The organism is Halomonas cupida, assembly GCF_900142755.1.
Classification (GTDB): domain Bacteria; phylum Pseudomonadota; class Gammaproteobacteria; order Pseudomonadales; family Halomonadaceae; genus Halomonas; species Halomonas cupida.
The window spans coordinates 124,358-170,582 of record NZ_FRCA01000011.1; the positions used below are offsets into that span (position 1 = coordinate 124,358).

45 protein-coding genes and 1 pseudogene (1 of these 46 only partly in view) are annotated in these 46,225 nt (G+C 60.0%); 24 read left to right on the forward strand and 22 right to left on the reverse strand.

Translation table 11 applies throughout. From position 1 onward, the window contains the following. Positions 1–297 carry the end of a uracil-xanthine permease family protein gene (locus BUE38_RS18245; RefSeq protein WP_073436668.1) on the forward strand. It extends 1,101 nt beyond the left edge of the window, so 297 of the gene's 1,398 nt are visible here — the last part of the coding sequence; its start codon lies beyond the left edge, outside the window; it ends in the stop codon at positions 295–297. Between the two features lie 15 nt (positions 298–312). Here the strand turns inward: BUE38_RS18245 and BUE38_RS18250 are convergent, their stop codons facing one another. Beyond that, complete coding sequence (locus tag BUE38_RS18250; protein ID WP_073436669.1) at positions 313–2,262, reverse strand: ABC-F family ATP-binding cassette domain-containing protein; 1,950 nt, start codon at positions 2,260–2,262, stop codon at positions 313–315. An 80-nt stretch (positions 2,263–2,342) separates the two neighbouring features. On the opposite strand from BUE38_RS18250, the gene BUE38_RS18255 reads away from it, so the two are divergent. The 6 genes from BUE38_RS18255 (at position 2,343) to BUE38_RS18280 (ending at position 7,936) form a co-directional block, all read left to right on the forward strand. After that, positions 2,343–2,858: a TIGR02444 family protein gene (locus BUE38_RS18255; protein WP_073436670.1), complete on the forward strand. Its 516-nt coding sequence runs from the start codon at positions 2,343–2,345 to the stop codon at positions 2,856–2,858. 164 nt (positions 2,859–3,022) lie between these two features. Then, positions 3,023–4,045, forward strand: coding sequence for a TRAP transporter substrate-binding protein (locus BUE38_RS18260; protein WP_073436671.1), 1,023 nt, complete (start codon positions 3,023–3,025; stop codon positions 4,043–4,045). Positions 4,046–4,305: 260 nt separating this feature from the next. After that, on the forward strand, positions 4,306–4,884 hold the full coding sequence (locus BUE38_RS18265; RefSeq protein WP_073436672.1) for a TRAP transporter small permease: 579 nt from the start codon (positions 4,306–4,308) through the stop codon (positions 4,882–4,884). A 31-nt stretch (positions 4,885–4,915) separates the two neighbouring features. Beyond that, positions 4,916–6,199 carry a TRAP transporter large permease gene (locus BUE38_RS18270; protein ID WP_073436673.1) on the forward strand — a complete coding sequence of 428 codons (1,284 nt, stop codon included), beginning with the start codon at positions 4,916–4,918 and terminating at the stop codon, positions 6,197–6,199. A 31-nt stretch (positions 6,200–6,230) separates the two neighbouring features. Then, positions 6,231–6,674 (forward strand): universal stress protein, encoded by a 444-nt coding sequence (locus BUE38_RS18275; RefSeq protein WP_073436674.1) that lies wholly within the window; start codon positions 6,231–6,233, stop codon positions 6,672–6,674. A gap of 440 nt (positions 6,675–7,114) precedes the next feature. Further along, positions 7,115–7,936, forward strand: coding sequence for a BamJ family beta-barrel-assembly machinery protein (locus tag BUE38_RS18280; protein WP_073436675.1), 822 nt, complete (start codon positions 7,115–7,117; stop codon positions 7,934–7,936). A gap of 119 nt (positions 7,937–8,055) precedes the next feature. Here BUE38_RS18280 and BUE38_RS18285 read toward each other — a convergent pair whose 3' ends face one another. Together BUE38_RS18285 and BUE38_RS18290 are read right to left on the reverse strand one after the other, a co-directional pair. Continuing rightward, positions 8,056–8,646 carry an SCO family protein gene (locus BUE38_RS18285; protein ID WP_073436676.1) on the reverse strand — a complete coding sequence of 197 codons (591 nt, stop codon included), beginning with the start codon at positions 8,644–8,646 and terminating at the stop codon, positions 8,056–8,058. Next, positions 8,643–9,161, reverse strand: a complete 519-nt coding sequence (locus BUE38_RS18290) for a hypothetical protein (RefSeq protein ID WP_073436677.1) — start codon at positions 9,159–9,161, stop codon at positions 8,643–8,645. The genes BUE38_RS18285 and BUE38_RS18290 overlap by 4 nt, the downstream gene beginning before the upstream one ends. A gap of 167 nt (positions 9,162–9,328) precedes the next feature. Here BUE38_RS18290 and BUE38_RS18295 point away from each other — a divergent pair, with 167 nt between their 5' ends. After that, a complete protein-coding gene (locus BUE38_RS18295) occupies positions 9,329–10,243 on the forward strand; it encodes an AEC family transporter (RefSeq protein WP_073436721.1) in 915 nt (304 codons plus the stop codon). Positions 10,244–10,918: 675 nt separating this feature from the next. On the opposite strand, the gene BUE38_RS18305 is transcribed toward BUE38_RS18295, so the two are convergent. The 3 genes from BUE38_RS18305 to BUE38_RS18315 form a co-directional block, all read right to left on the reverse strand. Further along, positions 10,919–11,671, reverse strand: a complete 753-nt coding sequence (locus BUE38_RS18305; RefSeq protein WP_073436679.1) for an SDR family NAD(P)-dependent oxidoreductase — start codon at positions 11,669–11,671, stop codon at positions 10,919–10,921. A gap of 111 nt (positions 11,672–11,782) precedes the next feature. Beyond that, positions 11,783–12,691, reverse strand: a complete 909-nt coding sequence (locus BUE38_RS18310) for a LysR family transcriptional regulator (RefSeq protein ID WP_073436680.1) — start codon at positions 12,689–12,691, stop codon at positions 11,783–11,785. A 116-nt stretch (positions 12,692–12,807) separates the two neighbouring features. After that, entirely contained in the window at positions 12,808–13,731 is a 924-nt protein-coding gene (locus BUE38_RS18315) for a LysR family transcriptional regulator (protein ID WP_073436681.1), read from the reverse strand. Positions 13,732–13,870: 139 nt separating this feature from the next. Here BUE38_RS18315 and BUE38_RS18320 point away from each other — a divergent pair. Then, positions 13,871–14,797 (forward strand): annotated as a pseudogene (locus BUE38_RS18320) (DMT family transporter); the annotation flags it as partial. A gap of 52 nt (positions 14,798–14,849) precedes the next feature. Here the strand turns inward: BUE38_RS18320 and trmB are convergent. The 3 genes from trmB to thiS form a co-directional block, all read right to left on the reverse strand. Then, positions 14,850–15,608: a tRNA (guanosine(46)-N7)-methyltransferase TrmB gene (trmB, locus tag BUE38_RS23290; protein WP_073436683.1), complete on the reverse strand. Its 759-nt coding sequence runs from the start codon at positions 15,606–15,608 to the stop codon at positions 14,850–14,852. 265 nt (positions 15,609–15,873) lie between these two features. Next, positions 15,874–16,671, reverse strand: a complete 798-nt coding sequence (locus BUE38_RS18330) for a thiazole synthase (protein WP_073436684.1) — start codon at positions 16,669–16,671, stop codon at positions 15,874–15,876. 93 nt (positions 16,672–16,764) lie between these two features. Continuing rightward, positions 16,765–16,965, reverse strand: coding sequence for a sulfur carrier protein ThiS (thiS, locus tag BUE38_RS18335; protein WP_073436685.1), 201 nt, complete (start codon positions 16,963–16,965; stop codon positions 16,765–16,767). A gap of 167 nt (positions 16,966–17,132) precedes the next feature. Between thiS and BUE38_RS18340 the strand changes: the two genes are divergently transcribed. Then, a complete protein-coding gene (locus BUE38_RS18340; protein ID WP_073436686.1) occupies positions 17,133–17,522 on the forward strand; it encodes a DUF423 domain-containing protein in 390 nt (129 codons plus the stop codon). An 18-nt stretch (positions 17,523–17,540) separates the two neighbouring features. On the opposite strand, the gene BUE38_RS18345 is transcribed toward BUE38_RS18340, so the two are convergent. Together BUE38_RS18345 and BUE38_RS18350 are read right to left on the reverse strand one after the other, a co-directional pair. Continuing rightward, complete coding sequence (locus BUE38_RS18345; protein WP_073436687.1) at positions 17,541–17,954, reverse strand: PaaI family thioesterase; 414 nt, start codon at positions 17,952–17,954, stop codon at positions 17,541–17,543. Positions 17,955–18,183: 229 nt separating this feature from the next. Continuing rightward, positions 18,184–20,373 carry a malate synthase G gene (locus tag BUE38_RS18350; protein WP_073436688.1) on the reverse strand — a complete coding sequence of 730 codons (2,190 nt, stop codon included), beginning with the start codon at positions 20,371–20,373 and terminating at the stop codon, positions 18,184–18,186. A 228-nt stretch (positions 20,374–20,601) separates the two neighbouring features. Here BUE38_RS18350 and BUE38_RS18355 point away from each other — a divergent pair, with 228 nt between their 5' ends. The 7 genes from BUE38_RS18355 (at position 20,602) to BUE38_RS22705 (ending at position 27,255) form a co-directional block, all read left to right on the forward strand. Continuing rightward, positions 20,602–21,615, forward strand: coding sequence for an alpha/beta hydrolase (locus tag BUE38_RS18355; protein ID WP_073436689.1), 1,014 nt, complete (start codon positions 20,602–20,604; stop codon positions 21,613–21,615). Positions 21,616–21,680: 65 nt separating this feature from the next. Next, positions 21,681–22,178: a YajG family lipoprotein gene (locus BUE38_RS18360; RefSeq protein ID WP_234987087.1), complete on the forward strand. Its 498-nt coding sequence runs from the start codon at positions 21,681–21,683 to the stop codon at positions 22,176–22,178. A gap of 362 nt (positions 22,179–22,540) precedes the next feature. Beyond that, positions 22,541–23,200, forward strand: coding sequence for a DUF2291 family protein (locus tag BUE38_RS18365; RefSeq protein ID WP_073436690.1), 660 nt, complete (start codon positions 22,541–22,543; stop codon positions 23,198–23,200). A gap of 76 nt (positions 23,201–23,276) precedes the next feature. Next, a complete protein-coding gene (locus tag BUE38_RS18370; protein WP_073436691.1) occupies positions 23,277–24,818 on the forward strand; it encodes a sugar ABC transporter ATP-binding protein in 1,542 nt (513 codons plus the stop codon). Positions 24,819–24,848: 30 nt separating this feature from the next. Beyond that, positions 24,849–25,994: an ABC transporter permease gene (locus BUE38_RS18375; RefSeq protein ID WP_073436692.1), complete on the forward strand. Its 1,146-nt coding sequence runs from the start codon at positions 24,849–24,851 to the stop codon at positions 25,992–25,994. A gap of 28 nt (positions 25,995–26,022) precedes the next feature. Next, a complete protein-coding gene (locus BUE38_RS18380; protein ID WP_073436693.1) occupies positions 26,023–26,994 on the forward strand; it encodes a D-ribose ABC transporter substrate-binding protein in 972 nt (323 codons plus the stop codon). A gap of 42 nt (positions 26,995–27,036) precedes the next feature. After that, entirely contained in the window at positions 27,037–27,255 is a 219-nt protein-coding gene (locus BUE38_RS22705) for a hypothetical protein (RefSeq protein WP_143166385.1), read from the forward strand. Here BUE38_RS22705 and BUE38_RS18385 read toward each other — a convergent pair. The 7 genes from BUE38_RS18385 to BUE38_RS18415 form a co-directional block, all read right to left on the reverse strand. Further along, a complete protein-coding gene (locus BUE38_RS18385; RefSeq protein ID WP_073436694.1) occupies positions 27,246–28,652 on the reverse strand; it encodes a sugar porter family MFS transporter in 1,407 nt (468 codons plus the stop codon). The two genes, BUE38_RS22705 and BUE38_RS18385, sit on opposite strands and share 10 nt — an antisense overlap. After that, positions 28,649–29,704 carry an ABC transporter ATP-binding protein gene (locus tag BUE38_RS18390; RefSeq protein WP_073436695.1) on the reverse strand — a complete coding sequence of 352 codons (1,056 nt, stop codon included), beginning with the start codon at positions 29,702–29,704 and terminating at the stop codon, positions 28,649–28,651. Before BUE38_RS18390 ends, BUE38_RS18385 begins: the two co-directional genes overlap by 4 nt. Positions 29,705–29,783: 79 nt before the next feature. Beyond that, complete coding sequence (locus BUE38_RS18395; RefSeq protein ID WP_073436696.1) at positions 29,784–31,388, reverse strand: glycoside hydrolase family 43 protein; 1,605 nt, start codon at positions 31,386–31,388, stop codon at positions 29,784–29,786. Positions 31,389–31,400: 12 nt separating this feature from the next. Then, positions 31,401–32,225, reverse strand: a complete 825-nt coding sequence (locus BUE38_RS18400) for a carbohydrate ABC transporter permease (RefSeq protein ID WP_073436697.1) — start codon at positions 32,223–32,225, stop codon at positions 31,401–31,403. Continuing rightward, positions 32,222–33,154, reverse strand: coding sequence for a carbohydrate ABC transporter permease (locus BUE38_RS18405; RefSeq protein WP_073436698.1), 933 nt, complete (start codon positions 33,152–33,154; stop codon positions 32,222–32,224). The genes BUE38_RS18400 and BUE38_RS18405 overlap by 4 nt, the downstream gene beginning before the upstream one ends. A gap of 87 nt (positions 33,155–33,241) precedes the next feature. Next, positions 33,242–34,531, reverse strand: a complete 1,290-nt coding sequence (locus tag BUE38_RS18410; RefSeq protein ID WP_073436699.1) for an ABC transporter substrate-binding protein — start codon at positions 34,529–34,531, stop codon at positions 33,242–33,244. A gap of 58 nt (positions 34,532–34,589) precedes the next feature. Beyond that, complete coding sequence (locus BUE38_RS18415) at positions 34,590–35,378, reverse strand: SDR family NAD(P)-dependent oxidoreductase (RefSeq protein WP_234987088.1); 789 nt, start codon at positions 35,376–35,378, stop codon at positions 34,590–34,592. A 222-nt stretch (positions 35,379–35,600) separates the two neighbouring features. Here BUE38_RS18415 and BUE38_RS18420 point away from each other — a divergent pair, with 222 nt between their 5' ends. After that, entirely contained in the window at positions 35,601–36,803 is a 1,203-nt protein-coding gene (locus tag BUE38_RS18420) for an ROK family protein (protein ID WP_073436701.1), read from the forward strand. A 176-nt stretch (positions 36,804–36,979) separates the two neighbouring features. Further along, positions 36,980–38,152: a winged helix-turn-helix domain-containing protein gene (locus BUE38_RS18425; RefSeq protein WP_073436702.1), complete on the forward strand. Its 1,173-nt coding sequence runs from the start codon at positions 36,980–36,982 to the stop codon at positions 38,150–38,152. Between the two features lie 43 nt (positions 38,153–38,195). On the opposite strand, the gene BUE38_RS22710 is transcribed toward BUE38_RS18425, so the two are convergent. Then, a complete protein-coding gene (locus BUE38_RS22710) occupies positions 38,196–38,483 on the reverse strand; it encodes a hypothetical protein (RefSeq protein WP_143166386.1) in 288 nt (95 codons plus the stop codon). Positions 38,484–38,814: 331 nt separating this feature from the next. Between BUE38_RS22710 and BUE38_RS18430 the strand changes: the two genes are divergently transcribed. After that, positions 38,815–40,152 carry a Na+/H+ antiporter family protein gene (locus tag BUE38_RS18430; protein WP_073436723.1) on the forward strand — a complete coding sequence of 446 codons (1,338 nt, stop codon included), beginning with the start codon at positions 38,815–38,817 and terminating at the stop codon, positions 40,150–40,152. A gap of 145 nt (positions 40,153–40,297) precedes the next feature. On the opposite strand, the gene BUE38_RS18435 is transcribed toward BUE38_RS18430, so the two are convergent. Continuing rightward, positions 40,298–40,684 (reverse strand): GFA family protein, encoded by a 387-nt coding sequence (locus BUE38_RS18435; protein WP_073436703.1) that lies wholly within the window; start codon positions 40,682–40,684, stop codon positions 40,298–40,300. A gap of 137 nt (positions 40,685–40,821) precedes the next feature. Between BUE38_RS18435 and BUE38_RS18440 the strand changes: the two genes are divergently transcribed. After that, positions 40,822–41,811 (forward strand): endonuclease/exonuclease/phosphatase family protein, encoded by a 990-nt coding sequence (locus BUE38_RS18440; protein WP_073436704.1) that lies wholly within the window; start codon positions 40,822–40,824, stop codon positions 41,809–41,811. Between the two features lie 25 nt (positions 41,812–41,836). Here BUE38_RS18440 and BUE38_RS18445 read toward each other — a convergent pair whose 3' ends face one another. Both BUE38_RS18445 and BUE38_RS18450 read right to left on the reverse strand, forming a co-directional pair. Next, the gene (locus BUE38_RS18445) at positions 41,837–43,342 is read right to left on the reverse strand and encodes a YifB family Mg chelatase-like AAA ATPase (RefSeq protein ID WP_073436705.1); all 1,506 of its coding nucleotides are present in this window, start codon (positions 43,340–43,342) and stop codon (positions 41,837–41,839) included. A 121-nt stretch (positions 43,343–43,463) separates the two neighbouring features. Further along, positions 43,464–43,766: an accessory factor UbiK family protein gene (locus BUE38_RS18450; protein WP_073436706.1), complete on the reverse strand. Its 303-nt coding sequence runs from the start codon at positions 43,764–43,766 to the stop codon at positions 43,464–43,466. Positions 43,767–44,086: 320 nt separating this feature from the next. Between BUE38_RS18450 and BUE38_RS18455 the strand changes: the two genes are divergently transcribed. The 3 genes from BUE38_RS18455 to BUE38_RS18465 form a co-directional block, all read left to right on the forward strand. Next, entirely contained in the window at positions 44,087–44,425 is a 339-nt protein-coding gene (locus BUE38_RS18455; RefSeq protein ID WP_073436707.1) for a P-II family nitrogen regulator, read from the forward strand. A gap of 78 nt (positions 44,426–44,503) precedes the next feature. Continuing rightward, entirely contained in the window at positions 44,504–45,754 is a 1,251-nt protein-coding gene (locus BUE38_RS18460; RefSeq protein WP_073436708.1) for an ammonium transporter, read from the forward strand. A 186-nt stretch (positions 45,755–45,940) separates the two neighbouring features. Continuing rightward, the coding region (locus BUE38_RS18465) for a transposase (RefSeq protein WP_073436709.1) at positions 45,941–46,225 on the forward strand (285 nt) is incomplete at its 3' end.

Genomic DNA, 46,225 nt, shown 5'->3' on the forward strand with positions numbered 1-46,225 from the left:
CTGCTGACTCGGGATGAACTATCGGCTCGCAACATGACCATTGCCAGCCTGGCGCTGGCACTGAGTCTCGGCGTTTACGCTGCGCCGGAAGCCATCGAGGTACTACCGCCGATGTTCCAGTTGGCGGTCGGCGGTTCCCCGGTTGTGGTGGCTGCACTCACCTCACTGGTTCTCAACCTGATCCTGCCCAAGCGTAGCCTGGCTGACGAACAGCGCGAGCGTGATCAGATTGCCGAGAACATGGAGCGCAAGAATGCTCAGCGCTCAGCCAAGGCCAGCCCGCGCTCGGCAGGATAACTACCGGCCCGCTGACTACTGGTTCAGCTGTTCCGTCAGCTCCTCCAGCGCTTCCTCCGCCGCCAGCCACTGCTGCTCAAGGTCCGCCAGTTGAGCCCCGAGCTCCGCCTGGCGGGCCAGCACCTCGGACAACTCCGTCTTGCGGGCCGGGTCGGTATACAGTTCGGCATCGGCCAGTTGTTCCTCCAACGCCGCCAACTGCTGCTGCACCTTCTCCATGGCCTGCTCAGCCTTGTCTCTCTCGCGCTTCAGAGGCCGCAGTTTCTCACGCTGCTCGGCAGCGGCACGACGCGAGGCCTTGCGATCCTCTCGAGGCGAGACCACCTCAGCCGACTCCGCCTTCGCCCCCTTCGACTGACGTGCATCACGTCGCTCAGCCTCCAGACGACTTCTGAGCCAGTCGCGATAGTCTTCCAGATCACCATCGAAAGGCTCGACACGATGGTCAGCCACTCGCCAGAACTCATCAACCGTTGCCTTGAGCAGGTGGCGGTCGTGAGACACCACAATGACCGTACCATCGAAGGCGGCCAGAGCTTCGGTCAGTGCCTCGCGCATTTCCAGATCAAGGTGGTTGGTCGGCTCGTCGAGCAACAATAGATTGGGCTTCTGCCACGCTACCAGCGACAACGCCAATCGCGCCTTCTCGCCGCCCGAGAAGCTCTCGACCTGGGCGAAGACATCGTCCCCTGGAAAGCCGAAGCCACCAAGGAAACGGCGTATCTCACTGTCCGCAGCGGTCGGCGAGAGGCGCTGCACATGCTGGAAGGGTGTCGACGACAGGTCGAGACCTTCCAATTGGTGCTGGGCGAAATAGCCAATGGCCAGGTGTTCACCCGCCACTCGCTTGCCGGCCAGCAGCGGCAGATCACCCGTCAGCGACTTGATCAGGGTCGATTTGCCCGCGCCATTGGGGCCCAGCAGACCGATACGCTGGCCAGGCAGAATGGTCAGGCGAACCTGGTCGAGTTGAACCCGCTCGCCCTGCTCGGTGTCGCGGTAGCCGAGTCTGGCCTCATCCATGACCAGCAGAGGATGCGATGTCTTGTCGGCCGCCGGTAGCGTGAAGTGGAACGGGGAGTCGGCATGTGCCTCGGCAATGGAACCCATGCGCTCGAGCATCTTCAGACGGCTCTGGGCCTGACGTGCCTTGGTGGCCTTATAGCGGAAACGCTCAACGAACTTCTCGATTTCCTCGCGCCGAGCCTGCTGCTTCGCGGCTTGAGCCTGCTGCAGGGCCATCTTCTCGGCGCGGGTGCGCTCGAAGGTCGAATAGTTGCCGCGATACAGCACCAGGCGCCTGCGATCGAAGTGCACAATGTGATCGCAGACCGCATCGAGAAAGTCCCGATCATGGGAGATCAACAGCAAGGTACCGGGATAGCGTACCAGCCACTGTTCGAGCCACAGCAGGGCATCAAGGTCGAGGTGGTTGGTCGGCTCATCAAGCAGCAGCACATCCGAGGGCATGAACAGGGTGCGTGCCAGGTTGGCACGCATGCGCCAGCCACCGGAAAACGCCGACAGCGGCTTGTCGAGATCCTGCTGAGTAAAGCCCAGCCCTACCAGCAGTTGAGCGGCGCGCGCCGGGGCGCTGTAGCCATCCAGAGCGTCGATGATACCGTGCAGCTCCGCTTCTCGGTGATGGTCCTGGCTGGCCCGGGCCTCTGTCAGCGCGGCCTCGGTACGACGCAGCTCGCTATCGCCATCGAGAACGTATTCCACGATGGGACGATCCAGCGCATCGACCTCCTGCGCCATATGAGCGATGCGCTGGCCACCGCTCATCTCGATACTGCCCTTGTCGGCACCGATCTCACCGAGGATCAGACCAAACAGGCTGGACTTGCCGGCCCCGTTGGGGCCTACGATACCGGCCTTGTGACCGGCGTGCAGCGTCACATCGGCTTCTTCAAACAGCGGTTCGGCCCCACGTTGCAGGGTCACCTGGCGCAGTGCAATCATCGAGGCTCCATGGTGCTCCGACCTCATCGAGAGGTCGCTGGGCGATCAAAATGTCATTCGTACACTTGAGGTACGCTTCCTTGAGCGCAGATTCTACCGAATTCATCTCGCAACTGCGTCACCGGCTGCAGAATGATCCGCTATGGGAGTTCGCTCTGCAGTTCTATGCGCAACCGGGCATCGAGCAGGCCTGCCTGCAACTCCAGGACAATCATGGCTGGGATGTGTGCGAACTGCTGTGGCGTTGCTGGCTGTATCGCCATGCCATCAGGGCTGGCGACTTCCCGACCGAAGCCAGAGACTGGCAGCGTGAAGTGACCTACCCGCTTCGCTCGCTGCGCCGTCAGTTGAAGGCAGCTGCGCGGGCTTGCGAAGGGGTAGCAAGTGTTCGCTTACGGATCAGCGAGGCCGAGTTGGCGGCCGAGCGTGAGACACTACATATCCTCATGAAAATTAGCCTTGATGGCAACGGACTCGAGCCTCTTTCCCGGCCACTCCCTCGCCTGGAAAAAGTGCTATATACAGAGGGGGAAATTCAGGAAAAATCGCAAGTTGGCACAGTTAGACATATAGAAAGCCAGCTTGACCCTCTGTAAGCGCCGCGCTAGCCTGAATTGCAGCGCATGAGAAGTTCTGCACCCTTTGCTTATGTATATTGGCATCGGCTGGGCATCAATGATCGTGCACGAACAACAACACTGAAATACAAGCAGAATTCTCCTTATTTCTCCAAGACAAGAACTGCAGAGGAACCCCAACAATGAAGGCAACTAAACTGTTGACCACCGCCAGCATTGGCGCCCTTATGCTTGGTATGTCATCTGCCGCTCTGGCCGATACCTGGCGCTATGCTCATGAAGAATACGAGGGCGATGTACAGGACGTCTTTGCCCAGGCATTCAAGCAGTATGTCGAAGACAATTCCGACCACTCCGTCCAGGTGTACCGCTTTGGCGAGCTGGGAGAGTCCGATGACATCATGGAGCAGACACAGAACGGCATCCTCCAGTTCGTCAACCAGTCACCAGGGTTCACCGGCGCCCTGATTCCTTCTGCTCAGATCTTCTTCATTCCCTATCTGCTGCCGACCGACGAAGAAACCGTGCTCGAGTTCTTTGACGAGAGCAAGGCCATCAACGAGATGTTCCCCGAGCTGTATGCCGAGCATGGCCTGACGCTGCTGCAGATGTACCCGGAAGGCGAAATGGTGGTGACCGCCGACGAGCCGGTCACCTCACCGGAGGGCTTCGACAACAAGAAGATCCGCACCATGACCAACCCGCTGCTGGCGGAAACCTATCGCGCCTTTGGCGCCACCCCGACGCCAATGGCCTGGGGCGAGGTTTATGGTGGCCTGCAGACAGGCATCATCGATGGCCAGGAAAACCCGATCTTCTGGATCGAGTCCGGCGGTCTCTACGAAGTCTCTCCCAACCTGATCTTCACTGGTCACGGCTGGTTCACCACCGCCATGATGGCCAATAGCGACTTCTTTGAAGGCCTCTCCGACGAGGACAAGCAGTTGGTGCAGGACGCAACTGACGCAGCCTATGACACCACCATCGAGCATATCCAGGGCCTGTCCGAGGAATCCCTCGCCAAGATCCAGGAAGCCTCCGATGAAGTGACCGTGACTCGTCTGGACGAGGAACAGATCCAGGCCTTCAGGGATCGCGCCCCTCAGGTGGAAGAGAAATTCATCGAGATGACCGGCGAAACCGGCCAGGAACTGCTCGACCAGTTCAAGGCTGACCTGGAAGCCGTACAGTCCAAGGCTGAATAACTCTGCAGAATTGATCGTGAGCTACGCCAGGGGGGCAGCCACGCTGCCCCCCTGTTGCGTCCGGGGAAGGGTTCCCGAGCGCGGTTTTTCAATGATTTCTGATATATAGGGGCGCGGGGCCGCTGACTGTGCCTGAGCGCTGGCTCAAGCGTATATCCAGCGTTGATGCGTAATGACGGAAAGCCGACACCCGAGCGTTACGCTGCAACAAGGGAACACCAGCTCCTCCGGTAACCTGTTCAGTAGACGAGGGCATCACCATGACGGAAGAAGAATCCGAGAAAGATTACCGATCCAGTCTGCCCGGTTTCCTGGGCACCATCGACACCTTCATCAGCCGTATCGAAGCCGTCATCCTGGCGCTCGGTGTGTTGTTGATGGCATTCAACACCATCGCCAACGTCATTGGCCGCTTCATCTTCGGCGAGAGCATCTTCTTTTCCGGTGAAATCAACCGCATCCTGATCATCATGATCACCTTTGCGGGTATCGGCTATGCCGCCAGACACGGTCGTCATATCCGTATGTCGGCCATCTACGATGCGTTACCGGTCGGGGGGCGCAAGGTGCTGATGATATTCATCTCATTGTTCACTTCAGCGGTGATGTTTTTCCTGCTGTATTTCTCTACGGTCTATGTCCTTGATCTTCTTGACAAGGGGCGCGTTCTGCCTGCCCTCGGGTTCCCGATTTTCATCATCTATATCTGGGTACCGATCGGCTTCCTGATCACCGGCATTCAGTACCTGCTGACAGCGATCAAGAACCTCACATCCCATGATGTCTATCTGTCTACTGGTGTAGTGGACGGCTACAAGGACACCGAAACCGAAGTCTGAGTCGTCAACCGGCGCCAGGAGGAATACGCCCATGACAACAATAATGGTCTGCACCATGATCGCCCTGCTGCTGCTGGGCTTTCCCATGATGATCCCGTTGATCTCGGCAGCAGTGATCGGCTTTTTCATGACCTTCGGTGGTCTGGGTAACATGGATACCCTGATCCAGCAGATGATGGCAGGAATTCGCCCCGCCTCGCTGATTGCCGTGCCCATGTTCATACTCGCTGCCGACATCATGACCCGCGGCCAGTCCGCCGAGCGTTTGATCAACATGGTCATGGCCTTCATCGGTCATGTGAAAGGCGGGCTTGCCGTCTCCACCGCTGCGTCCTGCACCCTGTTCGGGGCCGTGTCCGGGTCGACTCAGGCGACGGTGGTGGCGGTTGGCTCACCGCTGCGCCCACGAATGCTCAAGTCCGGTTACTCAGACTCCTTTACCCTGGCCCTGATCATCAACTCCAGTGATATCGCCTTTCTGATCCCGCCCAGCATCGGCATGATCATCTACGGGGTCATCTCGGGAACCTCCATCGGTGAATTGTTCATCGCCGGCATCGGCCCGGGTCTGCTGATCCTGATGATGTTCTCGGTCTATTGCGTGCTCTATGCCGTGATACGCAACGTGCCCACCGAGCCCAAGGCAAGCTGGAGCGAGCGCCTCAGCGCAGTACGCATGGCGCTTTGGCCACTGGGCTTCCCGGTGATCATCGTCGGCGGCATCTACGGCGGCATCTTCAGTCCCACCGAGGCCGCCGCCGCCTGTGTGATGTACGCGATACTGCTTGAGTTCCTGATCTTCCGCTCGCTGAAGATGAACGATATCTATGCCATCGCCAAGTCCACAGGCCTGATCACTGCGGTGGTCTTCATCCTGGTGGCCGTCGGCAACGGCTTTTCGTGGATCATTTCCTTCGCGCAGATTCCTCAGGCCCTGCTCGAAGCTGCTGGCATCAATGATGCCGGCCCGACGGGCGTTCTGATTGCCATCTGTATCGCCTTCTTCGTGGCCTGCATGTTCGTCGATCCGATCGTGGTGATTCTGGTGCTGACACCAATCTTCGCCCCCGCGATCGAGGCCACCGGGCTCGATCCGGTACTGGTCGGCATCCTGATTACCCTGCAGGTCGCCATAGGATCGGCAACGCCACCCTTCGGCTGCGATATCTTTACCGCCATCGCCATCTTCAAGCGCCCCTATCTGGATGTGATCAAGGGCACCCCTCCCTTCGTGTTCCTGCTGATACTGGCAGCGGCACTGCTGATCATGTTCCCGCAGATAGCACTGTTCCTGCGCGACGTCGCCTTCAGGTAAAGATCATGCTGGTCATGGGAGGGCCATCAAGATGTTCAATCGAATACTGGTAGCGGTAGACGGATCAAGAAGCGCTTTGAAGGCGTTGGAAAAGGCGGTAGGACTACACTTTCTGACCGGTGCGGAGATCTATATTCTCTGTGTGTTCAAGCACCACAGTCTGCTCGAGGCTTCGCTGTCCATGGTCAGACCGAAGCAGCTGGATCTACCGGACGATGCGCTCAAGGAGTACGCCTCGGAAATTTCGGTGCACGCCAAGACGGCCGCCATCGAACTGGGCGTTGAGCCGGAAAAGGTACGTGCCTTCGTCAAGGGCGGGCGCCCGTCACGCACCATCGTGCGCTTTGCCCGCAAGCGTGAATGCGACCTGATAGTGATCGGCGCTCAGGGTACCAATGGCGACAGTGGGCTACTGCTGGGCAGCGTCGCTCAGCGCGTTTCCGGTTCCGCGGAATGCCCGACACTAGTTGTCTAGTCTCTGATATTAACCCGGCATGCTTTCATGTTGGGTGAATGGCGGCACAGGGACGTGCCGTCAGGCCGACGCGAGACCGCACCACACCAGCAGATCCTGTGCATCTGCGCCAGTGTGGTGCGGACGACAATCAAATCGATCAGGATGAGCCATTTGATTGCCATGTTAATAGTGGAAGACGGATGTCGGTCGACAGTGCTTGCCAACGAGCACTGTCGAATCATCTCTTGCCTACCGTATTTCTACCTATACGGTTTCCTGCTTGAATATTCCAACTTCCTGTTCTGTGTCATATGCATGGCCAGTGGATGCGGAACCATTCGCGGCCTGATAGAGTCACAGAATGGACACTCATAACCAGGGCTTGTTGACGTTTCCCCGTGCACCGCGATGAAACGTCAACATACCTTGGGGCAACTTCGCCAACGTTAAGGATTTCCATGAAGACACTGCTGACATCCGCTTCCCTGATCGCCCTGCTGGGGGCGGCACCGCTGGCTTTCTCTGCACCGGAAACCGATCAGGCCAAGCTCAGCTACAGCCTCGGTGTCACCTTGGGTCAGAGCATTCAACAGGACGTTGAAGATCTCGACACCGAAGCCTTTACCGACGCCGTGCAGGACGTGTTTGCCGGCGGCGAACTGGACATGACCGACGAGCAGATCGCCGAGGTTCTCACCCAGTTCCAGCAGGAAGCCATGGCCAAGCGCCAGGAAGAAGAGCAGCAACGTATGGAAGAAATGCAGCAGCAGGCTGAGGAAAACAAGACTGCTGGTGACGAGTACCGCGCAGAGAACGCCGAAAAGGATGGTGTGACCACAACCGATTCCGGTCTGCAGTACAAGGAAGTCGAGGAAGGTGACGGCGCGACTCCCGCCGCAGGTGACACGGTTGAGGTCAACTACGAAGGCAAGCTGATCGATGGCACCGTCTTCGACAGCTCCTGGGAGCGTGGCGAGCCGGTCAGCTTCCAGGTGGGTCAGGTGATCGACGGCTGGCAGGAAGCACTCAAGATGATGAACGTCGGCGACACCTGGGAAGTTGTCATTCCGCCGGAGCTGGCTTACGGCACCTATGGTCAAGGCCCGATCGGCCCCAACGAAACACTGGTCTTCAAGGTCGAGCTGCTGGGCGTAACGCCGGCTGAAGAGGCTGCCGCAGCAGAAGGCGAAACTGCCGAGGCCGCCGCTACCGAAAGTGCGGCTGCCAATGACGAAGCAGCAGAAGCCAGCGAAGAAGAAGCGGCTGAAGCCAGCGAATAAGGTTGCCGGCAAGCGACATCGCTGTTGCGGTACTGAATCAATCGCCAGCCCTCTGGGCTGGCGATCTTGTCTGGACAGCAGGTTGGCATCACCGCGCCGGATATTGGCGCACTGAAGGCTCAGCCTCCCAACACCTTTTCCAACGCTGCCTGCAAGGGGCCAGGTGTGGGTGAGTGAAGCACACGCTGCATTACCCGCCCCTCGGCATCGACAAGGTACAACGAGGCACTGTGGTCCATGGTGTAACCCAGCGCCGAATCCTGCGACTCCTGCCGACGCCATTTCACGTTGTAGCGCTTGCCGACGTCCTCCAGCTGCGCCTTGCTGCCGGTAGCGCCAATGAAGTCATCGCCGAAGAAGGCCAGATATTCCTTGAGCCGCTCCACGCTATCACGCTCGGGATCCACCGAGATCAGTACCGGCACCACCCGCTGCCGCTGATCTTCCGGCAATGCCTGGCGCGCCTGACGTATCACCGATAATGCCATCGGGCAGACATCCGGACACCAGGTGAAACCGAAGAACACCACAGCAATCTGATCATCACCGAGGTCGGACAGCGAGAAGGTGCCAGTAGTGGCCGGCAACTCGATAGGGCCACCGACCAGCCCCTCCTCATTGGCAGCCTGCCATGGCTTCCAGCTCAGCAACAGCGCCGTCGCCAGAATGCCGACGACGGCCAACGACATGCCTACCTTGCGTCCTGTCATGGTTCATTCCGCTCCACAGCAACATCAAACCAGCTTCCCATTCGTTCCCGAGGAGTCTCCAGGACAACTCGAACACGCCAATCCATGGTATCTCGGGTACAGATGCTCAGTTGCCCTTCACCAACGAAATGCTGTGCAGACTCGGCTTCGAGGGGGAATCGGTAGGTACCCATATCCATGTCCACTCCTTCAAGGGACACGACCACCCGGTCTGCCTCGATGCCCTCCAGTGTGACCTCGATCGGCAGTATCACCAATGGCTTGATGGGCCCATCGACCGGAATGGCTAGAGTTACGCGGCCAGCGTCACCGATCTCTGTGCTGCAGGGTGCTTCATGCAGATTACAGGTTATAGTGGCAGATGGTGGGTACCAGGTGACGTCATGCTCATCACTGAGCTGGTAGCGCAGCAGATACCACAACGCTACCACCAGAGTGACCAGAGTGACGACAATCAGCAGATGAAGACGAGGCCGACGCGTCGAGCGCGACCAAAAGGGCCGTCGCAATAACATGGCAACAGGCGGCCTCCCAGGCGAATGAGCATAATTCAAGCTTAACAGCTATTACCGCCATGCCCCTGCGTGCGGTTGTCGCAGCCAACACCGCCTTCAACGCTGAATACGCGATTCAAGGAGCCTCCACCACTCGTCGTCAGGCTCTGAACCAACAGGGAGTTACCATGCAGGGAATTGCCGCGGCTCTGGGGCCTTTATTTCTGTTGATTCTGCTCGGTTCAGTGCTGGGCATGAGTCGCATTCCGGGGGGCGATTTCTGGATGCGCATGGAGCGGCTGATCTACTTTCTGCTGTTTCCAGCGATGCTGATCGCTACTCTGGCCCAGTCAAACATGTCTGAGGTACCGGTGGGGCGGGTTGCCATTACCCTGCTTGGCGCCATGTTGATCTTCAGCGCCCTGCTGTGGTGGCTGAAGCCGCGTATCGGGCTGGATGCTGCCGCTTTCACCTCCGTGTTCCAGGGCGCCGTGCGATTCAATACCTATGTTGGCGTGGCCGGTGCTGCTGCTCTGCATGGCAGCCTGGGAGCCACCACCGCAGCCGTTGCTCTGGCACTGATGATTCCCGTGGTCAACGTGCTCTGCGTGCTGACCTTCATCGCTTCCGGCACCCTGGGCCGCTCGGGGCTCTGGCGTTCACTCACGGCGCTGGCCCAGAATCCGCTGATTCTTGCCTGCCTGATCGGCATCGCCCTGAATCTCTCCGGTATCGGACTGCCCGGCTGGAGTGCCGGTACTCTGGAACTTCTCGGCCGCGCCGCCCTACCGCTGGGGTTGGTGGCAGTGGGGGTCGCTCTGCGGCCTCAGGCACTGATGCGCCGCGATCTCGGGCTATGGGTATCGTCTCTGGTCAAGCTGGCCTTGATGCCGGCGCTGGTCCTCGCTCTGGCCTGGTTACTCGGACTGGACCCGGTCAGTCGCGATGTTGCCTTGCTGTTCGCCGCTCTACCCACCGCCACATCGGCCTATATCCTCGCTCGCCAACTGGGCGGCGATGCCGAACTGATGGCCGGCCTGATTACCGCCCAGACCCTGGCCGCCATGGTCACCCTGCCGCTATGGATGCGGTTGGTAGCGTAACAGCAGCGGACGTTGGGCTGCTGGCCGCAAGCAGTCGGGAGCCGACGGAGGGCAAGCTCGCGGCCACATGCCACCAAGCGGGCCACGTCCAATTAAAAAAGTTTCTCGTTTTCATTGACGGAGAGAATGAGAATGATTTATGTTGAGGTCATCGGCGTTGATGAGTCGCCGGTGCCAGATCAGAGGCAATGCCAGTCGCTAATCTGGTTTCTCCTCCTCATTGCTAGTCACGGTCCTTGCGCCGCCTCTGACACCAGAGGCGGCCTTTTTTTGTGCCCTTCGCAGATCAGCATGGAAAGCGCCTATGGAATCGAACCCTGAACAGGGACTTCCCTCTGGAAAGCGATGACGACGCTCATAGATCGCCATCCAATTAAAAAAAGTTCTCGTTATCATTGACAGGGGTAATGAGAACGATTTACAGTCAGCTCATCGACGTTGATGAGGCGTCGGTAGCCGATCAGGGCTCTGCCAGTGCTGATCTGGTTTCTCCTCCTCATTGCTAGTCACGGTCCTTGGACCGCCCCTCTCGGGGCGGTCTTTTCTTTTTTATGGGTATCCGGAATATCTGGTGGACGTCGTGCTGCCCGCGGGTAGAACGAAGCGACTTCATTACACGAAACAGGAGCGCCGCCAGTGTTACTGACGGCGTTTTGCTTGCTTGATAGTAGCGAATTAGACGGAAGTATAGCCGCCATCCGCCATGACGATGGAGCCCGTCATGTAACTTGCCCGATCGCAAGCGGCAAACGCGATCACCTCGGCGATTTCATCGGGCTGGGCGGCTCGCCCGGCCGGTGAACTCGCACCATGCTCGGCCAGGAAGTCACGGCCATTCGGCATAATGTCGTCCAGAATGCCAGTCACGACATCGCCGGGCGCAACCACATTTGCCCGAATACCATGTTCGGCCCCCTCTAGCGCCAGGACACGTGTCAACTGAGCGATGGCGCCCTTGGACGCGGCATAGGCACCAATCGTGGGGAACGCCACGTGACAGGCGTAAGAGCCCACATTCACGATGCTGCCACGCTTGGCGTCGGTCATGACCTTCATCGCCTCACGTGAATGGAGAAAGGTCCCTCTCAAATTGACGTTGAGCACGGAGTCCCAGTCTTCGAGCGTCATCTCCGCCACACGCCTATTGATGATGAGAGCGGCGTTGTTGACCAGGATATCCAGCCTGCCAAAGCGCTCCAGGGCCAGCTTGACCGCACGCGTCGCGGTTTGCTCCTCTGAGAGGTCACCGCATAGCGTCACGATACGTTCAGAATAGCGTTCAAGCTCTCCGACCTCAGCCTTCACGTCTTCGGCCACTACACTGGCGCCGCGATCCGCGAACAGCCTGACCAAGGCACTACCGACACCGCCTGCAGCTCCTGTCACGATCGCTACTCGACCCTCGAATTCACGATTCAAGTCCATCATTTTTCCCTCCAGATAATGGTCATTCGCCGTCGACAACGGCAGAGGGATAATAGGAGCTAGCAAAGACTAAATAATCAGTGCTTACTTTAAAGGTTTGTTTAGTGGGGCTAATTAATATGAGCTGACAGGAATTGCCTGCTTCAGAAAGTCGATGAATGCTCGCATCACGGCCGAATATTGATGCTGCTTGGGAAAGCAGAGATAGAATCCTTCGAAGGGAGCGCTCCAGTCAGCCAGCAGTGGTACTAGTTCGCCACGCTCGACATAGGGCTGGATCTGGTCTTCCGCCCAGAAGGCGATGCCTGCGCCTCTCACAGCAGCTTCCAGGGCAACACTCTGGTCATTAAAAGAGAGTACGCCTTCCAGCGAGACCTTCTGCCACTGACCATCCTTGAAGAACTCCCACTGATAGCTGCCTGGCTGGCCCGGCCACCGCCAGGTGATGCACCGATGTTGCCCAAGGTCGGCAGGGGTTAGCGGATAGCCAAAGCTTTCAAGGTAGGATGGCGAGGCCGCAGCAACCTGCCGAATGCGAGGTCCCAGCGGCAGCCCAATGAAGTCCTGATCGAGCATTTCCCCAAGGCGAATCGAGAAATCGTAGCCTTGTTGAACAACATCCAGGGAGGCGTCATCAAGCGTGACGTCAACACGGATGTCAGGGAAATCCTCGAGGAAGGTAGGCAAGTACGGCTCAAGATAGAGCCGTGATCCGAGTCGCATGGCGTGCACGTGAATTCGCCCATGAGGCCGAGTGGAGAATTGTGCCGTATCGGCCACTGCAGCCGACACCTCATTCAACGCTGGTCGTAAACGAGTGGCCAAGTGCTCCCCGGCTTCTGTCAAATGGACGCGCCGAGTTGTTCGGTACAGCAACTGTACACGCATACGGCTTTCCAGATTCTTCATGCTCTGGCTTAGCGCTGAAGCCGTCACATGCAGAGACTCTGCGGCCCGCACAAAGCTGCCATGCTCAACGATTGCCATGAAGCCCTGCAGCTCTGCGAATTCGGATCCACGCATGACGGTATCTCTCACGACGTTAAATGACAAAAGGCTGTGGTAAGGGGCGCATCAACCATTTTTTCCGGATACTCTTCTTTATCTGTCTATCTACCGACTGGCTCCCACACCAGCGCTTATCTGGGAAAACTGGTGGTGACTCTGCGGGCTTGCCAGGGGCCCACGCCTTCCAGGCGCTGTCGCAACAGTTCTGCCAATGCTTCCACCGCCGGCCAGGACGCCGCGGCAATACGGCGACTGAAGTACAGTCGCGCTTCACTGCCGGCCAGCTCCGGCACACCGTCCTCGCCCGTCAGCATACGCATTGCCGGTGTCAGCCGCTGACGATCAAGAATGCTGATCGCCAGCCCCACCTCGACGGCCTTTTCCACAGCGTGGATGCTGGTGCTGGTGAAAACCGCGCTCCATTCACGCCCCATCGACTCCAGCGCCTCGACCCCCAGAGCACGAAACGGGCAGTTCAGCGGATGCAGCGCCAATGGCAAGGGTGCCGCTGGATCAAGCACAAACTCACGTGACGCAGCCCAGACAGGCGAGGTCTGCCACAAAGGGGTTCCGCCGGTCAGGCGATGAGGACGGTCCAGCGCCACCACCAACGACAGTTCTCCTCGTTCGAGGCGATTGGCCAGTTCGCCGCTGGGAGCGGTGACTGCCTCGAGCAGCACATTCGGGTGAGCGGCAACAAAATCCGGCAAGACCTGTTCGACCAGATGCGGCGCATAGCCCTCTGGCATGCCGAAGCGCACACGGCCACTGAGTCCCTTGCCGGTCAGGCGTGATACCAGACCATCATGCTGACGCAACAGCTCGCGCGCCTCCCCCAGCAACAGCTCACCGGCAGGTGAGGGAGTCACACCACGTGAGCCGCGTACCAGCAGGCGCGAGTCGAGACGCTCCTCGAGCCGCTTGATCTGCATACTCAGGGCACTCACCGTGCGGTGGCGATGCTCTGCCGCCGCCGCAAAGCTACCCAGTTGCGCCACCACCACGAAGCTGCGCAGCGCCTCGAGATCCAGTGCGGCTCCGGTACGATCACTCATGGCGGCTCTTCCCAAAGGTTGTCATTCATCATGACTTCAATTTTATTGAAGCCTACCTGCAGAACGTTGCGATTCTCGAAAGGCTAGCAGTGGTTCAGACTTCAATTCCAGTCACCAGTCACTTGCACCGGAGTCTGATATGTCGCCACTGCCGCGTATTCATCACCCACTGGCGGAAACTCGCCAGCGCCTGATCGCAGGAATCGCTCCCGTGACCATCGCCGCGGGGCTGGTCGTGTGCTGGAGCAGTGGCTTCATCGGCAGTCGCATGACCCTGGATCTGAACACTCCGATGCTCGGCTTCTACAGCTGGCGTTTTGCGCTTGCCGCGTTGATCGCCTGGCTGGCCGTGGCACTGCGCTGGACGCGGCCTGGAGTGAAGCCGAGCTGGGTGCAGGTACGCCACGAGATGACCTGTGGCAGCCTGACCGTAGGGGTGTATCTGTTGGCGATGTTGCTCGCCGTCGCGGAAGGAGTCAGTACCAACGTAGCGGCACTGATCGGAGCGCTGCAGCCGCTGGCAGCGGCCTTGCTGGCCCATCAGGTTCTGCATGAGCGCAGCTGCCGGGCACAGTGGTGGGGGATGCTGCTGGCCACCCTCGGAGCCATGGCCATGATCGTGGGCGACCTGCAGTCCGCCGGCACTGCACGCTGGTGGGCCTATGCACTGCCTCTGGTGGCCGTAGGAGCCGTCTCGGTCGGTAGCATTCTTACCCCACCTGCGGCTGCTGGACACCGGCCGCCCCTGTCACTGGTCACTCGCCTGGCACTGCAGCTGAGTGCGGCAACGCTACTGTTCGGACTGGCGGCCGTGGTATTCGAGCCCGGTCTACCCGCCCCACCACCGATTCGACTCGATAGCGGATTGGCCCTGATCTGGCTGGTGGTGTTGTCCGCCTATGGCGGTTACGGGTTTCTGGTCGCCAGCCTGACCCGCTTGGGAGTCACGCGAACTTCAGCGCTGATCACGCTGACACCCGCCGTCACCCTGGTCATGGGTATGCTGATGTACGCCGATCAACCAGGCCTGTCCGAGCTGGGAGGAATGACGGTATCGCTGGTGGGTGCCCTGTGGGCGCTGTATGCCGGAGTGACGTCTCGACACTCCGGCAATGGCCTCAATCGGCGCGGCGGTAGATCAGGTCCCAGACACCATGACCGAGCGACTCGCCCCGAGCCTCGAACTTGGTCAGCGGGCGAAAGTCCGGGCGTGGGACCCAGGGCGCAGTATCGGCCGCCGCGGTATTGACGTACCCCGGTGCAGCATCCATGACCTCGGCCATCCACTCCGCATAGGCTTCCCAGTCGGTCGCCATGTGCAGAGTGCCGTCTTCCTTGAGGCGAGTACGCACCAACTCGACAAAGGCGGGCTGAACGATACGCCGCTTGTGGTGCTTCTTCTTCGGCCAGGGATCGGGGAAGAACAGCTGCAGCGTGGTCAGGCTGGCAGGCGGCAGGCACTGTTCCAGCACCGCCAGAGCATCCTCACGGTAGACGCGCAGGTTGGTCAGGCCACGCTTGTCAGCCTCATCCAGCAGCTTGCCGACGCCAGGAGCATGCACCTCGATGCCGATGAAGTCGGTATCCGGGTGTGTTTCGGCCTGCTCGATCAGGGACTTGCCCATGCCGAAGCCGATTTCAACGACTCGTGGTGCCGAGCGGCCAAAGAGCACGTCCAGGTCCTGGCGGCCATCGGCCAGACTGAGCCCCAATCGTGGCCAGACCTCCTCGAGGCCACGGGTCTGTGCCAGCGTCATTCGCCCGGCACGCAGCACGTAGCTCTTGATACCGCGCCGGTGAAGAGGCGCGTCGGAGGTTTCCGGACCGGTCGTCCGAGTGTCGTTGGGACGATCGTCCTGATGTTGGGGGTCCGTCATGCGGCAATACTTCTCTCAGTGGGTAAAGCGCCTATTTATTAACATGGCAATCAAATAGCTCATCCTGATCGATTTGATTGTCGTCAGCACCACACTGGCGCAGATACGCGGATCTGCTAGTGTGGTGCGGTCTCGCGTCGGCCTGATGGCCGACGGCGGCAGGTCCCTGTGCCGCGATCCACCCAATGCATAGGCTTGCTGGGTTGATATCTCAGTGACTGAAGCACTGAATGGGGCACGCCTGAACCAACCCTGAACACTACCATCAGGCATTGATGCGTCCGGCGAAGGGCGATGAAGCCTCAGCACGCTCACGGCGCGGCATGCGTCCGGCCAGGAATGCCTGGCGTCCGGCTTCCACCGCATGCTTCATGGCCTGAGCCATCAGCACCGGTTCGCGAGCATGGGCAATGGCCGAGTTCATCAACACACCGTCACAGCCCAGCTCCATGGCGAGCGCCGCCTCGGAGGCCGTGCCGATACCGGCATCGACCAACACCGGCACCTGGGCCTGCTCGATGATCAACCTGACGTTCCAGGGGTTCTGGATACCAAGCCCCGAGCCAATCAGCGAGCCCAGCGGCATCACTGCGCAACAGCCGATGGCTTCCAGCTCTCGCGCCACGATGGGGTCATCACTGGTATAGACCATGACATCGAATCCGTCCGCCACCAGGGTTTCCGCCGCCTTGAGCGTCTCGACCACATTCGGGTAGAGGGTGCTGTCGTCGCCCAGCACCTCGAGCTTGACCAGCTTGTGGCCATCCAGCAGTTCACGCGCCAGGCGGCAGGTACGCACCGCATCCTTCGCGTTGTAGCACCCGGCGGTGTTGGGCAACAGGGTGAAGCGTTCAGGCGAAACCACGTCCAGTAGATTGGGGGCATCGGCATCCTGACCGAGGTTAGTGCGACGCACAGCAAAGGTCACGACCTCGGCACCACTGGCGGCAATCGCCTCACCGGTTTCGTCGAAATCACGATACTTGCCGGTACCGACCAGCAGACGAGAATTGAAGGAATAGTCGGCAACGCGCAGCGGGCTGTCCTGGAAGATCTCGGTCATGGGGTGTCCTGGTTTGTCGCCAATGAAACGGTCACGGAGGAAATGATGGCCGCCAGCCAAGAGTGCCGGCAACGCTCGGGGCAAGATCAGCGCTCAGCCACCACCGATGGCATGAACGATCTCGACACTATCGCCGTCGCTGAGCAGCGTCTCGGTATGAAGACTGCGCGGCACGATGTTCTCATTGAGCTCCACGGCAATCCGTCGTCCGCCGAGCCCCAGTGTCTCGACCAGCTCGGCCACACTCTGCTCGCGGTCAAGTGCATGAGGCTCACCATTGAGCTGAATCTGCATGACTACCTCATTGTTGATGAGTCCATGGGGAAGAGTCGTGGGCGACTATTGTAACGGTTTCAGCGCGCACCGGGGTAACGAATTGGCTGTAGCGATCTGGCCGCCTGCAGGGTACGGTTGCAATCATTTTCCGCACTCTCATTTCACCCGCACAGGAGGACAGGTGCATGCAGGATCGTGGCTGGTGGCTGACGATGGCGCTATCCGGCGCCATGGTGGTTGTGCTGGGTGCCCTTGCCGCCCATGCTCTGAAGGGGCAACTGGAGCCCCGCTTCGAGGATGCCTTCATTACCGGTGTTCGCTATCAGGCCTGGCATACCCTTGCCGCCATGGCGCTGCTCGCCTGGCGCGCCCCGCAGAGGCAAACCTTCCAGGGTCAGACGCTTGCCCTCTGGAGCCTCGGCACTCTGCTGTTCAGTGGTTCCCTCTATCTGCTCGCTCTGGCATCCCTGTCGGGCACCAGCCTTGGCGCCTTCGGTATCGTGACTCCGGTCGGCGGCGCTGTCCTGATTGTCGGCTGGCTACGCCTTGCCTGGGGCATCTGGCAGCAACGCTGAGTCAATCGTTGCGCTCCCTCAATCATTATCCGGCAGGGCATAGGTCGCCGTCACATGGGCCACAGGGGCTTCATCTCCATCGCAGAACAACAGCACTTCCCCCACCGCCAGACGACGCCCCAACTTGATGATGCGAGCATTGGCAATCAAGTCCCGGTCCCCCCGCGCGCGACGCAGGAAGTGGCAATTGAGGTCGGTGGTGACTGCCATCGGCTCGGGGCCAATCTGGGCGAGAATAGCCACGTACAGACAGACATCTGCCAGCCCCATCATGGTCGGCCCTGACACACAGGCTCCCGGTCGCAGGTGCTCGTCTTCCACCGCCAGGCTCATGGTCGCGCGCATCTCTCCCACCCCTTCGATAGTGCCTGCGCGGTGAGGAAAGACCTCATCGAGAAAGTCCTCGATGGCGGCGGGGGTCATCACGGTCATAAGGCCTCCCTGCAACTGGGTGATAACGAACAGGCTAACCAATAGGCATCACTCTGAATGATGCTCGACCTTCAACATAACGCAAGCGGGAAAACTCGCCCAATCACACTTGCCTGCTGCAGATACCAGAACGCCTCCTCGACCCGAGGTCGAGGAGGCGTTGTCTCGCGACACAGACATGTCCCTGAGTCACGATCAACCCGGCATGAGAGCCCCTACCGGGTGGCCATCAGCCCCTGGCCTTGTGCACCTGACGCCAGTGGTGCAGCAACGGCTCAGTATAGCCGGCCGGCTGCGCCTTGCCCTTGAAGATCAGGTCACTGGCTGCCTGGAAGGCGCTGGAACCTGCCAGGTCCGCGCTCATCGGCGTGTAGTCGGGGTCACCCTCGTTCTGGGCATCCACCACCTTCGCCATGCGCTCCAGCGTCTGCTGGACACGTGCCTTGTCCACCACTCCATGATGCAACCAGTTGGCGATGTGCTGACTGGAAATACGCAGCGTCGCGCGATCCTCCATCAGACCCACATCGTGGATATCCGGGACCTTGGAGCAACCAACACCGTGCTCGACCCAGCGCACCACATAGCCGAGGATGCCCTGACAGTTGTTGTCCAGTTCCTGCTGAAGCTCGTCATCGCTCCAGTTGACGGACTCAGCCACCGGCACCGTGAGCAGGCCGGCCAGCAGTTCATCGCGCAGACTGCTCTCGTCCTGGTCCTCCAGCTCACGCTGAACCGCTGCCACATCGATCTGATGGTAGTGCAGCGCGTGCAATGTCGCCGCAGTGGGTGACGGTACCCAGGCAGTATTGGCGCCCGACTTCGGATGGCCGATCTTCTGCTCGATCATCGCCGCCATCAGGTCCGGCATCGCCCACATGCCCTTGCCGATCTGGGCACGGCCACGCAGACCACAGGCCAGGCCGACGAGTACGTTGCTGCGCTCATAGGCCTGAATCCAGGCAGCGCCCTTCATGTCGCCCTTGCGGATCATGGCACCCGCCTGCATGGCGGTATGCATCTCGTCGCCAGTACGGTCGAGGAAGCCAGTGTTGATGAACACCACTCGGGAGGTCGCCTGATTGATACAGGCCTTGAGGTTGACCGAGGTACGGCGCTCCTCGTCCATAATGCCCATCTTCAGGGTATCGCGCTCGAGACCGAGCAGATCCTCGATGCGGCCGAACAGGGTGTTGGCAAACGCCACCTCGTCCGGGCCATGCATCTTCGGTTTGACGATATACACCGAGCCGGTGCGCGAGTTGCGCGGCTGATCATCGCCCTTCTTCAGGTCGTGCATGGCGATCAGCGAGGTCACGATGCCGTCGAGAATACCCTCGGGCAGCTCGTTGCCCTCGGCATCCAGTACCGCCGGCGTGGTCATCAAGTGACCCACATTACGCACGAACAACAGCGAACGACCCGGCAGGGTGACACTGCCGCCATCCGCCGTGGTCCAGCTACGATCTTCAGCCAGGCGACGGGTGAAGGTCTTGCCACCCTTGCTGATCTCGCTGCTCAGATCACCTTTCATCAGGCCCAGCCAGCTGGCATAGACACCGACCTTGTCTTCGGCATCCACTGCGGCAACCGAGTCCTCGCAATCCATGATCGAGGTCAGCGCAGCCTCGACCACCAGATCCTTGACGCCTGCCGGATCAGTCTTGCCAATCGGGTGACTGGCATCGATCTGGATTTCCAGGTGCAGGCCGTTATGCGCCAGCAGAATCGCGTTGGGTGCAGCGGCGTCCCCTTGATAGCCGACCAGCTTTCCCGGCTCCTTGAGGCCGGTTTCGCGGCCGCCTTCCAGCGACACCACCAGGCGACCATCGCGCAACACGTACTTGACTGCCTCACGGTGCGATCCCGTGGCCAGCGGAACTGCCTGATCAAGCACATTGCGAGCATAGGCGATGACCTTCTCGCCACGCTTCGGGTTGAAGCTGGTGCCCTTTTCACAGCCATCGTCTTCAGCGATGACATCGGTGCCGTAGAGCGCGTCGTAGAGGCTACCCCAACGAGCGTTGGCAGCATTCAGTGCGTAGCGCGGGTTGTTGACCGGTACCACCAGCTGCGGACCGGCCTGAACCGCAATCTCGCGGTCAACGTTGCGGGTGGTGACTTCAACGTTGGCGGGCGGATCCACCAGGTAGCCGATTTCCTTGAGGAAAGCCTGATAGGCAGCCATATCTGTCACCGGGCCTGGGTGCTCGCTGTGCCAGGCGTCCAGCTTCAGTTGCAGGGCATCACGGTGGGCCAACAGCTCACGATTGACCGGTGCCAACTCGTGAAAGATCTCATCGACACCCTTCCAGAAGGCGTCTGCATCGACTCCAGTACCGGGCAGAGCCTGTTCGTTGATGAACTTGTCCAGCTCAGCGGCCACCTGCAGGCGATGGCGGGTAATGCGTTGCGTCATGGGTGAGACTCCTCGTGTGGCCAACCGTGCCCCCCTTGGCACCAGCAGGCCGGACTGGGGAAGTTTGACTGCTCACGATCAATTTTGTGGAAAATAATTCCATATGTAAACCCGAGAATGTCGACAATCTCATCGTGCTAGACCAAATGATGAGTGACCGAACCATTACGAAACAGTGGTGCCAAATCATTAGTGCCGCTAGCATGGGCACTCAAGGTGGAGGGCGCGATGACAGATTTCACTCCCCTTGAGGCGATGGAAGGAATGACTCTGGTCAAGCCCACCGAGCCAAGCGATGACACTCTGCTCGCCGGTTATCTCCGTCACTATCGCCTCGGGGTACTTCTCAAGGACGAAACAACGCTGCACGTCGGCAACATCGAGGCGATGCCCTATCGGCTATGGACACAGGTATGGACGCCACCTCAACCACGAGGTACTGCCATCATAGTTCATGGCTACTACGACCACCTGGGCCTCTATCGGCACCTGCTGGAGCTTCTTCTCGAGGAAAATCTGCAGGTCGTGATGTGGGACCTGCCCGGTCATGGCCTTTCCAGCGGCGAGCGCGCCGATATCGAGGACTTCGCCGAATACGGCCAGTGTCTGCGCCAACTGCAGCAGCGACTCACCGACGAGGGCCTGGCCAACGGCCCATGGCTGGGGCTCGGCCAGAGCACCGGTGCCTCGATTCTGGCCACCGACACCCTGAGTCATGGAGACGACGACCATTGGCTCGGTCTGGTGCTGCTGGCTCCACTGGTGCGCCCATGGAACTGGACTCGCTCGGCCTGGGTGCACAGTATTGTCGGCCCCTTTGTCTCCAGTGTGCCTCGGCGTTTTCGTCCCAACTCCAACGATACTGACTTCACCACCTTCCTGCGTGAACAGGATCCCCTTCAGCCGCTACGCCTGCCGACCGGCTGGGTCACCGCCATGCGTCGCTGGATGCCACAATTGATGGAGCTGCCATCCAGCCAGTTGCCGACACTGATCATCCAGGGCGACAACGACCTGACCGTTGATGGTCCCTGGAACCTGACTGTGCTGGAGGGAAAATTTCCCAACGCCACTATTCACCGCCACCCCGAAGCACGGCATCATCTGGTCAATGAAATCGAGCCGATTCGCCGTGAGCTGTTTGAACAGGTCCGGCAGTTCATCAACCTGTTGCTGGTTACCGCCGCAGTGGACGCGAGGTCACAACCAATATGCTCCAACTCCCGGGCATCGCAACGCTAGATAGCTGGCGATCAGATTGCGCAGGACACAAGCCCCCGCTGTCCCCGGCCTTGAAACGGATCGTCTTGAAGCGGGTCGTTTTGACGCGGGCCGCTCTGACATTGGTGGTGGCGCTGATCATGACCGGATGTGCGTCACAGCCCGACCAGCCCCGAACCCTGCGTCAGGCGCTGCTGGCACTTGGCCAGAGCGCTGCCATGGAAGTGGCCGACTCTGTCCCTCTGCAAGCCACATCGCTGCGCGACCAGGTCCTGTTGCTTTCGCCTCCCGGTGTCGACGGCCGCCTGACGGTCGACCAGTCGCAACTACAGGAAAGCCTGACTCGCGGCCTGCTGGGCATTGAAGATGGCCCTCAGGTGCTCGACTGGCAGCCCGGTGACACTCCGCAGAATACCAGCCAATGGCTGGTCGATAGCCGCCTGATCGCCGATGGTCCGCGCCTGAAGCTGTCCGACCGCGAACTGCTTCCCTACCGTCTCGAGCTCCGCATGCGCCGGCCCGGAGATGGTGCGGCACTCTGGTCGTCAGTGATCAACGGCGCCTTCGACGCCGACGCTCTCTAGCCCCACCTCCCCGCGACCACCACCTACCGCGTCTGGGCACTTGTCCAGGCGCGAACATTCCCATGCGGCTGCCGCCCTCGAAGCCCACTGCCCTATTCCGGGGCCCGCTATTCCGTATCCGAGCCATCACTCAGGCATCTCCCCCTGCCTGCTCGCCTAAAGTCTAACGATCAACCACATGACATCAGCCATGGGAAAGCTACACTGGAGCTAACTGAACATTTTTGCGCTACGTGAAAAATTGTTTGCCCAGTCCACTTGAATGGTTCAAGAAAAAGACCTGATCAACATCGAAGGTCGTCCCGGGCAGGAGCGCCTACTGACCACTCGCACCGGGCACCAACAACAAGAGGCTCCAACATATGACGCCAACCGCCAGCTCCCCCCTTCCCATCTCGCGGCCACGCCGTCGCCTGCTGATGACCTGCGGCTTCCTCGCACTGCTGGTGACGGCGATGGTCCTTGATACTCGGGTCATCGAGATCGGTTCCGAGGCCGACCAACGCCAGGCGGGCTTCTCACCCGAGCAGTATGGCGCCGAGCAGTTCCCGATCGTCCAGGCTCATGTCGTGGAGCATGCCGTGGAGGCCAGCGAACTGGCGAACGCCCTGGCGACCGACAAGGCCGCTACCATCGACGAGCACGGTGTCGATGCCGGCATCGGCCCAGTGCTGCCGGTGAGCTTCAGCGGCACCGTTGGGGAAGGCAAGGCTGGGATGTATGAGGTCCAGGTGCCAGGCCTTCCCGAGGCATTGACGCTGAGAGTACAGACCGGTCCGGCGATCAATGGCACCGATCTGCGCGATGCGACCGGTGACATCGAATTCGGCCAGTTCACCAATCAGATCGAGTACCAGAACGCCGGGGCGGCAATCAACAATGCCATGAAGCAGGCCGTTCTGGCCGATATCGACACCGCCGCTCTTGCCGGCAAGCACATCGAGGTCACCGGGGTCTTCAAGCTGATCAATCCCGCCAGCTGGATGGTCACCCCGGTTCGCATGAGTGTTCAGCAGCCATGAATGCGCCACAGCCGCGAGCGAACAGCATCCATGGGCTCACATATCATCTCGAATTCTTCACCGGATACGCCAGGCCATGAACGATAACACCACCTCCCACAACGCCGTCGGCGATATCGTGCTGTCGGCACGCAATGTCGCCAAGTCATTCGGCAACGTGCATGCCCTCAAGGGTGTCAACTTCGATATCCACTACGGCCAGGTCACCACGCTGTTCGGCGAAAACGGGGCCGGCAAGTCAACGTTGATGAAGATTCTCTCCGGCGTGATGCAGCCGACGGCGGGCGAGATTCTGCTCAACGGTACCCCAGTCAGCTTCGCCTCGACGTCCGAGGCTCAGCAACAGGGTATCTCGATCATTCATCAGGAGCTGAGCCTCGCACCCAATCTCAGCGTCCGCGACAACATCTTCATGGGCCGTGAGCTCGCTGGCCCCGGCGGCATCCATTATGCCGAGGAGGAACGCCAGACCCGCGCCTTGATGGAGGAACTGGACGAACCCATCGACCCCCTGACGACCGTCGAGGAGTTGCGTCTGGGGCAGCAGCAGATTGTCGAGATCGCCCGTGCGCTGTCGGCTCGCTCCCGCATTCTGATCATGGACGAGCCCACATCGGCCCTGAGCGCTTCCGAAGTCGAAGTGCTGTTCCGGGTCATCGCCGACCTCAAGAGTCGCGGTGTTGCCATCGTCTATATCTCCCACCACCTCGAGGAAGCGCTGCAGATCACCGATCACGCCGTGGTTCTGCGCGACGGTGCCATGACGGCTATCGCTGAGCGCAAGGACATCGACCTGGCATGGATCGTACGCCACATGGTCGGAGAGGGTTTCGACCTCGGCTCACCTCCCGAAGGCTATGGCATGGGGGAAACCGCGCTGTCATTGCAGCAACTGTGCGTGGCCGACGCCACCAACCCGGAGCGCATGGCGGTCGACTCCCTGTCGCTGGAGGTGAGAGCCGGGGAAATCGTCTGCATCTACGGGCTGATGGGCGCTGGACGCACCGAGTTGCTGGAAACGGTTGCGGGTCGAATGCCAACCACCTCGGGTCAGATCCTGCTCGAGGGTCGGGACATCTCTGGCTTGACCATTGCCCAACGCATCGAACAGGGCCTGGTGCTGGTCCCCGAAGACCGGCAGCGCGACGGCCTGGTGCAGACCATGTCGGTGGGCGAGAACCTCTCACTGGCCAGTATCTCGGCCTTTACCCAGTGGATGCTCACTTCCCGCCAACGTGAGCAGCAAGTGATCGATCATTCCATCGGTAATGTACATATCAAGACCGATGGTGGTCATGCCGAAATCGGCTCACTGTCCGGCGGCAACCAGCAGAAGGTGGTCATCGGCAAGATGCTGGCGACCCAGCCCAGAGTCGTGATGCTCGACGAGCCCAGCCGTGGCATCGACATCGGCGCCAAGGCCGAAGTCTTCAAGCTGCTGGCAGAAGGTGCCCGCAACGGCCTTGCGGTCCTCTACACCACATCCGAAGTGGGCGAGTGCCTGAGCATCGCTCATCGCGTGATTGTCATGAGTCGTGGACGCATCAGCGCCGAATTCGACAGCAGCGTTACCAAGGAGCAGATCATGGCCGCCTCCGGAGAGTCTGCCGCTGCCTGAGGAATCCATTCATCTGTGGAGCCAACAACAATGACCTCTTCAACACCTGACACCCAGCCCCAACCTCGACGCAGCTTCGACATCGTCCGCCTGCTGCTGGAAGGACGTGCCTTTTTCGCCCTGATTGCCATCATCATCATTTTCTCGTCGCTGTCGCCGGTCTACTTCTCGACCAGCAACTTCCTGACCATGTCCTCGCATGTGGCAATCTTCGGCCTGCTGTCGATCGGCATGCTGCTGGTCATCCTCACCGGCGGCATCGATCTATCGGTCGGCTCGACCCTCGGTCTGACCGGGGTCTTTGCCGGCCTGCTGATGCAGGGTGTGCCCATCGAGTCCGCCGGTGTAGTGGTCTATCCGCCGGTGTGGGTGGTGGTGATCCTGACCTGTGGCCTGGGGGCGTTGGTCGGCCTGATCAATGGCGTGCTGATTGCCTGGTTCAAGGTGCCAGCCTTCGTCGCCACCCTGGGCCTGCTCTATGTGGCTCGTGGCGCGGCACTGCTGCTCACCGACGGCCTGACCTTCAATAATCTCAGTGGCAGCCCGGAGCTCGGCAATACCGGCTTCGACTGGCTGGGCTTCAATCGCCTGTTCGGCGTCCCGGTAGGCGTTCTGATCCTCGTCGCCGTGGCCATCCTGTGCATGCTGCTACTCAATCGCACCCCCTTCGGACGCTGGATCTATTCCACGGGTGGCAATGCCCGGGCAGCAGAGCTTTCCGGCGTACCGGTGAAGCGCGTCCAGGTGACCGTCTACGTGCTCTCCGGGGTCTGTGCAGCAATAGCTGGCCTGGTGCTGTCCTCGCAGCTGACCTCCGCCGGTCCCACTGCAGGCACCACCTACGAGTTGACCGCCATCGCCGGTGTGGTGATCGGCGGTGCCGCCCTCGCCGGTGGGCGGGGCAATATACGCGGCACCCTGCTGGGCGCTTTCGTGATCGGCTTCCTGTCTGACGGCCTGGTCATCATCGGTATCTCGGCCTATTGGCAGACCGTGTTTACCGGCACCGTGATCGTCCTCGCCGTGATGCTCAACAGTATCCAGTACCGGGCACGCAGGAAGCGTGCTCCCACAGAGCCTGAACAATCCGATAGGCCCCAGTCGCAGCACGGGACAACACAGGACAGCGCAGCACTGGGCAACACCACCGCCAACCCGGCATCACAACAAGCATAAAACTCAGACGACAGAAGGGTGACTCACCATGTTGAACTCAACGACCTTCCGGCGCGGAAAGCGCCTGCTCATCGCCGCTCTCGCCATCAGCGCTCCGTTGCTGGCCGGCAGCGTTGCCGCCCAGGACAAGGGCCTGATCTCGATCATCGTCAACGACACCTCCAACCCCTACTGGTTCACCGAGGGCAAGGTGGCACGCGAAACCGCCGAGGAACTGGGCTATCAAGCCAACGTCACTTCGCACAACGGTGATACCAATACCGAAAGCAACCAGATCGACACCGCGATCACCAATCAGGCCGAGGCGATCATCCTTGACCCGGCCAACGCCGACGGCTCCATCGGTGCTGTGCGCAAGGCCGTGGACGCCGGAATTCCAGTGTTCATCGTCAATGCCGAGATCAACCAGCAGGGACTGGCAGAGGCGCAACTGGTCTCCAACAATGCCCAGGGTGCCGCCCTCGGTGCCCAACAGTGGGCCCAGTACTTCGATGGTGACGTCAACTATGTCGAGCTGTTCGGCGCGCCCTCCGACAACAATGCCGCCACGCGCTCCAACGGCTACGAGACAGTACTCAGCCAGTATCCCAATCTGACCCGAGTCGCCTCCGAGGTCGCCAACTGGGATCGCACCCAGGGCTACAACAAGATGCAGAGCATGCTGCAGGCCAATCCGGGTATCTCAGGTGTCATCAGCGGCAACGATGAGATGGCGTTGGGCGCCATCGCCGCCCTCAAGGAGGCCGGGCGTCTCGAGGATGTCGTGGTTGGCGGCTTTGACGGCTCGCCGGATGCGGTGGATGCGGTCAAGGCAGGAGAGATGGCCTATACCGTGTTGCAGCCGGTGGCGATCTTCTCACGTCGCGCGGTAGAACTCGCTGACCAGTATATCCAGACCGGTGACACCGGCCTCGACAGCGAGAAGCAGTTGTTCGACTGCATGTTGATCACCGAGGACAACGTCGATCAGTACACCTCACCCTTCGTCCTCGAACAGTAAGCGCCAGCAGATATTAACCCGGCATGCTTTCATGTTGGGTTAATGGCGGCACAGGGACGTGCCGCCGTCGGCCATCAGGCCGACGCGAGACCACACCACACCAGCAGATCCGCGCATCTGCGCCAGTGTGGTGCGGACGAAAATCAAATCGATCAGGATGAGCTATTTGATTGCCATGTTAACAAGCCAGATAAAGGAAGCCCGCAGCTCCGAGGGGAGCTGCGGGCTTCCTGCTGGTCGTGGTACGCCGATCACTCGTAGGACATCTCCTCAAGCTCCTTGCCACGTGTCTCGTTGATGCAGCGCATCACGAAGAAAGCCGACAACACCGCACACAGGGCATAGAAGCCATAGGCGCCTGCCAGGCCGATGGAAGTCAGCATGATCGGGAAGGTCATGGTGATGGCGAAGTTGGCGAGCCATTGGAACAACCCGGCGATCGCCAGCCCGGAGCCCCGCATCTGATTGGGGAACATCTCACCGAGCATCACCCACATCACCGGCCCCCAGGACACGTTGAAGCAGAACACATAGGCATTGGCGGCCAACAGTGCAAACACCCCCATGTCATCACTGAGGCGCAGGCTGCCATCGACCATCGCCGCGGTGGAAAAGGCATAGACCAGGCACGCCAGGGTAATGGCCATGCCCACTGACCCGACCCACAGCAACGGCTTTCGCCCGATCCTGTCGACCAATGCAACGGCCACCAGACAGGCACCAATACTCACCGCCCCGGAGATCACATTGATCAACAGCGCATCGCCTTCCGAGAACCCGACCGACTGCCACAGTACGGCACCGTAGTAGAACACCACATTGATGCCCACCAGTTGCTGAAATACCGCCAGACCGATGCCGACCCAGACAATGCCATGCATCTTGCCACTGGTGCGATTGATCACATCACTCAGGCGTGGCTTGTGGTCACGGGTCAGGGTGGCATTGATCTCGTCGAACTTGCCATCGACCTCATCTCCATCGATCACCAGCCCCAGCACGCGCCGGGCATCCGACTCCCTGCCGCTGCTGATCAGATAGCGTGGGCTCTCGGGGATGAACAGCAATGCAACCAGAAACACCGCCGCCGGCAGCAGTTCCATCCAGAACATCCACCGCCAGGTGGCAAATCCGAACCACAGCTCTGCCGTAGCCGAGCTGGAAATCCAGGCCAGAACATAATTGCTCAGGAACGCCATGAACAAGCCACCGATAATCGCTACCTGCTGAATGGTGGCCAGACGCCCACGATAGGCCGAAGGTGCGACCTCACTGATATACGCCGGCGTCATCACGCTGGCGGCCCCTACCGCCATACCGCCGAGAACGCGATAGACCACAAACTCCATGGAGCCATCGGCAATCCCCGAGCCCCAGGCGCTGATCAGGAAGAAGACCGCAGCGACGATCAGCAACGTTCGTCGACCGAATCGATCCGCCAGGCGGCCGGCAAAGAAGGCACCGACAGCGCAACCCAGCAACATCGACGCCACGTTGAATCCCGTGCCGACGCTGTCGGAATTGAACGAAGCCTGCAGGCCGTCGACAGTGCCATTGATCACCCCACTGTCATAGCCGAACAGGAAGCCGCCAATGGCCGCAATGCAGCAGATGACGAGAATAAAGGTGGACCGACTGAACGGTTTGCGATTGATCATGCGCCAGCTCCCGAAAGCAGGTTTTCCCTGTTGACCACCGAGCGGTCATCCAGAAGGCGCAGGCCATCATGGTCGAACCGGTGCAACTGGTCGTGACGTGGTGTCAGGTAAAGGGTGTCTCCGCTGCGTACGTCGACGTCTCCGGGCAGGCGTACGGTCAAATCGCCCACCTGCTCGCAGTCCACATAGGCAAAGGAATCCGCGCCCAGCTTCTCGACGACCCGGACACGCCCCTGCCACTCCCCACTCCCACGCCCCAGCTCGATATGCTCCGGTCGAATGCCCAGGGTAGCCGCGCCATAACCATCGGCCACCGCACCCTCGATGAGATTCATTTTTGGCGAGCCGATGAAGCCGGCCACGAACACGGTCTCGGGGTGCTGATAGAGCTCCATGGGAGCTCCCACCTGCTCGATGTGGCCGGCATTCATCACGACGATACAATCGGCCAGGGTCATCGCTTCGACCTGATCATGGGTGACGTAGATCATGGTGGCGTCAAGGCGCTGATGAAGCTCTGCCAGCTCGACACGCATCCTGTTGCGCAGGGCAGCGTCGAGGTTGGACAGAGGTTCGTCGAACAGGAAGACGCCGGGATTGCGCACGATCGCCCGCCCAATCGCCACTCGCTGACGTTGCCCACCGGAGAGCTCCGCCGGCTTGCGATCGAGCAGCTCGTCCAGATTCAGCAACCGGGCCGCTTCATTGACCCTGACCTCACGTTCGGCAGCCGGCACTCTGGCAAGGCGCATCCCGAAATCAATGTTGCGAGCCACGCTCATATGCGGATAGAGCGCATACGACTGAAAAACCATGGCAATGTCACGGTCACAGGGCTCCGCCGTAGTCACGTCCTGACCACCGATGTGGACCGCCCCACGAGTGACCGTCTCGAGGCCAGCGATCATACGCAGCAGAGTGGATTTGCCACAGCCGGAAGGCCCCACCAGTACGGTAAAGGAGCCATCCTCGATCTGCAGATTGAGATTGGGAATCACCGTGGTCCTGCCACGGAAGGTCTTCTTGATTTCGACCAGGGTTACTTCAGCCATGGTGTGTTCTCGCCTCTGGCGTGCAGTTGTGATTGTTGGATGCATTGGCCATCGTTATTCAGCACGGTAGTCGCGCCGCTCAGTTGACCATGCGGCGATAGCGAAACTCGGCAAAGTCGGCCGATGTACCGCGACCACTGATGTCGTGAGCGGCGATGCCCAGGAAGTTGCCGGTGAAGTAGCCATGGGCACGGCCACTGCCCTCATCGGAAAGCAGACTGGCATCAAGCACCGGGCCAACCGGTTGCCAGTCGACTCCCCCATGGGCATAGCGGAACTGCAGCTCTCCTTCTCGAATATCCATGCCCAGACGCACCGGCAGTCCAGGTCGCAGCACAACACCGGTATCCACGGTTGTCAGATTTCCGGTCGGCCATTCATCACAGCAGCTGATCAGGCTGAGCACCTTGTCGCCGGAATCGTTACGAGCCACTGCGAGGTAATGAAACTTGAAGCGGTTGTAGTAGGCGATGAGACCAGCAAACTGCTGCAATCCCTCCGGCTCGAACTCCAGCATGGTCTCGGCAGCGCAGTGGAGGCTGTCCTGCCGGCGAGCCACCAGGGCCTGCTCAAACCATGAGCCCACCGACTCGCGTCCGAACAGGCGCAGATAGCCGGGGCGATCCCTCAGTGAGAAGAGGCGCTCTGGTTGTGGTGTGCGTAACCATTGAAAGACCTGGGGCAGAGTGCCGAGATGGAAATCGTGGGCTTCTTCCTCGGCCGGCAACCGTTGCTCAATACCTGGCATCGGCACTTCAAGGGCCGGTGTATTGCCTCCCTGAGCCAGGCGCAACCAGCCATCGGCTCCCCACTCGACCTTCTGGATGGCCGTCTCTCGCCCTCGTGGTGATCGACGCGTGCCGGGCAATGGCCGCCCGCAGAGGTGCACCATCCATGTCTCACCCGCGGGTGTCTCGACCAGGTCCGCATGTCCGGCACGCTGCAGCGGATTTTCCGGGTCACCGCGTGATGTCAGCACCGGGTTGTCGGGATGTACGTCATAGGGGCCGGTGATCTCCCTTGACCGCGCCATGGTCACGGCATGGTCGTAACCCGTGCCACCCTCGGCGACCAGCAGGTGATACCAACCATCATGCCGATAGAGGTGCGGCCCTTCGGTCAGCTTCATTTCGGTACCGGCGAAGATGTTGTGAACCGGTCCAACCAGACAGCACCGCTCGGCATCGTATTGCTGAAGGAGAATGCCGCCAAAGCGGTCACCGCCCTCGCGCTGGCGATAGTCCCACTGCAGGTTGAGTAACCATTTGCGGCCATCCTCATCATGAAACAGCGATGGGTCGAAGCCGCTGGAATTCAGATAGATCGGGGCGCTCCATGGCCCCTCGATGGATGGTGCGGTGACCAGATAGTTGTGACCATCCTTGAAGTTGCCCTCGTAGCGCTTCATGTCTGTGTAGATCAGCCAGAACAGCCCATCGGCATAACTCAGGCACGGCGCCCATATACCACAGGAATCGGGATTCCCGCGCATGTCGAGCTGACTCTCTGTGGTCAACGGCCGGGTAACCAGCCGCCAGTTGGCCAGGTCACGGGAATGATGAATCTGTACGCCGGGGTACCACTCGAACGTGGACGTTGCGATGTAGTAGTCATCCCCAACCCTGCAGATCGAAGGGTCAGGGTTGAATCCCGGCAGAATGGGGTTGCGAATCATGTCTGTCATCTGTGATATCTCCTAGCCCTTGACGGAGCCGCCAGTGAGGCCGGCCACGATGTATTTCTGGGCGGCAAGAAAGAAGATCACGGCAGGCGCAATGGTCAAGGTGACGAAGGCCAGAATCATGTTCCACTGGGTCAGGTATTCGCCCTGAAACTGCATCATGCCGAGCGGCCAGGTGTAGAGAGAGCGGTCGTTGAGCACTACCAGCGGCAACAGGAAGTTGTTCCAGCTCTGCACGAAGACAAAAACGCCAACCGTGGCCAGGATCGGTGTCGACAGTGGCAACGTGAACGACCAGAAGAAACGTAGGTAGCTGCAACCATCGACATAGGCAGCCTCGAACAGCTCCCTGGGAAGCTGGTCGAAGAACGCCTTGAACAGCAGAATCGCCAACGACAGGCCAAAAGCGGTCTGCGGCAGGACCACTGCCCAATAGCTATCGAGCAGCCCGAGATCACGTACCTTGATGAACAGCGGCAGAATCGCCGCCGCAAAGGGAAACATCAGCCCCAGCAGCAGGTAGGAGAGAATCATCTTCGAGCCGAAGAAGCGGATCTGCGCGAACACATAGGCCGCCGCCGCCCCCACCACCAGCGTCAACAACATGGTCATCGAGGAAATGAAGAACGAGTTGCCCAGATAGCGCCAGAAGTTGCCATCGAACAGGATGGCGGCGTAGTTCGCGGGGTCCCAATTCCCCGGTAACCACAACGGGTTGGTACGTAACTCGGCATTGCTCTTGAAGCCACCGAAGAAGGAGGCCAGCAACGGGCCGATTACCAGGCTGGCCACCAGAATCAGCAGGATCACACGCAGTGTATTGCGGGTTGTACGGTTCATGCCTGCCCCTCCCTGGTGGTGTTGCGCTGATAGAAGAAGGCAATGGCAATGGCCAGCACGAACAACACCACAGCGGCAGCACTGCCGAAACCGATATTCAGTCGCGACAGACCGAAGGAGTAGAGATAGGTCACGATGGTATGGGTGCTGTTGGACGGCCCACCGTTGGTCATCGGGATGATGATGTCGAAGATCTGCAACGAGCCGATGATGGCAAAGAAGCCACTCACCACAAGGGCATGCTTGATCATCGGAATCTGCACAAACCAGGCGATCTGGCGTGGCCGAGCCCCCTCCAGCCGAGCGGCCTCGACCAGATCATTCGGCACACCTTGTAACGCGGCAATGTAGATCATCATGTGAAAACCGAAGTACTTCCACACGATGACCGTCATGATTGCCGGAAAGGCCCACTGGTGATCGGACAGCACATAGACCGAGTCCTCTCCCAGCGCCTGGAACATCATTGCCGTGATGCCATAGTCGCCATCGAAGACGAAGCTCCAGATCAAGCCAGCAGCCACTTCCGCCAGGATGTAGGGCAGAAAGAACACCAGCCGGAACAGGGTGTTGGTCGGTGTCCTGCGATAGACGAGAAGCGCCAGCCCCAATGCCAGCGGCATCTGGACGAGCAGCGAGACAAGAATCAGTTTGGCGGTATTCCACAGCGCAGTATGAAATACCGAGTGGTCCAGCAGGCGCCGGTAGTTCTCGGTACCGACGAAGTCGGACGGCGAGCCATAGCCGTTCCATGAGAAACCACTATAGTAGGCCGCATCCACCAGCGGCAGGATAACGAACAGTGAGAACAGGATCAGGGCCGGTGGCAACAGAATCAGTACAGCGGAAAGCCTGCCACTGACCACATTCTTCCTGATGCGATCAGTCGTGCTCCTCTTGTGCACAGCAGAGCGAGTCATGATTGTCATGGGGGGCATCCATCCCGGGACTGGTCATTGGGGTACGCCGGAAAACCCGTGCCGACGTACCGGCGAAGCGGTAACGAGCGTTCGGGATTACCGAAACTGCCAGGCCTCCTCGACCCGCTCGGCAGCCTCCTCAGGGGTGGTGACGCCCTGCGCCAGGTCGGCACTGATATCGTTGACGGTAGCGCCAACTGAAGTGCCCAATGCCTGATCAAGAAACACCTGGTGGAAGGTCGACTCAGCCAGGATGTCCGCCGCACGACGTGCATAAGGCGTCAGTAGCTCCTCCTCCGAGCCATGCGCAACGGGCACGAAGATGCCCCGCCTCGCCGCCTCACGCTGGTTCTCTTCGTTGAGCAGGAAGCGCAGGAAGTCGATCGCCTCATCCGACGCACCTCGGGTGACGGCAAAGCCATTCATTCCACCAAAGCTATGGGTATTACCGGCTCCTTCCGCCACCGTGGGAAACGCGATGAACTCCAGATTCTCGTCCGGCACTCCTTCACCGCTTACGGAACGTTCTCTGGAGGGGAGATAATCCCAATCTCCCATCAGGTGCAGTGCGGCTTCACCGTCGCCGAACATGGCACTGGCACGTTCGTAGGTGGTCGACATGAATCCCGACTGGAAGGGCTCGAGTTGAGCGAACTCCTGCAGCATTTCCCCGGCACGGACAAAAGCATCGCCCGTGAAACCTCCATTCTCGCCATTTCTGGCCGCCTCGATACCATCACCACCGGCAAGGCGCGTGGCCAGAGCGCCCCAATAGAAATGCATCGGCCAACCATCCTTGGCGCCCACCACCACTGGTGTGATGCCCTTGTCCTTCAGCGCCGCCACGGCTGCCTCGAGATCCTGCCAGGTCTTGAGCGCCTCAACGTCAATGCCCGCCTGATCCGTGAGAGCCGTGTTGACCCAGAAGCCCACTACCGTGGCATAGAGGGGCGCACCGTAGACTCTGCCATCCAGAGTGAAGGCGCTCACCGCCGACTCCGGATAAAGCTCCTTCCAGCCCTCCTGCATCGGCTCGGTCAGATCACGCACAAAACCTGCTTCCACCTGATCGCGCAGCCCCTCGCCACCCCAGCTGTAGTAGATATCCGGCCGAAGGTCGGACTGCAGCAGGGTCGGCAGGCGTGTCTTGTAAGCCTCATTGGCGATGTACTCGAACTCGACATCAACATCCGGGTGTTGCGCCTCATACTCGGCCACAACATCGTTGTAATACTGCTTCTCGATATCACTCACCTCGACTCGCAGTACGCGCACGCTGCTGTCCGCCACCGCGGCCACGGAGCCAAGTACCGACGCAACAGCAATAGCTGCCACCAGGTTGCGCCGAACCATGTGCCCGCAATCGGGCCGGTTGAATGCGATCATGACGTCCTCCCTTGTTGTGTTGTTGGAGCAGTGGTCTACGACTCGTTATTGAATGGACTCAGCCCCAGCCACCATCGACGGCAAGCTCCTGCCCGGAGATCGCCCGGCTATCGGCGCTGGCCAGGAACAGGGCGAGGGGAGCCACGTGATGAGCCTCGAGACGGAACTTCAGACACTGGTGTTGCTGGATCGAAGCCTCGTCGTCCGGGCCGATCCATTTCTCGAGCTGTCGTTCGGTGAGAATCGACCCCGGCACCAGCGTGTTGACACGAATGCCGTGTACACCGAGGTCGCGGGCCAGGCTGCGTGTCAGGCCATGCACTGCAGCCTTGGCGGTGATGTAGGAAGAGAGGCTCCCGATCGCCATCTGCACACTGATCGAGCCGAAGTTGATGATTGAACCGCCACCGGCTTCAATCATTTGATGCGCGGCAGCCTGCGCCGCGAAGAACATCGGACGCAGATTGAGCGACATTCGCTCGTCCCAATAGTCGGCATCGATGTCCTGCCAGCGGTGGCGGTCATCATTGGCGGCGTTGTTCACCAGCGTATGGATCGGTCCCAGCGAGGCACCGACCTCAGCGATGACGGCCTGCAGCGCTGCCACATCCCGAACGTCGCAATAGCGATAGTGTGGCGCGGCACCGGTTTCCGCCTTCAGCTCCTCGACCAGTGTTCGGCTGGCAGCTTCATCGATATCGACAAGGACCACCCGGGCCCCCTGATGGTGAAAGGCACGGGTCATCGCGGCGCCAATTCCGCTGCCGCCTCCGGTGATGAAGACCACTCGATCCTTGAGACTGGGGTAATGCGTCACATCGTCATCGCTCATTCGTTCACGGCTCATTCGCTCACTCTCTTGCCTGCAACTTATTTGCCTGTAACTTATTTGTCTGTAACTTAGTTTTTTCTTTTTACTAAGTGGCAAGGATGGTTTCTCGACACACATGCCTCAATGAGACATTGGTCTAGCTGCAGCAACCCCGGGCTGAACCCGGTATGATCGAAACGGATGAATCAGTGAAAACGGTGTTCCACCGGCCGACAACACAAGGACGACGTTCCCTTCATGTCCAGCAGTCATCAGCCGCACAGAGCAGGCGACCTGCTTTTCCTCAAGCGCCTCAATCGCAGCACCATCCTCGAGCTGGTTCGCCGCACACCGGGTCTGACACGCGCGGATATCGCCACTCAGGCGCAACTGACCAAGGCAACTGTCGGTGGCGGCGTCCAGTCGCTGCTCGAGCAGGGATGGTTATGTGAGGGAGAGTTGCAGAAGAGCAGTGGCGGGCGGCCCGGCCGTGCTCTGCACCTCAATGAACAACGTTTCGCCATGCTCGGTGCGGAAGTCGGCGTCCATGGCCTGCGGCTGGTGGCCTGCACCCCCTCGGGACGGGTTCTCGAGTCCCTCAATGAGCGCCTGCCCCTCTCTTCCCCCGAAGTCGCTGCCGAACGACTGGCAGAACTGCTGCAGACACTGATGCAATCACCGTCACTTGATGGCTACCACCTGCTGGGAACGGGTATCGCTCTGCCCGGTCCGGTGGCACCGGAAGATGCCATTCTGCGTGTCGCACCGAATCTGGGCTGGCGCGAAGTGAGATTCCTCGACCTACTGCACGCCCACCTGCCTCGCCAGGACACCATATGGGTGATGGAAAATGAAGCCAAATCAGCAGCTTTTGGCGAACTGTACTTCCGCACCGGCAGCATTCCTGCCTCGCTGGTCTATATCAGCGCCGGCACCGGTATCGGCAGTGGCATGGTAGAAGGAAACCGCCTTCCACTGCTGTCCCGAGGACACCAGGGACTGGCCGGAGAAATCGGCCACACCGTCCTGCAACCCGGAGGCCTCTACTGCCACTGCGGCAATCGTGGCTGCGCCGAGACTCTGGTCAGCGGCTGGTCGATCCGTGCCGCTCTGGGCATCAACGAGGAAGAGGATCTGATCGAGGCGATCCAACCTCGCCTCCAGGAGCCGCAGGTCCAACTCACCCTACGCCGAGCAGGAGAGGCACTGGGTGCCTTGATACTCAATCTTCACCACACCCAGAACCCCTCGGAAATCGTTCTCGGCGGTTCGCTGGTACGGCTCGGGGGCCCCTTCCTCGAGCCCGCTCTGGCCTACTTCAGGGACAACCAGGCCCGCCTGCTGAGTGACTCTCGGCCGGTTCCGCTGAGAGTCATCGAGGATGCCACTCTGGTCGCTGCGCGGGGTGCCGCCGCACAGGTTCTGGCCAATGTCATCCACGGCAGCAATGAACTGTTGTGAGTCATGCCTGGGCTGGGTAGAGGCAGCAGGACTATGTAATTTTATTGAACATACTCACAGGAGCCATTCGAGTCCCGACAGCGGCGGTGACGTTCGCCGGAATGGCACATACTGCCCCCTGTTGCCATCCTGTGGTGGTTCAACTGTGGTGGTTCAACAAGGAGTCTGGTTGCCGCATGTCGTCTCTATCTATTACCTCGAAACAGGCCATTACCTCAAAACGGGCCATTACCCCACAACAGGCCCGCGCCATCTGGATGCGCGCCCAACGACTCGATGAAGTTGCCCCCTTTGGCAAGGGCCCGGCTGCCACCCGAGCGGCGGTGGAACATCTGGGCTATGTGCAGATCGACACCATTCATGTCATCGAACGTAGCCACCACCATATTCTGTATACCCGCATCCCCGACTATGCTCGCGCCGACCTGGAACATGCCCAGTCCCGCGACAGGAGTGTGTTCGAATACTGGACCCACGCACTGTCCTACGTGCCCAGCACCGACTATCGCTACTTCATGCCGGCCATGGCCCGCCATCGTGAGCAACCGTCACGCTCCTTTACCTCCATCGATCCCGATGACTATTCGGCACTGCTCAAACGCATCCGTCGACATGGTCCGCTGTCGATTCGCGACATAGAAGAACCGCGTGTGGAAAAGGAGCATCCCTGGGATAGCCGCAAACCCTCTCGAAAGCTGCTCAAGTACGGCTTCTATACTGGAGACCTGGCCATCAGTGAACGGGTGGGGATGCTCAAGCGCTACGACTTGACCCGTCGTCACTTCCAATGGCAACAGCGCCCACGCCCGGCCACCGAGCGCCAGCTGGCACGCTATTATCTGACCCGGGCTCTGCGTGCCCAGGGAATCGTAAGCCTGGACTCCATCTGCTACGGCAACGCCTCGATGAAACCGCTGGTCGCCAGTCTGATCGAAACCGAGGTGCGCCAGAAGCGCCTGCTCCCGGTGCACATCGACTCACGCTCTGGCCCACAGCATTGGGCTGAGCCAGCCACACTGGACCAACCTGCGCAGCTCGATGGCACACCGCTGGTCCATATCCTGTCGCCCTTCGATCCTCTGGTCATCCAGCGCAAGCGTCTGAAGCTGTTCTTCGATTACGAGCATCGCTTCGAGGCCTATGTGCCCCCCGGCGATCGTGTATTCGGTTACTTCGCCCTACCGGTGCTGATCGGCGATCGAATCGTGGCAGTGCTCGATCTGAAGACCGACCGCCAGCAACAGCGGCTGCTGATTCAGCAATGGACCTGGATAGCGCCGCGGAGTGCGGAGCTGAAAGCTGCCATTGAAGCGGAACTGGAGCGTTTCGAGCGCTTTCAGTTGGCCTGAACTCCACTCGGCTGAGCCGCTATTAACATGGCAATCAAATAGCTCATCCTGATCGATGTGATTGTCGTCCACACCACACTGGCGCAGATGCGCAGGATCTGCTGGTGTAGTGAGGTCTCGCGTCGGCCTGAGGGCCGACGGCGGCACGTCCCTGTGCCGCCATTAACCCAACATGAAAGCATGTCGGGTTAATAACATGGCAATCAAATAGCTCATCCTGATCGATGTGGTTTTCGTCCACACCACACTGGCACAGATGCGTGGATCTGCTGGTGTAGTGAGGTCTCGCGTCGGCCTGAGGGGCGACGGCGGCACGTCCCTGTGCCGCCATTAACCCAACATGAAAGCATGTCGGGTTAATAATACTGCGCAAACCTCTTGAGAAGTCCGCCGGGCCTGATCATGATTCGTCGGCTGTCCGAGCCAACATCAGGGGCTGAATAACTGCTTTGAACCAGCCCCGGCGAAGTCTCGAACAGCCCTGAGCGAAGCCTTGAATATCATGGGCATCCAGGCACGAGAACAAGGAACTATCACCCATGCCATCCGCCAGCCTCACCACATCAACACCTCTCCGGGATCCCTTCATCCGCCGCAGCATTCTCCCGGTCATGGGACTTTTCATCGCCATCTATCTTTCGGCATTGGCCTTTGACTACCACATCAATTCCGTGGTGCTGTCCATTGTGCTGATGGTGACACTGTGTCTGCTGAGGGTACCTGTCGCCATCGCCCTCATCGCCTCGGCCCTGCTCGGAGCCCTGCACAGCGGCCTGCCGATGAACGATGCCATCTCCGCCTTGAACGACAATCTACTGATCGGCGCCCAGGTAGGTATCACTTACGTCATGATTGGGGCGTTCGCCGTGGCGATCGCTCGCAGTGGTCTGGTGGATCTGCTCGCCCACTGGATAGCCTCCCGCCTCGATCTGAGTGAGGGAGCCACCAACAAGGGCATCAAGTGGCTGTTGTTCCTGACACTGATCGCCGCCTCTGTGATGTCACAGAACCTGGTGCCCGTGCATATCGCCTTCATCCCCATTCTGATCCCACCGCTGCTGGGTGTTATGAACCGACTCAGCATCGATCGACGCGCGATAGCCTGTATCCTCGCCTGCTCGATCAGCGCCAGCTATCTACTGCTGCCGACAGGTTTCGGCGCTATCTACCTGAATGAAATCCTGCTCAGCAATGTCAACTCCGTCGGCGAGGCCCACAACCTGACCGTAACCGCGGGGATGGTGCCGAAGGCCATGCTGTTGCCAGTAATGGGAATCCTCGTGGGCATGCTGGTTGCCATCTTCATCAGCTACCGTAAACCACGCGACTATCAGACCGTACCGCTTACCGACCTGCACATGGACCAGCCGCCGCACCAGCTCAAGGTCGGCCAGTTGCTGACGACACTGGCCGCACTGGCTGTGGCCCTGGCCTGTCAGCTAGCGTTCGACTCATTGCTGGTAGGGGCGATGGTCGGCTTCATGATCCTCGCCTGTAGCGGTGTCTTTCGCTGGAGCGAGCAGGACGACGTGTTCACCGAGGGGGTGCGTATGATGGCGCAGATCGCGGTGATCATTACCATCGCTTCAGGATTCTCGGGTGTGCTCAATGCCACTGGCGAGATTGCTCCGCTGGTCTCCGCCACCGCCGACCTGATCGGCGACAACATGGCGCTTGGCGCCGCCCTGATGTTGATCGTTGGGCTGTTCATCACCATCGGCTTTGGTGACTCCTTTGCCAGCGTGCCGATACTGGCCCCGATCTATGTCCCCCTCGCACTTGCTCTCGGCTTCTCGCCAATGGCCACCGTCGCACTATTGGGAGCCGCTGCCGCTCTGGGCGACGCAGGCTCCCCGGCATCCACCATTACCCTCGGCGCCACCGCCGGGCTCAACGCCGACGGCCAGCACGACCATATTCGAGACAGCGTGATCCCCACCTTTTCCCATGCCAACTTCGGTATGCTGCTGTTCGCGTGGGCGGCGGCAATGCTGCTGTAGTAAAACAGCGGGTACGCCGTTCGTACGGGAGAAGCACCTACCTCAGCACACCACTGCAGGACGCCGAGACAGAAGGCCCTGCGGTCGATCGCGCCATATCACCGTTGCCTTCACCGGAGATGGAGATTCACGTATCGCACGACGTTCACCCAGGACGTCGCGGTAACTTGTCCGACAGTTCGACCCAGTTGACCCGTTCGTCCCAGTGCACATGAACGTCCGGCTCGAAATCTGTATGGGTATCGAGCAGCGCGGCGTAGAAGTGAATCTCATCCGGAAAGCTGTCCGCTTCGAATGCCACAGGCGAGCCGCATCTGGCACAGAAGGAGCGTCTCACACCGGGGCTTGATTCATAGACCTTCGGCACAGCCCCCGTCCATTGCCAGGCTCCGTGTGGTACTCCCATGAAAGTGGTGAACGGCGATGCCGTCTGGCGACGACAGGACTCACAATGGCAGTGTGCGCGCCAGTTCTCGAGCCCATCATAGGTAAAACTGACGGCACCACAGAGGCATCTTCCAGTTTGTGACATATCGCCCTCGCTTCAACCCTCAGTCGATTCAGCGGTGAACCAGGTGTCATCCACGCGTCATATCCCCTGCACACGTCATCCATAGAGTTGGCTTGAGCACTGTCCGTACGGATTCAGTCAAGACCAGGGGGAGAGTCATGGCAAGCTTCAAGGTCGGCACCTTCAATCTCTACAACCTTGTCCTGCCGGGGCATCATTACTACGGCGACAACGTCTACTCGCAGAATCTCTATGATCGCAAGCGTGAATGGATCCGTCAGCGCGTGCAGAACATGGAGGCCGAGATCATCGGTTTTCAGGAAGTCTTTCAGCGTCAGGCGCTGATTGAGGCACTGGAGGGCACGGAGTTTTCCCCCGAGCAGGTTCATGTGCTGGGTGAAGACGGCAGCTCCCCCGTGGTCGGCCTGGCATCACGTTTCGAACTGATCGATGAGCCACAGAGTATCCGTGAGATTCCCGCCGCCATTCTTGATGCCATTCCCACTGGCGAGTTGGGCATCCGCGAGTTCTCTCGCCCACCACTCAAGACACGCATCGTGCTACCCGAGGGGCACGAGCTGACCGTATTGGTGTGTCATCTCAAGTCCAAGCGCCCGATGATCCTCAGTGGCGAGGACGAGGATGACTTCCTGACCCAGGCTCTGGGATCGACACGCTCCTTGTTGCGTCGTTCGATCGAGGCGGCGGGTATCCGCCATTTGGCCCTCGAGGCCATGGCCGACAACGATGCGCCGCTGATGGTGATCGGTGATCTCAACGACGCGACTCACTCGGTCACCACTCAGATCATGGCGGGGCCACATCCCTGGAAGTTCGATCCGCGCCCGGTCAAGGAACGCCACTGGGACCGCCTGCTCTACAGCAGTTTCGATATCATCGCCCAGCGCTCGCTCAAGAACCAATGGCCGACCTACATCTACAACGGCCGTTACGAGGAACTCGACCACATCCTCGTTTCCCAGGAGTTCTACTTCCGTAACCCGGACCGCATTGGCGACATGGATTACGTCCATGTGCTGGACGACCAGCTCAAGGACGACACCCTGTCCCGTGACCGGCTCCCTCGCTGGAAGTCCGATCACGGTCAGGTCGTGGCGACCTTCCGGCTACGGGAAGAACGCAGCTGAGGAGGAATATCAACGCTGATGCCACTCATCCTCCCTTGAGCATCCGATCCAACTGCCGATAACTGATGGCCTCGATCAATTGCTCGCGTGAGGGTCTCTCCAGGCCGGCGAGATCGGCCAGAGTCAGGGCCACTCTCAGTACACGGTGATAGGCGCGGGCGGAAAGCGCCAGACGATCAAGGGTTTCGGCCAACCAGGCACGGTCAGTGGCACCGAGGGCACAGGCGTCATCAAGCTGTCGCCCACTCAAATGGGCATTGATACCGCCGCGAGCGGCCTGGCGCTGACGTGCTGCCATGACCCGCTCCCGCACCGACTCGGTACTCTCTCCCGACTCGCGGGACGTCAACTGACTGGCCTTGAGTGCCGGCACTTCGACCTGCAGATCAATACGATCCAGCAGCGGCCCCGATAGGCGCGACTGATAGCGCTGAATCTGGCTGGCAGTGCAGACGCACGCCTGACGAGGGTCCCCCAGGTGCCCGCAGGGGCAGGGATTCATGGCCGCAACCAACTGGAAACGCGCAGGATAGCGTCGCTCATGGCTGGCACGGGAAATATGAATCTCGCCGGACTCCATCGGCTCACGCATGACTTCGAGGACATGGCGGCTGAACTCGGGCAGTTCATCGAGAAACAACACCCCCAGGTGGGCCAGCGAAATCTCCCCGGGGCGCGGGCGACTGCCTCCGCCGACCAGAGCCACAGCACTGGCGGTATGGTGAGGGGCACGAAAGGGACGCCGTCCCCAGTCCTGCTCGATCGCCAGGCCACTGACCGAACGTATGGCAGCCACCTCGAGGATCTCGTCTTCGTCCAGCGCCGGCAGAATCCCCGGCAGACGACTGGCCAGCAGTGTCTTGCCGGTGCCCGGAGGGCCGGCAAACAGCAGATTGTGGCCGCCAGCCGCCGCCACTTCCAGCGCACGTCGTGCCTGATGCTGGCCACGTACATCAGCCAGATCCGGCGTTTCGCTCAATGATGGTGCAGGGTCATCGGCCTGCCAGGGAGTGATCAGGGTGTGACCGGCAAGATGGGCAACAACATCCACCAGGTGACGAGCCGGGAGCACTTCCAGACCACCGGCCAACGCGGCCTCGGCGGCATTGGCTTGAGGAACGATGACTCGCCGTCCGGCACGTCGAGTCGCCAGGGCGAAGGGCAGCATGCCGGTGACCGGTCGTAGATGGCCGTCCAATGCCAGCTCCCCGGCACATTCAATGCCTTCCAGCGCTTCCGCGGGTAGTTGCCCGGAAGCCACCAGCAGCCCCAGAGCAATCGGCAGGTCAAAACGCCCGCCTTCCTTGGGCAAGTCGGCGGGCGCCAGATTCAGAGTGATACGGCGTAGCGGAAACGCGAATCCCGAGGTGGTCAGTGCGCTGCGGACTCGCTCGCGACTTTCCTTGACCGCGGCCTCGGGCAGACCCACCAGGGTCATCCCCGGCAGGCCATTGGCCAGATGGGCTTCAACATGAACCTCGGGGGCTTCCAGCCCCAGCCCGGCCCGGGTGGTGATGATCGCCAGTGTCATGGGCACTCCCTTGCCTGCCACAGAACCACAGGCATCGGGGCCGTCAGACTATCAATCGGCTATCGCGCCGCACTTGGCGGCAGGTACACCCGGCTGACATTGGCGGTGTGCTGGTCCAGTCCTACCGAGTCTCGATGTCGGTGTCCGTAGGGGTCTCTGCCTCAGTGGCGGACCCATTACGTGCTTCGACAGCGGCCTCGAGACTCGCCACCTGCTTTTCCAGAGCCTCGACCCGTGCGCGGGTACGTTGCAGCACATCCATGAGGATGTCGAAATCCTCGCGTGACACCAGCTCAAGACGGTCAAAGGCGCCGCGAACGACCTGCTGCACCCCCTTCTGAATCTCTTCCGGTGCCTGAGATGCGCCCTGAAGGCGCTCGCCGATCTGTTGAGCCAGGCGGCTGATACGGTCCTGACTGACCATGATGCCTCTCCTTGTAGAACCAGTGTGTGCCTGACGACAGGATACGCAAGCCTGGCGGCCAGCGCATGCATTGAACGCGTTAGTTCTGATGCGTTGTCGCACAAGACGCCCTTGATTAGCGCATACCCTGCGACACAGTGAACCAAAACAGTGCATTCACAACCTGGCGGTTTTGTGCAACTGCGAACATGCGTTTCCGGTAGTTATATAAACATCTGAATCATAGTGCTTATTTATTCACTGGCACGCTTTACGCAACAACAAATCATCTATGCACCGCGCGGCGACAGGCCGCAACTTCTCCAGCAGGGAGTTCTGGTATGAAACTGATCACCGCCATCATCAAGCCGTTCAAGCTGGACGACGTTCGCGAAGCACTCGCTGATAACGGCGTCCAGGGAATCACGGTGACCGAGGTCAAGGGCTTCGGTCGTCAGAAGGGCCACACCGAGCTGTATCGTGGCGCGGAGTACGTCGTCGACTTTCTGCCCAAGGTGAAGGTTGAGGTCGCTGTTGATGAAGCCCGTCTGGACAGTGTTCTCGAGGCCATCTGCAACGCCGCCAACAGCGGCAAGATCGGGGACGGCAAGGTATTCGTCACACCGCTGGAAGATGTCATCCGTATTCGTACCGGTGAACGCGGTGCCGATGCTGTCTGACGCCTCTCCCGCGTCACCGACACTCCGTTACGCAGGCCTTTTGCTCCGACATACGACTCGACACTAGAGAGAAAATCCATGGTCGACATCAGTGAACTCAGCTACGCGCTCGACACCTTCTACTTCCTGATCTGCGGCGCCCTTGTCATGTGGATGGCGGCCGGCTTTGCCATGCTCGAGGCAGGCCTGGTGCGCGCCAAGAACACCGCCGAAATCCTGACCAAGAACATCGTACTGTTTGCCATTGCCTGCACCATGTATCTGCTGGTTGGCTATCACATCATGTACTCCTCAGGGGAAGGCGGCTTCCTGCCCAGCATCGGTTTCCTGCTGGGTAGCGAGAATACCGTCGATGCAGTCCTGGCCGGTGGTGAAGACGCGCCCTACTACTCCGCACGTGCCGACTTCTTCTTCCAGGTCGTGTTCGTTGCCACCGCCATGTCCATCGTTTCCGGCGCCGTTGCCGAACGCATGAAGTTATGGGCCTTCCTCGCCTTTGCCGTGGTCATGACCGCCGTGATCTACCCGGTGTCCGGCTACTGGACCTGGGGGGGTGGCTGGTTGTCGGCCAAAGGATTCTCCGACTACGCCGGTTCCGGCATCGTCCACATGGCAGGTGCCGCCGCCGCTCTGGCCGGTGTACTGGTACTGGGTCCTCGCAGGGGCAAGTACGGAAGGAACGGTGCGATCTATGCGATCCCCGGTGCCAATATGCCGCTGGCTACCCTGGGTACCTTCATCCTGTGGCTGGGCTGGTTCGGCTTCAACGGTGGCTCCGAGCTGAAGATCTCTGACGTTGCGTCTGCCAACAACATGGCGCAAGTGCTGGTCAATACCAATGCTGCCGCCGCCGGTGGCGTACTGGCCGCGCTGATCCTCTCCAAGGTGTGGTTCCGCAAGGCCGACCTGACCATGGCACTGAACGGCGCGATCGCTGGCCTTGTGTCCATCACCGCCGATCCGCTGTCGTCCTCCGCCCTGAGCGCAACACTGATCGGAGCCGCAGGCGGCCTATTGGTCGTGATCGCTATCGTGACCCTCGACAAGCTGCGCCTGGACGATCCGGTCGGTGCCATTTCCGCCCACGGTGTGGCAGGCATCTGGGGCCTTCTGGCAGTGCCGCTCAACAACGCTGATGCCACCTTCGGTGCACAGCTGCTGGGCATCGCCAGTATCTTCATCTGGATGTTCACCGCCAGCCTGGTGGTATGGCTGATCATCAAGGCGATCATGGGTGTCCGTGTCAGCGAAGAAGAAGAATACGAAGGCGTCGACCTGGCCGAATGCGGTCTCGAAGCCTACCCCGAGTTCAACGTCGCCAAGAAGTAACCTCGAGGTTACCCGCGACACCAGTGAGCTGGCGTGCTCCACCTGGCCCCTTCGGGGGCCTTTTTTGTTCTCGGCCGCAACCACGGCCGACATCAGCTTCGAGCTTCGAGCTTCGAGCTTCGAGCAGGACTGTGCTATGCCCCCGATTTTGTGGACACCTCACTTTCCATCATGAGGTGAGGTGTCATGCTTCTACGTACACGTCGGCGGTATACGTCGGAATACAAGTTACATGTGGTCCGGTACTCTCTGGAGTCGACCGCCCCTCAAGCTGTCATCGCTGCTGAATTTGATGTTCCCGTCAGTGTCCTTGGTCGATGGAGGAGAGAGTACGTGTCCACTCACAAGAAAGACCAGAAGCCCGTCCCCAACCAGGGAGCCTCGAAGAGTCTGGCAGACCTGGAGCGGGAGAATCGCCAGTTGCGGAAACAGTTGGAACGCAAGGAACTGGAGATCGATATCCTAAAAAAG

What these genes read in the sequence shown, in the direction of transcription:
- BUE38_RS18265 (WP_073436672.1), top strand. Translation starts at nt 4,306, where the DNA reads ATGACGGAAGAAGAATCCGAGAAAGATTACCGATCCAGTCTGCCCGGT.
- BUE38_RS18290 (WP_073436677.1), bottom strand. Translation starts at nt 9,161, where the DNA reads ATGTTATTGCGACGGCCCTTTTGGTCGCGCTCGACGCGTCGGCCTCGT.
- BUE38_RS18280 (WP_073436675.1), top strand. Translation starts at nt 7,115, where the DNA reads ATGAAGACACTGCTGACATCCGCTTCCCTGATCGCCCTGCTGGGGGCG.
- BUE38_RS18395 (WP_073436696.1), bottom strand. Translation starts at nt 31,388, where the DNA reads ATGACAGACATGATTCGCAACCCCATTCTGCCGGGATTCAACCCTGAC.
- BUE38_RS18410 (WP_073436699.1), bottom strand. Translation starts at nt 34,531, where the DNA reads ATGATCGCATTCAACCGGCCCGATTGCGGGCACATGGTTCGGCGCAAC.
- BUE38_RS18400 (WP_073436697.1), bottom strand. Translation starts at nt 32,225, where the DNA reads ATGAACCGTACAACCCGCAATACACTGCGTGTGATCCTGCTGATTCTG.
- BUE38_RS18435 (WP_073436703.1), bottom strand. Translation starts at nt 40,684, where the DNA reads ATGTCACAAACTGGAAGATGCCTCTGTGGTGCCGTCAGTTTTACCTAT.
- BUE38_RS18375 (WP_073436692.1), top strand. Translation starts at nt 24,849, where the DNA reads ATGACCTCTTCAACACCTGACACCCAGCCCCAACCTCGACGCAGCTTC.
- BUE38_RS18380 (WP_073436693.1), top strand. Translation starts at nt 26,023, where the DNA reads ATGTTGAACTCAACGACCTTCCGGCGCGGAAAGCGCCTGCTCATCGCC.
- BUE38_RS18295 (WP_073436721.1), top strand. Translation starts at nt 9,329, where the DNA reads ATGCAGGGAATTGCCGCGGCTCTGGGGCCTTTATTTCTGTTGATTCTG.
- BUE38_RS22705 (WP_143166385.1), top strand. Translation starts at nt 27,037, where the DNA reads ATGGCGGCACAGGGACGTGCCGCCGTCGGCCATCAGGCCGACGCGAGA.
- BUE38_RS18445 (WP_073436705.1), bottom strand. Translation starts at nt 43,342, where the DNA reads ATGACACTGGCGATCATCACCACCCGGGCCGGGCTGGGGCTGGAAGCC.
- BUE38_RS18305 (WP_073436679.1), bottom strand. Translation starts at nt 11,671, where the DNA reads ATGATGGACTTGAATCGTGAATTCGAGGGTCGAGTAGCGATCGTGACA.
- BUE38_RS18340 (WP_073436686.1), top strand. Translation starts at nt 17,133, where the DNA reads ATGCAGGATCGTGGCTGGTGGCTGACGATGGCGCTATCCGGCGCCATG.
- BUE38_RS18350 (WP_073436688.1), bottom strand. Translation starts at nt 20,373, where the DNA reads ATGACGCAACGCATTACCCGCCATCGCCTGCAGGTGGCCGCTGAGCTG.
- BUE38_RS18455 (WP_073436707.1), top strand. Translation starts at nt 44,087, where the DNA reads ATGAAACTGATCACCGCCATCATCAAGCCGTTCAAGCTGGACGACGTT.
- BUE38_RS18260 (WP_073436671.1), top strand. Translation starts at nt 3,023, where the DNA reads ATGAAGGCAACTAAACTGTTGACCACCGCCAGCATTGGCGCCCTTATG.
- BUE38_RS18365 (WP_073436690.1), top strand. Translation starts at nt 22,541, where the DNA reads ATGACGCCAACCGCCAGCTCCCCCCTTCCCATCTCGCGGCCACGCCGT.
- BUE38_RS18450 (WP_073436706.1), bottom strand. Translation starts at nt 43,766, where the DNA reads ATGGTCAGTCAGGACCGTATCAGCCGCCTGGCTCAACAGATCGGCGAG.
- BUE38_RS18390 (WP_073436695.1), bottom strand. Translation starts at nt 29,704, where the DNA reads ATGGCTGAAGTAACCCTGGTCGAAATCAAGAAGACCTTCCGTGGCAGG.
- BUE38_RS18315 (WP_073436681.1), bottom strand. Translation starts at nt 13,731, where the DNA reads ATGAGTGATCGTACCGGAGCCGCACTGGATCTCGAGGCGCTGCGCAGC.
- BUE38_RS18275 (WP_073436674.1), top strand. Translation starts at nt 6,231, where the DNA reads ATGTTCAATCGAATACTGGTAGCGGTAGACGGATCAAGAAGCGCTTTG.
- BUE38_RS18440 (WP_073436704.1), top strand. Translation starts at nt 40,822, where the DNA reads ATGGCAAGCTTCAAGGTCGGCACCTTCAATCTCTACAACCTTGTCCTG.
- BUE38_RS18355 (WP_073436689.1), top strand. Translation starts at nt 20,602, where the DNA reads ATGACAGATTTCACTCCCCTTGAGGCGATGGAAGGAATGACTCTGGTC.
- BUE38_RS18415 (WP_234987088.1), bottom strand. Translation starts at nt 35,378, where the DNA reads ATGAGCCGTGAACGAATGAGCGATGACGATGTGACGCATTACCCCAGT.
- BUE38_RS18310 (WP_073436680.1), bottom strand. Translation starts at nt 12,691, where the DNA reads ATGCGTGGATCCGAATTCGCAGAGCTGCAGGGCTTCATGGCAATCGTT.
- thiS (WP_073436685.1), bottom strand. Translation starts at nt 16,965, where the DNA reads ATGCAGATTCAGCTCAATGGTGAGCCTCATGCACTTGACCGCGAGCAG.
- BUE38_RS18285 (WP_073436676.1), bottom strand. Translation starts at nt 8,646, where the DNA reads ATGACAGGACGCAAGGTAGGCATGTCGTTGGCCGTCGTCGGCATTCTG.
- BUE38_RS18420 (WP_073436701.1), top strand. Translation starts at nt 35,601, where the DNA reads ATGTCCAGCAGTCATCAGCCGCACAGAGCAGGCGACCTGCTTTTCCTC.
- BUE38_RS18425 (WP_073436702.1), top strand. Translation starts at nt 36,980, where the DNA reads ATGTCGTCTCTATCTATTACCTCGAAACAGGCCATTACCTCAAAACGG.
- BUE38_RS22710 (WP_143166386.1), bottom strand. Translation starts at nt 38,483, where the DNA reads ATGGCGGCACAGGGACGTGCCGCCGTCGCCCCTCAGGCCGACGCGAGA.
- trmB (WP_073436683.1), bottom strand. Translation starts at nt 15,608, where the DNA reads ATGACGGACCCCCAACATCAGGACGATCGTCCCAACGACACTCGGACG.
- BUE38_RS18460 (WP_073436708.1), top strand. Translation starts at nt 44,504, where the DNA reads ATGGTCGACATCAGTGAACTCAGCTACGCGCTCGACACCTTCTACTTC.
- BUE38_RS18345 (WP_073436687.1), bottom strand. Translation starts at nt 17,954, where the DNA reads ATGACCGTGATGACCCCCGCCGCCATCGAGGACTTTCTCGATGAGGTC.
- BUE38_RS18270 (WP_073436673.1), top strand. Translation starts at nt 4,916, where the DNA reads ATGACAACAATAATGGTCTGCACCATGATCGCCCTGCTGCTGCTGGGC.
- BUE38_RS18370 (WP_073436691.1), top strand. Translation starts at nt 23,277, where the DNA reads ATGAACGATAACACCACCTCCCACAACGCCGTCGGCGATATCGTGCTG.
- BUE38_RS18405 (WP_073436698.1), bottom strand. Translation starts at nt 33,154, where the DNA reads ATGACAATCATGACTCGCTCTGCTGTGCACAAGAGGAGCACGACTGAT.
- BUE38_RS18385 (WP_073436694.1), bottom strand. Translation starts at nt 28,652, where the DNA reads ATGATCAATCGCAAACCGTTCAGTCGGTCCACCTTTATTCTCGTCATC.
- BUE38_RS18330 (WP_073436684.1), bottom strand. Translation starts at nt 16,671, where the DNA reads ATGACCGAGATCTTCCAGGACAGCCCGCTGCGCGTTGCCGACTATTCC.
- BUE38_RS18250 (WP_073436669.1), bottom strand. Translation starts at nt 2,262, where the DNA reads ATGATTGCACTGCGCCAGGTGACCCTGCAACGTGGGGCCGAACCGCTG.